The organism is Bacillus sp. BB51/4 (assembly GCF_008368845.1).
In the GTDB taxonomy this organism is placed as follows: Bacteria; Bacillota; Bacilli; order Bacillales; family Bacillaceae_G; genus Bacillus_A; species Bacillus_A wiedmannii.
Map to the genome: position 1 here is coordinate 1 of NZ_QOSC01000030.1, position 48,279 is coordinate 48,279.

General features: G+C 36.2%; 50 protein-coding genes and 2 tRNA genes. 1 reads left to right on the top strand and 51 read right to left on the bottom strand.

Features of this window, described 5'->3' with window-relative positions; translation table 11 throughout:
* Positions 1-318: 318 nt before the first annotated feature.
* The 42 genes from lysS to metG form a co-directional block, all read right to left on the bottom strand.
* Positions 319-1,818, bottom strand: coding sequence for a lysine--tRNA ligase (gene lysS, locus DN392_RS28465; RefSeq protein WP_088321378.1), 1,500 nt, complete (start codon positions 1,816-1,818; stop codon positions 319-321).
* A gap of 159 nt (positions 1,819-1,977) precedes the next feature.
* Positions 1,978-2,976: a tRNA dihydrouridine synthase DusB gene (gene dusB, locus DN392_RS28470; RefSeq protein ID WP_000912237.1), complete on the bottom strand. Its 999-nt coding sequence runs from the start codon at positions 2,974-2,976 to the stop codon at positions 1,978-1,980.
* Between the two features lie 23 nt (positions 2,977-2,999).
* Positions 3,000-3,203, bottom strand: a complete 204-nt coding sequence (locus tag DN392_RS28475; RefSeq protein WP_000387029.1) for a helix-turn-helix domain-containing protein — start codon at positions 3,201-3,203, stop codon at positions 3,000-3,002.
* Positions 3,155-3,670: a 2-amino-4-hydroxy-6-hydroxymethyldihydropteridine diphosphokinase gene (gene folK / locus DN392_RS28480; RefSeq protein WP_001059453.1), complete on the bottom strand. Its 516-nt coding sequence runs from the start codon at positions 3,668-3,670 to the stop codon at positions 3,155-3,157. Before folK ends, DN392_RS28475 begins: the two co-directional genes overlap by 49 nt.
* On the bottom strand, positions 3,667-4,029 hold the full coding sequence (folB, locus tag DN392_RS28485) for a dihydroneopterin aldolase (protein WP_048567314.1): 363 nt from the start codon (positions 4,027-4,029) through the stop codon (positions 3,667-3,669). Before folB ends, folK begins: the two co-directional genes overlap by 4 nt.
* A complete protein-coding gene (gene folP / locus DN392_RS28490; RefSeq protein ID WP_046958124.1) occupies positions 4,030-4,890 on the bottom strand; it encodes a dihydropteroate synthase in 861 nt (286 codons plus the stop codon).
* Entirely contained in the window at positions 4,865-5,737 is an 873-nt protein-coding gene (gene pabC / locus DN392_RS28495) for an aminodeoxychorismate lyase (RefSeq protein WP_048567316.1), read from the bottom strand. The genes folP and pabC overlap by 26 nt, the downstream gene beginning before the upstream one ends.
* Positions 5,731-6,318, bottom strand: a complete 588-nt coding sequence (pabA, locus tag DN392_RS28500) for an aminodeoxychorismate/anthranilate synthase component II (RefSeq protein WP_000602303.1) — start codon at positions 6,316-6,318, stop codon at positions 5,731-5,733. Before pabA ends, pabC begins: the two co-directional genes overlap by 7 nt.
* A gap of 5 nt (positions 6,319-6,323) precedes the next feature.
* Positions 6,324-7,721 (bottom strand): aminodeoxychorismate synthase component I, encoded by a 1,398-nt coding sequence (gene pabB, locus DN392_RS28505; protein ID WP_001189731.1) that lies wholly within the window; start codon positions 7,719-7,721, stop codon positions 6,324-6,326.
* Between the two features lie 219 nt (positions 7,722-7,940).
* The gene (gene cysK / locus DN392_RS28510) at positions 7,941-8,864 is read right to left on the bottom strand and encodes a cysteine synthase A (protein WP_001261726.1); all 924 of its coding nucleotides are present in this window, start codon (positions 8,862-8,864) and stop codon (positions 7,941-7,943) included.
* Between the two features lie 113 nt (positions 8,865-8,977).
* Positions 8,978-9,853, bottom strand: coding sequence for a redox-regulated molecular chaperone HslO (hslO, locus tag DN392_RS28515; protein ID WP_033658948.1), 876 nt, complete (start codon positions 9,851-9,853; stop codon positions 8,978-8,980).
* A gap of 6 nt (positions 9,854-9,859) precedes the next feature.
* Positions 9,860-10,648: a type III pantothenate kinase gene (locus tag DN392_RS28520; RefSeq protein ID WP_000578367.1), complete on the bottom strand. Its 789-nt coding sequence runs from the start codon at positions 10,646-10,648 to the stop codon at positions 9,860-9,862.
* A gap of 224 nt (positions 10,649-10,872) precedes the next feature.
* Positions 10,873-12,774 (bottom strand): ATP-dependent zinc metalloprotease FtsH, encoded by a 1,902-nt coding sequence (gene ftsH, locus DN392_RS28525; RefSeq protein ID WP_001079657.1) that lies wholly within the window; start codon positions 12,772-12,774, stop codon positions 10,873-10,875.
* Between the two features lie 85 nt (positions 12,775-12,859).
* Complete coding sequence (hpt, locus tag DN392_RS28530) at positions 12,860-13,402, bottom strand: hypoxanthine phosphoribosyltransferase (RefSeq protein ID WP_000981845.1); 543 nt, start codon at positions 13,400-13,402, stop codon at positions 12,860-12,862.
* Positions 13,399-14,829: a tRNA lysidine(34) synthetase TilS gene (tilS, locus tag DN392_RS28535; protein WP_000655443.1), complete on the bottom strand. Its 1,431-nt coding sequence runs from the start codon at positions 14,827-14,829 to the stop codon at positions 13,399-13,401. The genes hpt and tilS overlap by 4 nt, the downstream gene beginning before the upstream one ends.
* Positions 14,830-15,062: 233 nt before the next feature.
* Positions 15,063-17,534, bottom strand: a complete 2,472-nt coding sequence (gene spoIIE, locus DN392_RS28540; RefSeq protein WP_001123543.1) for a stage II sporulation protein E — start codon at positions 17,532-17,534, stop codon at positions 15,063-15,065.
* Between the two features lie 260 nt (positions 17,535-17,794).
* A tRNA-Glu gene (locus DN392_RS28545) sits at positions 17,795-17,866 on the bottom strand.
* A 13-nt stretch (positions 17,867-17,879) separates the two neighbouring features.
* Positions 17,880-17,953, bottom strand: a tRNA-Met gene (locus DN392_RS28550).
* 160 nt (positions 17,954-18,113) lie between these two features.
* Positions 18,114-18,602 (bottom strand): S1 domain-containing RNA-binding protein, encoded by a 489-nt coding sequence (locus DN392_RS28555; protein ID WP_000021454.1) that lies wholly within the window; start codon positions 18,600-18,602, stop codon positions 18,114-18,116.
* An 87-nt stretch (positions 18,603-18,689) separates the two neighbouring features.
* Complete coding sequence (divIC, locus tag DN392_RS28560; RefSeq protein WP_001208737.1) at positions 18,690-19,049, bottom strand: cell division protein DivIC; 360 nt, start codon at positions 19,047-19,049, stop codon at positions 18,690-18,692.
* Positions 19,046-19,699, bottom strand: coding sequence for a spore cortex biosynthesis protein YabQ (gene yabQ, locus DN392_RS28565; RefSeq protein ID WP_000059764.1), 654 nt, complete (start codon positions 19,697-19,699; stop codon positions 19,046-19,048). Before yabQ ends, divIC begins: the two co-directional genes overlap by 4 nt.
* Complete coding sequence (gene yabP / locus DN392_RS28570) at positions 19,696-20,004, bottom strand: sporulation protein YabP (RefSeq protein WP_000368630.1); 309 nt, start codon at positions 20,002-20,004, stop codon at positions 19,696-19,698. The genes yabQ and yabP overlap by 4 nt, the downstream gene beginning before the upstream one ends.
* A gap of 58 nt (positions 20,005-20,062) precedes the next feature.
* The gene (locus DN392_RS28575; RefSeq protein ID WP_001234876.1) at positions 20,063-20,338 is read right to left on the bottom strand and encodes an RNA-binding S4 domain-containing protein; all 276 of its coding nucleotides are present in this window, start codon (positions 20,336-20,338) and stop codon (positions 20,063-20,065) included.
* Between the two features lie 14 nt (positions 20,339-20,352).
* The gene (yabN, locus tag DN392_RS28580) at positions 20,353-21,813 is read right to left on the bottom strand and encodes a bifunctional methyltransferase/pyrophosphohydrolase YabN (RefSeq protein WP_088321377.1); all 1,461 of its coding nucleotides are present in this window, start codon (positions 21,811-21,813) and stop codon (positions 20,353-20,355) included.
* Between the two features lie 12 nt (positions 21,814-21,825).
* The gene (locus DN392_RS28585) at positions 21,826-23,427 is read right to left on the bottom strand and encodes a putative polysaccharide biosynthesis protein (RefSeq protein ID WP_000444150.1); all 1,602 of its coding nucleotides are present in this window, start codon (positions 23,425-23,427) and stop codon (positions 21,826-21,828) included.
* 232 nt (positions 23,428-23,659) lie between these two features.
* Positions 23,660-24,196, bottom strand: coding sequence for a stage V sporulation protein T (gene spoVT, locus DN392_RS28590; RefSeq protein WP_000648313.1), 537 nt, complete (start codon positions 24,194-24,196; stop codon positions 23,660-23,662).
* A gap of 136 nt (positions 24,197-24,332) precedes the next feature.
* Entirely contained in the window at positions 24,333-27,863 is a 3,531-nt protein-coding gene (gene mfd, locus DN392_RS28595; RefSeq protein ID WP_000579706.1) for a transcription-repair coupling factor, read from the bottom strand.
* Positions 27,864-27,968: 105 nt separating this feature from the next.
* Positions 27,969-28,193, bottom strand: coding sequence for an anti-sigma-F factor Fin family protein (locus DN392_RS28600; protein ID WP_000399441.1), 225 nt, complete (start codon positions 28,191-28,193; stop codon positions 27,969-27,971).
* A gap of 70 nt (positions 28,194-28,263) precedes the next feature.
* On the bottom strand, positions 28,264-28,824 hold the full coding sequence (pth, locus tag DN392_RS28605; RefSeq protein WP_078183735.1) for an aminoacyl-tRNA hydrolase: 561 nt from the start codon (positions 28,822-28,824) through the stop codon (positions 28,264-28,266).
* A gap of 72 nt (positions 28,825-28,896) precedes the next feature.
* Positions 28,897-29,850 (bottom strand): ribose-phosphate diphosphokinase, encoded by a 954-nt coding sequence (locus tag DN392_RS28610; RefSeq protein ID WP_000107420.1) that lies wholly within the window; start codon positions 29,848-29,850, stop codon positions 28,897-28,899.
* A gap of 18 nt (positions 29,851-29,868) precedes the next feature.
* Positions 29,869-31,248: a bifunctional UDP-N-acetylglucosamine diphosphorylase/glucosamine-1-phosphate N-acetyltransferase GlmU gene (gene glmU, locus DN392_RS28615; protein ID WP_000071045.1), complete on the bottom strand. Its 1,380-nt coding sequence runs from the start codon at positions 31,246-31,248 to the stop codon at positions 29,869-29,871.
* Between the two features lie 325 nt (positions 31,249-31,573).
* Positions 31,574-31,867 carry a septation regulator SpoVG gene (spoVG, locus tag DN392_RS28620; RefSeq protein WP_000454042.1) on the bottom strand — a complete coding sequence of 98 codons (294 nt, stop codon included), beginning with the start codon at positions 31,865-31,867 and terminating at the stop codon, positions 31,574-31,576.
* Positions 31,868-32,019: 152 nt separating this feature from the next.
* Positions 32,020-32,394, bottom strand: coding sequence for a RidA family protein (locus tag DN392_RS28625; RefSeq protein ID WP_000869826.1), 375 nt, complete (start codon positions 32,392-32,394; stop codon positions 32,020-32,022).
* Positions 32,395-32,518: 124 nt separating this feature from the next.
* Entirely contained in the window at positions 32,519-33,367 is an 849-nt protein-coding gene (gene purR, locus DN392_RS28630) for a pur operon repressor (protein WP_000702481.1), read from the bottom strand.
* 54 nt (positions 33,368-33,421) lie between these two features.
* Entirely contained in the window at positions 33,422-34,291 is an 870-nt protein-coding gene (ispE, locus tag DN392_RS28635) for a 4-(cytidine 5'-diphospho)-2-C-methyl-D-erythritol kinase (protein WP_000772096.1), read from the bottom strand.
* Between the two features lie 196 nt (positions 34,292-34,487).
* Entirely contained in the window at positions 34,488-34,667 is a 180-nt protein-coding gene (sspF, locus tag DN392_RS28640; protein WP_001985066.1) for an acid-soluble spore protein SspF, read from the bottom strand.
* A gap of 91 nt (positions 34,668-34,758) precedes the next feature.
* Positions 34,759-35,019, bottom strand: a complete 261-nt coding sequence (gene veg, locus DN392_RS28645) for a biofilm formation stimulator Veg (RefSeq protein ID WP_000044349.1) — start codon at positions 35,017-35,019, stop codon at positions 34,759-34,761.
* A 238-nt stretch (positions 35,020-35,257) separates the two neighbouring features.
* Positions 35,258-36,121, bottom strand: coding sequence for a sporulation peptidase YabG (yabG, locus tag DN392_RS28650; RefSeq protein WP_001173738.1), 864 nt, complete (start codon positions 36,119-36,121; stop codon positions 35,258-35,260).
* A gap of 110 nt (positions 36,122-36,231) precedes the next feature.
* On the bottom strand, positions 36,232-37,110 hold the full coding sequence (gene rsmA / locus DN392_RS28655) for a 16S rRNA (adenine(1518)-N(6)/adenine(1519)-N(6))-dimethyltransferase RsmA (RefSeq protein WP_000651555.1): 879 nt from the start codon (positions 37,108-37,110) through the stop codon (positions 36,232-36,234).
* Positions 37,107-37,664 (bottom strand): ribonuclease M5, encoded by a 558-nt coding sequence (gene rnmV / locus DN392_RS28660; protein WP_000692830.1) that lies wholly within the window; start codon positions 37,662-37,664, stop codon positions 37,107-37,109. Before rnmV ends, rsmA begins: the two co-directional genes overlap by 4 nt.
* Before the next feature lie 194 nt (positions 37,665-37,858).
* Complete coding sequence (locus tag DN392_RS28665) at positions 37,859-38,626, bottom strand: TatD family hydrolase (RefSeq protein ID WP_000895837.1); 768 nt, start codon at positions 38,624-38,626, stop codon at positions 37,859-37,861.
* Between the two features lie 165 nt (positions 38,627-38,791).
* The gene (metG, locus tag DN392_RS28670) at positions 38,792-40,774 is read right to left on the bottom strand and encodes a methionine--tRNA ligase (RefSeq protein WP_000134154.1); all 1,983 of its coding nucleotides are present in this window, start codon (positions 40,772-40,774) and stop codon (positions 38,792-38,794) included.
* Positions 40,775-41,295: 521 nt separating this feature from the next.
* Here metG and DN392_RS28675 point away from each other — a divergent pair.
* Positions 41,296-41,580 carry an AbrB/MazE/SpoVT family DNA-binding domain-containing protein gene (locus DN392_RS28675; protein ID WP_000843039.1) on the top strand — a complete coding sequence of 95 codons (285 nt, stop codon included), beginning with the start codon at positions 41,296-41,298 and terminating at the stop codon, positions 41,578-41,580.
* 20 nt (positions 41,581-41,600) lie between these two features.
* Here the strand turns inward: DN392_RS28675 and rsmI are convergent, their stop codons facing one another.
* The 9 genes from rsmI to DN392_RS28720 all read right to left on the bottom strand — a co-directional run bounded on the left by rsmI (position 41,601) and on the right by DN392_RS28720 (position 48,105).
* Entirely contained in the window at positions 41,601-42,476 is an 876-nt protein-coding gene (gene rsmI / locus DN392_RS28680; RefSeq protein WP_000267813.1) for a 16S rRNA (cytidine(1402)-2'-O)-methyltransferase, read from the bottom strand.
* A complete protein-coding gene (locus DN392_RS28685) occupies positions 42,445-42,735 on the bottom strand; it encodes a GIY-YIG nuclease family protein (RefSeq protein ID WP_000414343.1) in 291 nt (96 codons plus the stop codon). Before DN392_RS28685 ends, rsmI begins: the two co-directional genes overlap by 32 nt.
* Entirely contained in the window at positions 42,722-43,462 is a 741-nt protein-coding gene (locus DN392_RS28690) for a tRNA1(Val) (adenine(37)-N6)-methyltransferase (RefSeq protein ID WP_001055376.1), read from the bottom strand. Before DN392_RS28690 ends, DN392_RS28685 begins: the two co-directional genes overlap by 14 nt.
* Positions 43,463-43,583: 121 nt before the next feature.
* On the bottom strand, positions 43,584-43,937 hold the full coding sequence (gene yabA, locus DN392_RS28695; protein WP_000412057.1) for a DNA replication initiation control protein YabA: 354 nt from the start codon (positions 43,935-43,937) through the stop codon (positions 43,584-43,586).
* Between the two features lie 14 nt (positions 43,938-43,951).
* Positions 43,952-44,779 carry a PSP1 domain-containing protein gene (locus tag DN392_RS28700; RefSeq protein ID WP_000272429.1) on the bottom strand — a complete coding sequence of 276 codons (828 nt, stop codon included), beginning with the start codon at positions 44,777-44,779 and terminating at the stop codon, positions 43,952-43,954.
* Between the two features lie 5 nt (positions 44,780-44,784).
* Positions 44,785-45,768, bottom strand: coding sequence for a DNA polymerase III subunit delta' (holB, locus tag DN392_RS28705; RefSeq protein ID WP_061672889.1), 984 nt, complete (start codon positions 45,766-45,768; stop codon positions 44,785-44,787).
* A 35-nt stretch (positions 45,769-45,803) separates the two neighbouring features.
* Positions 45,804-46,430: a dTMP kinase gene (gene tmk, locus DN392_RS28710; RefSeq protein ID WP_000677225.1), complete on the bottom strand. Its 627-nt coding sequence runs from the start codon at positions 46,428-46,430 to the stop codon at positions 45,804-45,806.
* A gap of 1 nt (position 46,431) precedes the next feature.
* Entirely contained in the window at positions 46,432-47,853 is a 1,422-nt protein-coding gene (locus tag DN392_RS28715) for an aminotransferase class I/II-fold pyridoxal phosphate-dependent enzyme (protein WP_088321376.1), read from the bottom strand.
* Between the two features lie 72 nt (positions 47,854-47,925).
* Entirely contained in the window at positions 47,926-48,105 is a 180-nt protein-coding gene (locus DN392_RS28720) for a sigma factor G inhibitor Gin (RefSeq protein WP_000647291.1), read from the bottom strand.
* Positions 48,106-48,279: the final 174 nt, after the last annotated feature.

Consider the following 48,279-nt stretch of genomic DNA (forward strand, 5'->3'; position numbering starts at 1 on the left):
GTTCAGTTTTCAAAGAACTTATCTGCCGCTCAGAAGCGACTTTATTAATATAACATTTCGTTATATTTTCGTCAACAACTTTTTTCAATAAGTTGTTTTTCGTTTGTTTTGCTTGTTACCTTTCGTGGCAACGAATATAAATATACCAGTTTGATTATTAAAATGCAATAGTTTTTCTAATAAAATTTTTAACTTAGTAAAAAAGTATAAAAACAGCACATTTCTTCTATATAAATATAATTTCTCGCACCATCAAGAGCTACTATCCCTACGTAGCTCATACTCAAATAAAAAAAGCTTTGGAGAAATCTCCAAAGCTTAGTCTTGTTTATGACGCATAGCAGGGAATAATAATACATCACGAATAGATGGTGCATTCGTTAACAACATAACAAGACGATCAATACCAATTCCTAGACCACCTGTAGGAGGCATACCGTACTCAAGAGCTTCAATATAATCATCATCCATCATGTGAGCTTCATCATTACCTTGTTCGCGCTCTTTTAATTGCGCTTCAAAGCGTTCTTTTTGATCAATCGGATCATTTAGCTCAGTGAATGCATTTGCATGTTCGCGTGCAACGATAAATAATTCGAAACGATCTGTGAATCGTGGATCTTCGTCATTCTTTTTCGCAAGTGGCGAAATTTCTACCGGATGACCGTAAATAAATGTTGGTTGGATTAATTTATCTTCTACTTTTTGTTCGAAGAATTCGTTTATAATATGACCAACTTCCATCGTATCCTTAATACCTACATTATGTTCTTTTGCAAGTTCACGCGCATCTTCTACACTCATTGGATTCCAGAAATCTGCTCCAGAATGTTCCTTGATTGCATCTACCATATGAAGACGTGTCCATTCTGGTTCTAGATTAATTTCATAATCACCATATTGGATTGTTGTTGTACCTAGTACTTGCTTCGCAATATGCGCAACCATATTTTCTGTTAGTTTCATAATATCTTTATAATCAGCATACGCTTCATATAATTCAATCATTGTAAACTCTGGATTATGACGAGTTGATACACCCTCATTACGGAATACACGACCGATTTCATAAACTTTTTCTAATCCACCCACAATAAGGCGTTTTAAATGAAGTTCAATTGCGATACGCATGTATAATTCCATATCTAACGCATTATGGTGCGTAATGAAAGGACGCGCAGAAGCTCCACCTGCAATTGCATGCATCATAGGTGTTTCCACTTCAAGATAACCATTGTCATCTAAGTATCTTCTCATTTCACGAATGATTTTACTGCGAGTAACGAATGTTTCACGGCTTTCCATACTTGTGATTAAGTCTAAGTAACGTTGACGGTAGCGTTGTTCAACATCTTTTAATCCATGATATTTATCCGGTAATGGACGAAGAGATTTCGTTAATAGTGTAAAGCCCGTTGCTTTCACCGAAAGTTCTCCAACGTTCGTTTTGAACACTTTACCTTCAATACCTACTAAATCACCTAAATCTGCTGTTTTAAACAATTCGTACTCTTCATCTCCAACAGCATCTTTACGAACATAAATTTGAACTTGTCCATGTAAATCTTGAATATGTGCAAATCCAGCTTTTCCTTTACCGCGTTTTGTCATAATACGACCAGCGATAGAAACAGAGATTTCTTTCTCTTCTAATTCTTCTTTAGAGAACTCTCCATATAAGCTTAATAAGTCATTTGTTGCATTTGTACGTTCAAATCGTTTACCAAACGGATCGATTCCTTGCTCACGTAAGTTATGTAACTTTTCACGACGAACAAGCAATTGGTCGTTTAATTCTTCGTGGTTCATGTTATCCATGGTATTGATATCACTCCAGCTCTATTAATTTTTACAATATATACAGTATAGCATTTTCTACTCAACTAGAAAAACTGCCAGCAACTAGCTGGCAGTTCTTCTTTCTTTCACGTAATTATAGGAAGTGTATAGAAGAATGTCAATCTTCCCTATCTATTATTAACCAACGTGAATTGTTTGTTGTTTCGCTTCTACTTCTTCTACAAATGCACCTAATACATTCGCAAGGTCCTCACGCGTATTACAAGCATTAATACCATTACGTACAGTTGCATTACCACGAACACCCTTTAAATACCAAGCTGCATGCTTTCTCATCTCTCTTACAGCGACATTTTCGTTCTTTAAATCGATAAGACGATCTAGATGCAACATACATACGTCAATTTTCTCACGCACTGTCGGTTCCGGCATTAATTCACCTGTTTCCAAATACTTTACCGTACGATAAATCATCCACGGGTCCCCAAGGGCAGCGCGACCAATCATAACACCGTCTACACCAATTTCATCAAGCATACGCTTTGCATCTTGTGGCGTTTCGACATCACCATTTCCGATAACCGGGATATTTACAGCTTGCTTTACTTGTTTAATAATATCCCAATCCGCTTTCCCTTCATACATTTGTACTCGTGTACGTCCATGAACTGCTACTGCTTGTCCGCCAGCACGCTCAACAGCTTTTGCATTCTCAATTGCAAAAATATGATCTGCATCCCAACCAATACGCATCTTAACTGTAACCGGCTTTTCAACAGCATCTACAACCGCCGCTACCATTTCATATATTTTATTTGGGTCTAAAAGCCACTTTGCTCCCGCGTCACACTTAATGATTTTCGGTACTGGGCAACCCATATTAATATCAATAATGTCTGCTGTCGTATATTTATCTACGTATTTCGCAGCATCTACAAGAGTTTCTTTCTCTCCACCAAAAATTTGTAAACTTAATGGCTTTTCTCTTTCATCAATATATAACATATCTAATGTTCTTTTGTTATTAAGTAATATCGCTTTATCACTTACCATTTCAGCACAAACTAAACCTGCACCAAATTCTTTTACTGTCAAACGGAATGCAGAGTTACACACTCCCGCCATCGGTGCTAATACAACCGGGTTTTTCATCTCAATATTTGCAATCTTTAACACTCGACTTACTCCTTCCTTCATAGTCACTTCGGCATTAATTCCTCCACTGAAACCTTTAATGCCTTAGCAACTTCCACTACAAAATCTTGGGAAGGCGATCGATTCCCTCTCTCAACTTCACCTAAAACAGATACAGATACCCCTAACTCTTTCGCAAAACCTTCTTGTGTATAACCTTTTAGCTTTCGAAAAGCACGAATGCGTCTTCCCCATTTTTCTGCTTCCATACCGTTACTCCCTCTCGCCTTTTCATTTCTTCTACTTGTGAACGTGAAATGTTTTGTTTTATATCTTGATTAATCTCTAACAACGGAACGATAACAAAAGCTCTTTCGAACATCCGCGGATGCGGAACAATAAGATTCTCTGCTTCAATATTTTCTTGATTATATAGTAAAATGTCAAGGTCGATGGTCCTCGGACCCCATCTAATTTCCCTTTTTCTTCCTAAATCATTCTCTACTCTTTGTGTAATTTTCAATAATTCTTGCGGTGATAAATTGGTAGAAATTTTTATAACTAAATTTAAAAAGCAACTTTGGTCAGTATAGCCAACTGGCTCTGTTTCATATACAGATGAAATATCGTTAACTTGGATATACGGGTTTTTGTTTAAAAACTGAATCGCTTCAGTTAAATACGTATAACGTTCTCCGATATTTGAACCTAATGCAATGTAAGCTATATTATTCATGGACGTTCTCTCGTAATTTCCACCGCTACAGCACGATAATGCCCAGGTATCGGCGGATCTGGTTTAATTACTTTAATTGTACAACGGAAAATGCTCTCATATTGTTTTAATATATCTGTAGCAATATTTTCAGCGATACTCTCTACAAGCTTATACGTTCTATCTTCAACAACTTTTCTACATAACTCGAAAAGCTCTCCATAATTGACAGAATGCTCTAAGTCATCACTTTCTCCTGCCTGTTTCAAATCCAACTCCACCGTTAAGTCCACTTTAAATCTCTGACCCAATTTATTTTCCTCTGGGAATACACCATGATAACCGTAAAACTCCATATCATGAACATAAATTTTATCCAATTACTTTACCCCCTTACCAATCATCGCATCCATCATCTTAGCCATACGTGCCATTTCCTTCACATCATGAACACGAACAAACTCACAACCCTTTTCAATGCCGAGACAAACGGTAGCTCCTGTTCCCTCAAGACGTTCCTCTACCGGTAAATCTAACACATGTCCAATAAAGGACTTTCTTGAAGTACCTAAGAGAACTGGATAACCCAGTACGTTTAACTGTTCTAAATTACGCATCGCTTCTAAATTTTGTTCAGGTGTTTTAGCAAAACCGATGCCTGGGTCTAAAATGATATTCTCATCTCTTACGCCAGCATCTTTAGCAATTTTGATGCTTTCATATAAATCAGCAATCATATCAGCCATTAAATTGCGGTAATTCATGTTATCGCGATTATGCATCAAGATAATAGGTACATCGTAATGAGCTGCAACTTCAGCGATTTTCGGTTCCGCCTTCGCTCCCCAAACATCATTAATAATATGAGCGCCCGCTTCGATTGCTTGTTTTGCAACTTCAGCTTTATACGTGTCGATAGAAATAGGCAATTCCACTTCTTTTGCAACCGCCTGAATCATCGGAACAACTCGCTTTATTTCTTCTTCCACCGATACTTTAGCAAAACCCGGGCGAGTAGATTCACCGCCGATATCAATAATATGAGCACCTTCATCTCGCATTTCTTTCGCATGGCGCACCGCAGCCTCTAACTCGTTGTAACTCCCACCATCAGAAAACGAATCTGGTGTTACATTTAAAATCCCCATAATTAAAGTTTTTTCATTTAAGTTCAATGTATATTCGCCGCAGCGTAAATCATAATCCCACTTCAAACTACACATCTCCTCTTCGCAATTCATTTCTGCTCCACAATTTCTCTCTCTGCATTTCATAAAGACTCATAAACCTTTTTGTAACCATACCTACTTTACCCGGGAAATCTCGTCCCTCTATATGATAAAGCGGGACAATTTCTTGAATCGAGTTTGTTACAAAGACTTCATCAGCTGAAAGTAATTCATCTTTTGTAAAGAAACCTTCCTTTACTTCGATGCCCAGCTCTTCAGCAACCTTTATAATAAACGCACGAGTGATACCATTTAAAATCCCTGTTTTTAGCGAAGGTGTATACAAAATATCACCTTTCACGAAAAAGAGATTCGAAACAATACCCTCTGCAACATAACCTGTTTCAGTAAGGAAAATACCTTCCTTATTCACAACATTTCCAATTTCACGTTTTCCTAAAATGTTATTTAAATAATGATGAGACTTTAAGCGAGACGCACCCTCTGGTGTATTTCGCACTTGTTTTAAAACAACCCCTTCTTTTTCCACTACACCTTCAGGGGCTGCTAAAGGTTTTATAAAAACAATAACAGACGGCTCTTCATACATTTCCGTTTGCAATCCAATTTCATCTATACCCGCTGATACATTAAAACGTACATATGCATGCTCTAATTCATTCTTAACGAGTAAATTCTTCAAAATAAGCAGTACTTCATCTTTCGTCATTGTCCATTTAATTTGCAATGTATCCAGCGCATCTATTAAACGGTCATAATGATCATCCAATAAGAAAGGATGACCATTATAAATACGAAATGTCTCAAAAACTCCAAGACCATATAAATAACCATGATCATAAGGAGAAATTCTCGCTTCACTTGCTTCTACATACTCACCATTTACGTAAATTAACACGATGTCACACTTGGGCTGTATTTACGAATGAAATTCTGCAACAACTCTTTCCCGTGGGAAGTCATAATTGATTCTGGATGGAACTGTACACCTTCAATCGGTAATGTTGTATGACGGAGCGCCATAATTTCCCCTTCTTCTGTCCAAGATGTTACCTCTAAGCAATCAGGTAACGTCTCTTTCTTAACGATAAGGGAATGATAACGTGTCGCAGTAAACGGATTAGGGATATCCGAAAAAATCGTCTTTCCGTCATGATGCATAAGCGACGTTTTCCCATGCATTAAGCGCTCCGCACGTATAACCTCTCCGCCAAACACTTGTGCAATGGATTGATGTCCAAGACAAACCCCAAAAATCGGAATCTTTCCAGCAAAGTATTGAATAACCTCCATACTAACACCTGCTTCATTAGGACTACACGGACCTGGCGAAATCATTAAAAAGTCTGGTTTCATATTCTCAATATCTGAAATAGTCACTTCATCGTTACGTTTAACAACAAGCTCTTGTCCAAGTTCTCCAAGAAACTGCACTAAATTAAATGTAAAAGAATCATAATTATCAATCATTAATATCATTTCTCTCACCTAACCGTTTCTTCGCTACGTTCTTTTGCACGCCATAAAGCAATCGCCTTTTTTAACGACTCTTTATATTCATTTTCCGGATTCGAATCAATTACAATTCCCGCTCCTGCTTGTACATGTGCTTTTCCATCTTTAGCAAGCAGTGTTCTAATTACAATATTCAATTCTGTATCTCCAGAATAACCGATCCACCCGATTGAACCTGTATAAATCCCTCGGCGAACAGGTTCTAATTCTTCAATAATTTCCATCGTACGTATTTTCGGAGCACCAGTAATTGTTCCCCCAGGGAATACAGCCTTCACTAAATCAAAAGCATCTTTATCTTCTTCCACCTCACCACGCACATTAGAAACAATATGCATAACATGTGAGTATTTCTCAATTACCATAAATTCATCTACTTCTACAGTGCCATATTTACAAACACGCCCTAAATCATTTCGTTCTAAATCCACAAGCATGACGTGCTCTGCTCTTTCTTTTTCGTTCTCAATTAATTCTTTTGCTAATTCTTCATCCTCTTGCTCATTCTCCCCTCTAGATCTCGTTCCAGCAATCGGTCTTGTACTTACTTCGGTTCCCTCTTTCTTAATTAGCAACTCTGGCGATCCACTAACAATTTGAAAATCCCCGAGCTCCAAGTAACCCATATATGGAGATGGATTAATCTCACGAAGACTTGTATAGATTTCTAGTGGGTGTGTTTGTAACGTTCTTTCTTGCCTTGTCGACAAGTTTACTTGGAACACATCACCAGCCCCAATATATTCTTGAATACATTCAACCGCCTTCATAAAGCTTTCTTCTGTAAAAGCAACTGTTTCACTTTTCTCTTCAGGGCATGCAAAAGGTATATTCACTTCTGGCGCTTCTGTCGCCCAAAGAATCTTCCATTCATTTAATCGCTCTTTTGCCTCTTCATGCTTATCTACATAATGTGTAATAATCCATAATACTTTTTCTTTTTGATCATAAACAAACACATCATCAAATAATAAAAAGAATATATCAGGTATATTAATGTCATCCTCCGCATGGGAAGGGAGTTTTTCAATATAACGGATGCAATCATAACTAAAGTAACCAATTGCACCACCTTGAAATGGAGGGTATTCCGGATTATAATCCGTTTTCCATCGCTCCATATATTCCTGCATTAAATCTAATGGGTTTCCTTGTTTTATTGTTTCCTTACCACTTTCGCTTATATGTAACGTTTCACCCTTCCCTCGGATTACCGCTACTGGGTTCAACCCCACAATGTTATAACGACCGCCACGTCCACTCTCTAACAAAATATGTTGCGGTTTATCCTTAGAAAGAAATTTATACTGCTTAAAGAAATCTAACTGATATGGAATAGAAAGCGCTACAGATTTTCTTCGTTGCATATCAACACCCCGTCTTCTTTTATCCCACCCTCTTAGATTAACCACCTCAAACTACATTCGTTATGTATATAAAGTGGTTATACTCGAAGGCTAGTGAAAATAAATTAATTATACTACCTCTTATTTTACATGAAGTTTTCTAGTCATTCACTCTTTTCCTATTTCCAATCCAAAAAGAAAAAGCATCCTTTTCAAGGATGCTTTTTCAATCACATATAATTAAGACTCAAATTGATAAAGCGGTGTACTTAAATAACGTTCACCGTTACTTGGGATAATAACAAGTACCTTTTTCCCTTTACCTAACTTTTTCGCAATTTCTGTTGCTGCATAAATAACTGCTCCAGAAGAGATACCCACTAAAATACCTTCCTCTTTAGCCACTCTTCTTGCATATTCAAATGCTTGCTCTGCTTTTACTTGAACAATTTCATCATATACCTCTACATCCAATGTCTCTGGGATGAATCCCGCCCCAATTCCTTGGATTTTATGTGGACCCGGTTTCCCACCAGATAGTACTGGTGAATCCGCAGGTTCTACTGCATAAATTTTAATATCTTTATACGCTTCTTTCAGCACTTCACCAGCACCAGTAATCGTTCCACCTGTACCAATACCTGCAATAAACGCATCTAATTGGTCACCCATTTGTTCAACAATTTCTGGCCCTGTTGTTAAACGATGAATTTCTGGATTCGATTGGTTTTTGAACTGTTGTGGTATAAAGTAGCCATGCTCTTTTGCTAATTCAGTCGCTTGACGAATTGCTCCACCCATTCCTTCAGGCCCTGGAGTCAATACTAATTCCGCACCGTAAGCACGTAATAAATTACGACGCTCAATACTCATTGTTTCTGGCATTACTAAAATTGCCTTATATCCTTTAGCGGCCGCTACCATCGCTAAACCAATTCCCGTGTTACCACTTGTTGGCTCAATGATTGTATCGCCTTCTTTTAATAATCCTTTTTTTTCAGCATCTTCAATCATAGCTAATGCAATACGATCTTTAACACTGCTCCCTGGATTCATAAATTCTAATTTTAAGTATATATCTGCGCTGTTTGATTCTACGATGCGGTTCAACTTAACGATCGGCGTTTTCCCGATTAATTCTGAAACTGATTGTGCCACTCGCATTCCTGTCACTCCTAACACCGAGTATTTTTATTGGTTTTATCTATATTTAGATTTTGTCAGAAAATTCCCTGTTTGTCAATCTATTTAGAGGATGGATTCCCTCACTTCCCTTATTACAAACTCTCAATTAAATTTGTAATATCTTCTTTAGAGAACTTGTATCGCTCATTACAGAAATGACAATGAACTTCTGTCTCTTCTTCTTCTTCGCGAATTTGCTCTAACTCTGTTTTACCTAAACTAATTAACACACTCTCAATACGTTCGCGTGAGCATGTACAATTAAATTGAACATCCATCACTTCTAATACTTTTACTTTATCTTCTCCAAGAACTGCATACAGTAACTCTTCTGGAGAAAGCCCTTGTTCAATTAACGTTGATACAGGAGGAATCTTCTGCAAACGATCTTCAATGAATGAAATTGTTTCTTCCTGTGCACCTGGCATAATTTGAAGGATAAATCCACCTGCCGCTAATACGCTGTCATCTCCATTTACAAGAACGCCAACTCCTACAGAAGAAGGTGTTTGCTCAGAAACTGCAAAATAATACGTGAAGTCTTCCCCTAATTCTCCTGAAACAATTGGAGATTGACCAATAAACGGCTCACGCATACCAATATCTTTAATTACTGTTACAAATCCCTCAGTACCTACCGCTTGATATACACGTAATTTCCCTTGTTCCGTTCCTTCAAAATCAACATGTGGATTCGTTACATAACCACGTACATCCCCATTTGCATGAGCATCTACTAAGATAGGACCAATCGGACCATTACCTTCTACCTTAATCGTTAACTTTTGGTCACCTTTTAACATCGCGCCCATCATTGTACCTGCAGTTAAAGAACGACCAAGTGCCGCCGAAGCTGTTCTCCATGTATCATGACGTCTTTGCGCCTCACTTACTGTGTTTGTAGTACGTACACTATATGCACGCACTTCTCCATCAAATGCTAACGCTTTTACTAAATAATCTTTCATACTCATTTATTCACCTTTCTCATGCTGTAAATTTGCATTACGCTCGTATAACATATACAAACCTTTTAATGTTAAAAATGGATCTACAACATCAATTACATTCGATTCTTCTGAAATTAATTTCGCCAATCCACCTGTTGCAATAACTTTCGGTTCTTGTTTAGCTTCCTCTTTCATACGCTTAACAATACCTTCCACTTGTCCAACATAACCATAAAGAATACCAGATTGCATTGCACTTACCGTATTCTTTCCAACAACACTGCTTGGTTTTGTAATTTCAATACGAGGAAGTTTTGCCGCTCTACTATATAAAGCCTCTGCTGAAATCATAATTCCCGGCGTAATAACCCCACCCATATAATGCTTTTCTTCGTTAATATAACAATATGTAGTAGCCGTACCGAAATCGACAATAATAAGCGGACTTCCATACAAGTGGATTCCTGCTACCGCATTTACAATTCGGTCCGCGCCTACTTCACGTGGATTTTCATATTTAATATTTAGCCCCGTTTTTATTCCAGGACCTACTACAAGCGGTTTAATTTTAAAATACTTTTCACACATGCGCTCTAATGCAAACATAATTGGTGGTACGACTGAAGACACGATAATACCTTTCACATCTTCAAACGAAAGACCTTCATGCTCAAGCAACTGCTTTACAAGCATTCCATATTCATCTTCTGTCTTATGACGATCTGTTTCCATGCGCCAATGTTGACGAAGTTCCCCCTCTTCAAACACGCCTAGCACAGCATTTGTGTTCCCTACATCCAATACAAAAATCATATTCTCACCACTTATCTTATTTAATCTATATTTGTGCAGTATGTATAAAACTTATAAAAACATCATATCACACATACTTATATAATCAGCTTTTCTATCCTCATCATTTTACAAAAAGATTACGCTCTATTTCAATTTTTAATACCAGATTTACTTAAATTTTTTTCTACTTCATTTCGTTCCACAAATAAAAAAAGGAGTGACCATCGTCACTCCTTCACCTCTTACTTATCTTCTGATTCTTCATCGTCCTTCTTCATATTGATGTTTACTTTCACATCATCTGAAGATGTTGGACGCTCTGGCAATCTGCCGTAATCATATAAATGATTGATTTGCTCTGCATCTAACGTTTCTACTTCAAGTAACGTTTTCGCAATAATATCTAGCTTATCACGTTTTTCAGTAAGAATTTGTTTCGCGCGAGCATAACATTCTTTTATAATAGTTTGCATTTCCACATCGATTTCATGTGCAATTGCATCACTGTAGTTTTGTTCTGAATGGAAGTCTCTTCCTAAGAACACTTGACCACCTTGTGAGCTACCGAATTGCATCGGTCCAAGCTTATCACTCATACCGAATTCCGTAACCATACGTCTTGCAATACCAGTCGCACGTTGGAAGTCGTTGTGAGCACCTGTACTTGCTTCACCAAACACAATCTCTTCAGCTACTCGACCACCAAGTAAACCAGTGATTTTATCAAGTAACTCTGGTTTTGTCATGAAGTAACGATCTTCTTTCGGAAGCATTACTGCATATCCACCAGCTTGACCACGAGGGACAATTGTTACTTTATGAACGATATCTGCTTCATCAAGGACAACACCAATTACAGTATGGCCAGCTTCATGGAATGCAACGATATTACGTTCTTTTTCAGAGATAACACGACTTTTCTTAGCTGGACCTGCAATAACACGATCCGTTGCTTCATCAATGTCACTCATATCAATTTTCTTCTTATCTTGACGCGCAGCCACTAAAGCAGCTTCGTTTAATAAGTTTTCAAGATCCGCACCAGAGAACCCTGGTGTACGAGTTGCAATTGCTCTTAAGTTGATATGATCATCAAGCGGTTTATTACGAGCATGTACTTTCAGCACAGCTTCACGGCCATTTACATCTGGACGATCTACTGTAATTTGACGGTCAAAACGACCTGGACGTAATAACGCTGGATCAAGAATATCAGGACGGTTTGTTGCAGCGATGATAATAATACCTTCGTTTGCACCGAATCCATCCATTTCAACAAGTAATTGGTTCAACGTTTGCTCACGCTCATCATGGCCACCACCAAGACCTGCGCCACGTTGACGTCCTACTGCATCAATTTCATCAATGAAAATGATACAAGGAGCATTTTTCTTTGCATTTTCGAATAAATCACGTACACGTGATGCACCGACACCGACGAACATCTCTACGAAATCAGAACCACTGATAGAGAAGAATGGAACGCCTGCCTCACCTGCAACGGCACGTGCTAGTAAAGTTTTACCTGTACCTGGAGGTCCTACTAATAGAACACCCTTCGGAATACGGGCACCAACTTCAGCGAACTTACGAGGATCTTTCAAGAATTCAACTACCTCAACAAGCTCTTGTTTCTCTTCATCCGCTCCAGCAACATCTCTGAAACGAACTTTTTTCTTTTCGTCATTATATAACTTCGCCTTACTTTTCCCGAAGTTCATAACACGGCTACCGCCGCCCTGAGCCTGGTTTAATAAGAAGAAGAATAAAATGAAGATAATGACAAACGGAATGATTGAAGTAAAGAACGTTACCCAAGCACTTGTTTCTTCTGCTGGTTGATACTTAACTTCAGCACCTTGCGCTTTGTCATTAATTTTCTTTTGTAATTCCTCAGTATTTGGTGCATAAGTAACAAATTGTTCTCCTTGGCTAGAGTTGTTAAATTGTCCTTTTACCTCAAATACACCATTTTTCGGTTGAAGTTGCACATTACGCACTTCACCTTTTTCTAGTTTAGTAATGAATTTATCGTAGCTAACTGATGTCGTTTTTTGTGTCGAACCATTAAAATAGCTCACGATTCCAATTACTACTAGGAATATCAGTAAATAAAAGATGGTATTACGGAAGATACGATTCATTCCTAACCTCCTCTCACGGCATAAACACTATAGTAAATCGTAACATAGAAAAACTTTCCTATACAATTGTGACGCCTGTATTTAATTAATTTGAGTAAACACTTGGTTTTAATACTCCTACATAAGGAAGATTACGGTACTGCTCTTTATAATCTAATCCATACCCTACAACAAATTCATGTGGAACAGTAAACCCAACATAATCCGCTTTCAAATCTACCTTACGGCCTGTCGGCTTATCTAATAACGTAACAATTTTTACAGACTTCGCTTTACGATATTTGAATAGGTCTACTAAGTAACTTAGCGTAAGACCGCTATCAATAATATCTTCAACGATTAAAATATCGCGACCCTCTACAGAAGTATCAAGGTCTTTTAAAATTTTCACTTCGCCTGTTGAAACAGTAGAGTGACCGTAACTAGATACAGCCATAAAATCCATTTCAAGATATGTATCTGTTCTCTTTAATAAATCTGCCATGAATGGCATTGCGCCCTTTAATACACCAATCGCAAGAGGTATTGTGTTTTTATAATCCTCTGCAATAACCGCACCTAATTCGCGCACCTTTTCTTGTATTTGTTCTTCAGAAATTAATACTTTTTCGATATCTTGATTCATCATTTCATTATCCTCCCGGAAGACTCCTTGCTTTTGTAGTGAATAATCATATATTTATCCTTCTTTGCCGCCTCTTTCGAGATAGCAAATGCAGATCGCTTCAACAAGGGTACCCAAATAATATTCCCACTTGCATCACAAACGACCGGCCATTCTTCTCTTTTTTCTCTTGGTACTTTTGCTTCGATAAAAATAGTTTTTATCTTTTTTGTGCCATTCATACCTTGTATTGACATGCGATCTCCATTTTCTCTAGAACGAATACGAAGTGGATATGATATATCATTATACTTAGCAACAAATACTGTTTCATTCATGTTACTTGGTATGTCTTCGCTCACCTCTGTTACAAGCTTATCCCCGTTCGATAGCGTAATTGTCCCGGGCACTGATAAATCTTGTAAAAAAGGAGAAACAATTTCTTGTTTAAATCCAAAGCTGCACTCCTCGTATGCGCGAACAATTTTTAAATCACCTGGGAAATCAAGTGAACCCGAAGGTTGTGTCCGCTTAAAAAACTCGATCACTTTGTCAATATGTATAGAGGAAAGAGAAGATGGAATCTTATATTCATAAAGATAGTTTAATATTAGTTGAATCCCTCTTCTTTGTAAAGGCATAGACATGGATTCAAAGGCAGGAATTGATAAGCTAATTTGTTTATCACTTTTTTTTGTAATTACTTTATTCATTTTCTCAAAAGCTAATTCCTGCAAATACGCCTCATCCTCTTGCATCTGCATGCTAAATTTTTGGAATTTCTCATGCACTTGTGAATTTTCTTCTTTCAAATGAGGAAGAACATATTTGCGTAATCGATTCCTTGTATATACTTCCTTTTTATTACTTGGATCTATACGGGGAATTATTTTTAGCTTATTACAGTAATCAACAATCTCTTCCTTCGTTACTCCAAGTAACGGCCTAATTAAATATCCATTATGAAAAGGACGCTTCACTGCAATTCCTGCATATCCTTTCGGAGTACTCCCTCGTACAAGGCGCATTAAAATCGTCTCTACTTGATCATCACCATGATGTCCAAGAGCTACATATCTCGCATCATATTTCTTCATTATTCTTTCCAAAAATGCATATCTGCATTCTCTAGCAGCAACCTGTGCATTCATTCCGTGTTGCTGTTGATATTGCGACACATTAATCCTTATCGTTTCGCAAATAACTCCCAGCCCTTTACAAAGGTCCTGCACAAACTGTAGGTCCTCATGAGATTCATCACCTCTAAACATATGGTCCACATGTGCCACTACAATTTCGAACTGTTTTGCTGCTCTTTTTTCTAACAAATAATATAGAAGAGCCAAAGAGTCAGGACCACCAGAAACCCCTACAACAATTGTTGAACGTTCCTTTAATACATCATGCTGCTTTACAAAGTCATCTACCTTTTCAACAAATGTATCTTTCAACTTCGTAATCACCTTTCATTAAACAAGAACAGCAACGTTAGTTACCTTGTTTATAATGGTACAACTTTTACAAACATTGTGCAAAAAAAAGATATACAAAAATTACATTTTTATCTTACATCATCCGTACATATTCACAAAAGTAATAACATTATCTTTTAAAGTAAAAAAACCTAGGCATCCACCTAGGTTTTTAGAAAGAAACAGTGATAAAGAAACATCACACTTAAAATTTATTGTGCCTGCATTCCTACAATTGGAATCGTAGCCCACTTCGGCATATTTTTCTTCACTTTCGCCACAACGATAGTCATATCATCATTTATATAACCATCACAAGAGCGAATCACCTCTTCCATAATGATATCAGCAATTTCTTGCGGATCTTCGGTTTGTAATTCTTTAATTTTTCGTTTCATCCATAGTTCATGATTTTCTACATGTTGCGCTCCCTCGAAAATCCCATCGCTCATCATAATAAGGATATCGCCCGTTTTTAATTGTTCACCTACTACATCAACTTCAACATCCTCAATAATGCCCATCGGCAAATTACTTGCCTCAATTTTCAAAATATTATTCGCGCGTTTAACAAAACTCGGCGTCGATCCAATCTTTAAAAATTTCGCACTCGCATCCCGCAAATCCACCATAGCTAAATCTAACGTCGTAAACATCTCTTCTGTTGTTCTTAAAGAAAGAATAGAATTGATAGATTTAATCGCTATTTCCTCATCAATGCCTGATTGAAGTATTTTTTGTAATAATTTTACCGTTTCTTTACTCTCCATATGAGCTCTTTGCCCATTTCCCATACCATCACTAATTGCAAGCGCATATTTACCAACACTTAAATCCATCATCGCATAAGAGTCACCAGAAACAAACCCACCGCCTTTTGCAGCTGTGGCCAACCCAGTATCAAGAGAATACGTTTTTGCCGAACCAAATGATATTAAGCTGTGGCCGTTCGGATAAGAAGATTTTTCTTCATGTTTAACAACAATATTTTCCTTTAGAATGTCAGAAAGCATCGGCGCAACTAACTTTTCACATTCTCCATGTTCATTAGATGCAACTGGAATCAACATTTCAATATCAATACTTCCTCTATCTAAACAATATATATCAACATGCTCTACTTCTACGCCAAAATCACGAAACGCTTGCATAATCTGTTCTTCCTGCACTTGATGATTTTCTCGTTCTCTTTGGATCTCCTTAGCAAAATCCTCCATAACTTTTGATACACCTAATAGTTGCTCCGCTACTATTCTACGGTTTTCTTTCATTTGTTTTCGTAATTTTTGTCCTTCATAGAAGTGATCTAATTCACCCGCTACTAAATCCGTCACTTTCTTCCCTCTCACACAATGCTTGTCCCATTCACGAACTAACTTCCGATTATGCTGCAACGTCCCCTCTTCCGTTTCACTCATTATTTGTTTCATATAATCGTACGTTTTGTCGAAATTAACTACCCAGCATTGGTCCTTTTTAAAGCATGTTTGACATGTTTTTGCAGTAATTGTACTTAAGAACAAATCCGCTTCTGTCTCTTTATCTTCCTCCTCCACATATCCATATACAGAAAAGCTATTAGATAAAGCAGCAAATACATTGGCAAATTGATTAATTTTATTCGCTGTAACATCACGCATCCTTCTTAAATACTGTTGTTGATCTTGCGAATGTTCCTGTGTGCCTGGCATGAATTTAGCAATACGATCCATAACAAGTTTCGGTGTTAATAAGAAGAACATAATCGCCACACCAGATTCAATTAAAGTTGTCACAATGTTTGTTTGCTTGTCTACATATAGCGTAATCAAGCTCGTCCCAATTAATAAACCTAAACTAACACCTAAACGCTTCCCTTCTTTTAACAAACCACCAAGCAACCCAGAAAAAGCAAGTAGACTAAGTTGAGACAAACTGGAGACATTGGCTAAACTTAATATTAATCCAGTGACGACCCCCACTGTAGATCCTGTAGCAGCCCCCGCAATAAATGCAAACACGAGCACTAAATACCTAGTAAAAATATGTTGAATAGAAGCGTCATATACAAACCAATCTGTTGTCCCTGTTAAAACAGATGCTAGTAATATAATTAAACAAACAATTTCTTCTGTCTCTAGCGCTTGTTGTTTACCTTTTCGTTCTACTAAAAGCGGAACACTTTGTAAAAATATCATAGTTAATACGAAGCTAAGCCCTGCCTCAATCGTACTAACGAGTAAATCGTACATGGTGACAGTTTGTTGCGCGAAATATACGACAACTAAATGTGCGGTTAATGCGGAGATAAATACTTGGAATGGAACAAGTCCAACAGTTTTACGTGTAAACCGACTAAAGAAGATATTATAAATGAAGAAAGTAAAAATAGATGCAAAGGTAAAGAATAAATTATCTATCGAAACTGAAAGTGCGCCCCCCATAAGAGCCAAGAACGCGAGCGGCATTTTATCCCGCTTCATAACATAAACAGCAGCAAAAAACGGCAGTGCAAACGGTAAAATGTTTGTTAATATATATGCTCGTCCCAAAAGAAAACCAATAACAACAATAATAAATCCCCATCTAAAGAAAACCTGTTCAAACTTCATTCGCAATTTACTCGTCCACTTTACTGCTCCAAGCTGACTCTCATTCATTGCCAATGCACTTGTATTCATAGTATTCCTTCCTGCTTTAGGCATATTTTTAACACCACCTGCATAGTTTAATTACTGTCATTATAAAAGATGATTATTGGGATTTTTGTCAAAACAACAGTTTTCACTTTTATAATCGTTCGACTTTTTATTCGAAATAACTCTACATATATACACGGTATGTAATTTATTCTCACTATTTTAATTGAACATTCAGAAAATATAGGGTGATTTTGTAGAAGTGTTGTATGTCTTAATTTATTTAACAAAAAAAGATCATGCAAATTTGCATGATCTTTTTAGGATGACCCGTACGGGATTCGAACCCGTGTTACCGCCGTGAAAGGGCGGTGTCTTAACCACTTGACCAACGGGCCGTTAAATTAAATATAGCGGCGGAGGGGATCGAACCCCCGACCTCACGGGTATGAACCGTACGCTCTAGCCAGCTGAGCTACACCGCCATGTCGTCTTATTTAACGGACAATTAGTATCTTACCTCAGATATATTTTAAAGTCAACACATCTTGAAAACTTTTTTAAAAATATATTTTCACATATAAAAAAGCACCCCGAGCAATCGCCCTGGGTACCTCTCTATATGCTAAGAATTAAACGTTCTTATTATCCGCGACGTGCGCCACGGCCACCACGTTTAGATTCTGTGTTACGCTTTAAAGAAGTTAAACGATCTTCACTGTCCTTTAAGAAACGTGCCATCTTTTGCTCGAATGTTTCTTTTGGAGCTCGTTCGTTACCGCCGCCACGGTTATCTCTGTTGAAAGAACGATTACGTTGTGGACGTCCAGAACGTTGTTGATCGCCACCGCCACCGCGTTGGTATTCACCACGTGGACGATCTCCTTCTGTTTTTTCACGCTCTTTCGCTTTTTTAATAGATAGACCGATCTTACCATCTTTTTCAACGTTAATAACTTTTACTTCTACTTGGTCGCCCACTTTTAAGTGATCGTTAATATCTTTCACATAATTATCAGCAACTTCACTAATATGAACAAGACCCGTTAAGCCTTCTGGCAGCTCCACAAAAGCCCCAAAATTTGTAATACCTGTTACTTTACCCTGTAACTTGCTGCCTACCTCGATTGACATAAAAAAAATGCTCCTCCTTAGTGGTTAAAAAGTCAAATTTTACTTTATTATATATAATCCTAAAATATAGTGTCAATAAGACATACTCTACTTAGAAACAGGAAAAATTATCTCCCCTTTTCCAGAGAAGAAATAATCCCTTCTAGCAATCTTTAATACGTACTCTTCATCATTCAACTTTTGAACTTCGTCTTTTAGACTCTTTTCTTTATTCGTTAATGAATCCAGTTCTTTTTTCATGTCCTTAACTTTTGCTTCTTTTGCTCTAATGGAACTGTTTTGTTGATAAAACGTTACACTAATACTCGCAATAATTGTAAAAGCAAAGACAAGAAAAACCGCTAAACGGCGATAAAGTCGCTTCCTGTTCTCATCCGTTTGTATTATATGCTCTTTAACAGGATTTGGACTCTGTTTTTCGATTGTTCTTTGTCTCAGTTCCCTCATTTCCGAGGTCCCCCTAACTTCTTTTTTATACGCCCCCATAATTGGAAGATGTGTCCCTTCAATTTTGCTATATATTGCAGGAACCCTACATGTTTCATTATAAAAAGTTTAACACGATTAGGGAGAAGTTTCCATATGAGCGAAGCAATAAATCGAACAGGCCAGAAAAAAACTTTCCATATGAAAAGTAATATCCAAATCACCATTTTCCATAACACATGTCCAATTGAAAGCAGTATACGAAATAAGAATAATATAAATGCAATAAATAGCTGCGCTATAATAATAACAGGTTTTATCATGAGTAGCTTTATAATTTGAACAAAAAAGTGTGTTGTTTGCATAAAAATATAGATGAGAAAATTTAACAGTCTCATGTATATTGCTTTCAATAAGCTTTGATATGCCGCAAAACCACATAATAATGCCAAAAATACATATATACGTAGTTCAGCTTCATTTACAAGAAGCAGTACATAAAAAACGAATAATGCTTGGACAATCCAAAATAGTATATCATGTATAAATACAAGCCAACGTTTACGTTCTTGCCGCTTTAAAAATCGTTGGTATGTATCTAAAGACGCTCCAATCCAAGCACCCATTCCGATCATTGAGAGCATCGTATACAACTGAATTGTTAGGCTCATTTAAACAACTTACTAAAGAATCCTTTAGTTTTCTCCCCTTGATTCTCATCAATATACAGCATCTCATGAACTTTCCCTTTAATCGATACAACACCTTTTTCTACATCTAAATTTTTCATTTGCAAATTTTGACCACGAATTGTTAAAAAACCCATTACGGTCTCAAGTAAAAACTCCTCGCTATCAAAACTCTCTACCTGCTTTACACCGGTAATATCAATTACACGCCTGCCACGCATAATAATATCATGCTCTACCGAAACATTTTGTTGATTAGAAGACATAGGTGAGTAACCATTATCCACGTAAATCCCCCCATAGATTTATACTAGCTAATAGTAATGTATGAAGGGATAATTGATTTTAGAACAAGCCTTCTTCAGCCTTTACTTTTTCTTCGCGAACTAAACTATACATATTTGCTGCATCTTCTTTTTTAGTCGTTTCTTTCAATTCGTTTATTTTTACAGTTACTATTTTTTGACCAAAACGAATTGTTAATTCATCAGCTACTTTTACATCTGAACTCGCTTTTGCCACTTGACCATTAATTGATATTCTTCCTTGATCAGCTACTTCTTTCGCTAATGTTCTTCTTTTAATTAAACGTGATACTTTCAAAAACTTATCTAGACGCATATCAAATCCCCCTATTAACGCTCTGTTTGTTTTGCCTCTTCCCATAAAACGTCTAACTGCTCTAATGATAAATCTTGCATCTCTTTATTCATTTCAGCTACCTTTGCTTCCATGTATAAGAAACGACCGACGAATTTCTCATTCGTTGAACGTAACGCCTCTTCGGGATCTATTTTATAATGACGAGCTATATTCACAAACGCAAATAGTAAATCGCCAAATTCACCTAACATTTTCGCCTCATCCATATTTGTAACTTCTTGTTGGAACTCTTGCCATTCTTCTAAGGCTTTCTCTATCATCGGTTGTACATCAACCCAATCGAAACCAACTTTGCCAGCTTTTTTCTGGATTTCATAGGCGCGTAGTAACTGTGGCAAACTTTTTGGAACCCCATTTAAAACAGATTCTTTCACGAATCCTTTTTCTTGTTTTTTAATTTCTTCCCAATTGGCAATTACTTCATCGGCATTATTTACATCCGTATTCCCAAATACATGCGGGTGGCGGCGAACCATTTTCTCAGATAAAGTTCGAATAATATCATCTATAGAGAACCAACCTTCATCCTCCCCGATTTGAGCATGCAACATAACTTGTAATAATATATCACCCAGTTCTTCTACTAAGTGATCATCATCCTCTTCATCAATTGCTTCCAACACTTCATAAGCTTCCTCAATTAAATACTTCTTTAAAGATTGATGTGTTTGCTTTTTATCCCACGGACAACCATTCGGTCCACGAAGGTCTGCAATAATTTCTCTAAGCACATCAAACTGTTGATACAAGGACGCACGTTCTTTAACTGGTGGTACATATACACTCGTTAAATTATTCAACTCTGTTTCATGATCTAACATGTACAACGGCACCTTTTTAACTTGTTCAAATGAAGTCCCTGCAGCTGTTACGATATACACTTCATAATCATCTGATAGCATCTCCATTAATGTTAATTTCACATCAGATGCAACGAATGCGTCATATACTTGGCAAAAGATTAAATGTTGACTTAATTCTAATTGTCCTCTTTCAAATGATGTGGCGTCAATTAATTGGAATCCTTCAATCGGATCAATCTTTAGACTCGCAAACATAGGATCAAGGAAACTTTGTCCACCTTCAATGCGCACTTCAACATTCGCTACTTCACCTTTTTCCAACAGTAGCTGAACCGTTCTTTCCGCTACAAGCGGATGCCCTGGCACGGCATAGATGATTTCTGTGCCTTCAGCTTGTTCTAACAATGTATTCGCGATTGTTTCATATACAATTTCAAATGTATCATGCGCTTCATATACACTGTCAAAGGCTGTATATTGTATACCTTCTTTCTCCAACTCTTCTATAACGGGATGTTCCTTCGTTCTAACAAACATGTGATCTGCCTCTTTTATTTTTCGATATACACCCATCGTTAACTGATCTAACTCACCAGCACCTAATCCTAAAATAGTAATGATTCCACTCACAACCTGCCACCTCTATCCACTCTTCTTCAATGAACCTTCTTTTTTCTCTTTTTTCATAACGGTTCCTATTTCCGCTTTTGTAAATACACGTAATTTTAAAATTAAAAACACATATGTTAATCCACCGATAGCTACACCTAACAATGCCTCAAGTGTTGCAATTCCTCTATGCCTTGTATCAATTACTAATCCAGACATTTGCATCAAACGTATAAATATTATTAATACAAACCCCATACCGATACCACTAATAACTACACCTAACATATTACGCTTATCGATAAGCGATTCGGATACAGCTTGCATAAGTAATGCACTATTTAGCACAGAAATTACAATTAACGCAACTAGTGTTGCAATTGCAGCTCCCTTCACACCAAAATACGGCATTAATGTATAATTTAAAACTAACTTTAAACAACCCCCAAATATAACGAATATTGCTGGTTTTAATGTTTGTCCTAACCCTTGCAAAATAGAAGCAGTTGTAATCGACAATGAACTAAATAAAATAGATAAAGATAAAATGGATAAAACATCTGACCCATCACTATTTTCAAACAACATAATATTCGTAGGCTGAATAATACAAGTTAATCCAATGGCAGCTGCAAATCCAATAACAAATGTTATTTTCATTGCTAACTTTACCTTTTCTCGAATAAAGGAAAGATCTCCTCTTTCCTTCGCCGCTGTAATAATTGGAATAAGTGACAATGAGAAAGAAGTTGTCACGACAGTACCTAATTGCATAAGCGGGATACTTCTGTCGTAAACACCTTTTAATACCTTTGCACTTTCAGCTTGCTCTCCTGCCCCAATAAGTAAGGAATAGAAGGAAATGGAATCAGCCATTTGTATAAAAATAAGTACTAAGTTACTAACACAAATCGCCAATCCCTGCCAAAACAGAATTTTAATGATCCTCTTTTTTCCCTTAATTCTCTTTACACTCTTAAAAAATATAGAACGAAAGTCATGACGCATATAAAGTACAAGTACGATAATCCCAATTAGTCCGCCTGCGATTGAACCTAACATAGCACCTGCACCGACTGTATATAAATCAAATCCGCGAGCAATTAGGAATAGAGATAAAAATACAATAATAGAAACACGAATTGTTTGTTCTATCACTTGCGAAACAGCTGTTGGCATCATATTATTGAACCCCTGAAAATATCCTCTTGCTACAGATAAAAACGGCATCAATATGAATGAAAATGAAATAACACGTAATAACTTATCTAAGTGTATATCACCCATGGCTGCTGCAATTGTTTCGGCACCAAAAAACAATGTAAAAAAGCCTACGAAACCAATTCCTAATAAAAACCAAAAAGATACACAGATAATTTCTTCTGCTTCTTGTTGTTTCCCTCGCTCTAATCGTTCCGCAACCATTTTTGAAATTATAATGGGGAACCCATAAGTAGCTAAAATTAAACAAAATCCATAAAACGGATAAATTTGTTGGTAAATATAAAAACCAATATCACCCGCTATATTTTGATATGGAATACGGTAAAAAGCGCTTAATACCTTTGTAACAAAACTTGCGATTGTTAATATAATAGCCCCACGCCAAAAGGCTTGATACTTCTTCGATTCCATACAAAAAAACTCCTTTTTCTATTCTCACCCCTCGTATTATATCATAAAGAAAAGAACAAGCTTTCTTGCCTACACGAGTAATAATACGTTCGTGCAACGCTAGAAATGTTCAACGAAAAAAGGTAGCAAAGCGCTACCTTCATTCAATATACATATATCTCCAAATATTTGATTTCTCAAGAAGAAATATCATAATTAGGAAAGATTGCTACTTCTAAAATTCGATATAGCCTTACTGCTCCATTTGTTTCGCTAAAAAGCTTGCAGCTGTATTTACTGACTTATGCTCTACTTCACTTATAATATCCTCTTTAGAGAAGATAACAACAGCTCCAATTGGATCCCCATTCGCAACAATCGGGCCAATTGTATAGGAACTCACTTTTTCTGTTACTCCATCAATAATTGAAATTTCGCTTTCATCTGTCATAATTACAGACTTACGCTCTTCCATTGTCTTCTCAATTAAATCGCCAACACTTTTATTTAAGTATTCTTTTTTAGATACGCCTGCTACTGCGATAATAGAATCACGATCGCATACAAGCACATTATGTCCTAAGCTATCGTATAAAGCTTCCGTATATTCCTTTGCAAAATTACCTAGTTCACTAATTGGAGAATATTTTTTCAAAATCACTTCTCCATCGCGATCAACAAATATTTCTAGTGGGTCTCCTTCTCGAATACGTAAAGTTCTACGAATTTCCTTCGGGATTACTACCCTACCTAAATCATCAATTCGACGTACGATTCCAGTTGCTTTCATTCTAATGCTGCCTCACTTTCTACTGATGATCAAAGTGGTGAATTTACCTGTTCATGTAAAAATCACCAACTGTTAGACATAGTATTTTACACATTAGTTCTTCTATGCACGCCGAATTGTATTTTTTTATCTTATATTAGGCATTTATGACTTCTTTTTTTACATCTGGTAGGCCTTTTAATAAATTTTCAGCAATTGTTAACCACTTCGATGTCTCTAAACCATTTGTTTTCATAACGATTTTCAATTGCGATCCTTCCATTCCTAGACCAATCATACGTCCAAAACTATTTCCGAGCATGAATAATTTTCCGCCATCAATATTTTGACTTGCTTGTTCTGAGAACAGAATTGTCACTTCAAATTTATTTTGCTTAATTAACTCAATTTGTTCTTTCATTGCCAATACTTTAATATTTGCAATTTGCAATAAGTAACCAACTTCTTGCGGGTAATCACCAAATCTATCTATCATCTCTTCCTGCAACTCTTCAATATCCTCAATTGCAGAAACACCTCTAAACTGTTTATACATCATAATCTTTTGTTTACTATCTGAAATATAAGCATCTGGTAAATATGCATCTACTTCTAAATCAATTTCAACATTAACTGTATTTTCAACCCCATCTGTTCCTCTACGCTGTTCAATTGCATCTTTTAACATTTGAGAATATAGATCAAATCCGACAGAATCAATAAATCCATGCTGTTCGGCTCCTAACAAGTTACCTGCACCACGAATGGATAAGTCTCTCATCGCAATTTTGAAACCTGATCCAAGCTCTGTGAACTCTTTAATGGCTTGCAGACGCTTCTCTGCAACTTCTGATAACACTTTATCTCGTTTGTATGCAAAGTATGCATATGCAACACGATTAGAACGTCCAACACGACCACGAAGCTGATACAACTGCGATAATCCCATACGATCTGCATCAAATACAATTAACGTATTTACATTCGGAATATCTACACCCGTCTCAATAATTGTTGTACTTACAAGAACATCATGCTGCCCTTCTAAAAACGATAGCATAACAGACTCTAATTCACCTTCGTTCATTTTCCCATGTGCATACGTTACACGCGCGTCTGGAACTAACATCGAAATTTCATCTGCTTTTCTTTCGATATCCTCCACACGATTATATAGGAAGTAAATTTGCCCACCTCTTGCAAGCTCTCGTTCTATCGCTTCTCGCATTAACGCTGGATTATACTCTACTACATACGTTTGGACTGGGAAACGATTTTCTGGCGGTGTCTCAATAACAGATAAGTCACGCACACCAAGCATAGACATATGGAGTGTACGCGGAATCGGAGTTGCCGTTAATGTTAACACGTCAACATTTGCTTTTAATTGTTTAATTTTTTCTTTATGTGTTACACCAAACCTTTGTTCTTCATCAATAATAAGAAGACCTAAATCTTTATAAGTAACATCTTTAGATAAAATACGATGCGTTCCGATTACGATATCTACCGTACCATCTTTTAAGCCTTTAATTGTTTCATTTTGCTGTTTTCTCGTACGGAATCTACTTAATAATCCTATATTGATTGGATAATCTTGAAAACGCTCTCGAATTGTTTCATAGTGTTGTTGTGCAAGGATCGTTGTCGGCACTAAAATTGCAACTTGTTTTTCATCCATAATTGCCTTAAATGCCGCACGGATAGCTACTTCCGTCTTTCCATATCCTACATCACCACAGAGAAGCCTATCCATCGGACGTCCACGTTCCATATCTTTCTTAATCTCGTCAATAGAACGTAATTGATCCTCTGTCTCTTGATATGGGAAAGAAGATTCAAATTCTTGTTGTTCTGCCGTATCTGGTGTATATGCATAACCCTTTGAAGCTTCGCGCTCAGCATATAGTTTAATTAGGTCATCCGCAATATCTTGTACAGATTTTTCAACTTTTGTTTTGACCTTTTTCCAATCATTTCCGCCCAATTTATAAACTTTAGGATCCTTACCTTCAGATCCTACATATTTCTGCACTTGGTCAATTTGTTCAATTGGAACGTATAACTTATCATTACCTTGATATTTAATATTCAAGTAATCTTTATGAACACCATTAATCTCTAGTGTCTCGATACCTAAGAATTTACCTATACCATGATTTACATGAACTACATAATCTCCAACTTTTAATTCCGAATAACTTTTAATACGTTCAGCATTAGATAACTTCTGCTTACGTTGTGATTTTTTAACTTTTTTATGAAAAAGCTCTTTTTCAGTAATAACAACAAGCTTTTGCATCGGCATTTCAAATCCTGCATGTAAATCACCTACAGCAATTTGTAACCTTCCAGGCAATAATATATCTGTGCCCTCTACGATATCTGCCTCAATATCATAATCACTTAAAATATGTTGTAGTTTTTTTACACGTTCATCATCTGTGCCGAGCACAACAGTCGTAAAATGCCCTTCGTTCCATCTATCAATTTCAGTTTTCAACAACTGCATCTGCCCATGGAAATCTTGCATTGTTTTACATGTCACATTCACAATGTTTTGCGGATGTGTATGTGCTATATGACGTAAGAATAACGTTAAATATACAAAACTTCTTTTTTTATGATGAAGAAATTCCTCAAACGAGTGTGAGAAAGATAAATCTTGAATAATTGTTCCCTCACCAAGAAGTGATATATACCATTCCGCCTCTTCCGTTTCAAGATGTGATGCCGTTTCTTGAATACGGGAAATCTCATCTAAAACCACAATACCATCTTCTGGTAAATAATCTATCAGACTAGCAGGTTCTTTATAGAAAATAGATAAATATTTAAACATCTGTTCTATACTTTGCCCGTTTTTTAACATCTCAATTTCATGACTTACCGTTTCAAGCACTGTAGTCTTCAATTTATCATCGGAAAGTTTTTGCATCGTCTTAGTCAAGCCTTCCTCAAGATGCTCAATTCCCGACTTCAATTCTTCCTGTGAAAATAAAAACTCTGTTGCTGGACCAAATCTAACACTTTCTTTTTTATCTTGAGAGCGCTGTTCATCCACATCAAATAATCGAATAGAATCAACTTCTGTATCGAAAAATTCAATACGAAATGGTAACTCTTCAGTTAATGGGTAAATATCTAATATTCCCCCGCGCAAACTGAATTCCCCAGGAGCTTCTACCATCGACTTACGCTCATAACCAATATGATGTAAAGTATGCAAGAATGTATCTAAATCAATCTCTTGCCCTAGATTGATTTCGATTTGCCTTTGCTTCCACAACTCTTTCATTGGTAAAAATCTGCGTAGTCCTGCAACTGGCGCTACAATAATCCCGTTCTCTCCTGCCGCTAAACGATTCAATACTTCAATACGTTGCGCCTTCAATTCTGGGCTTGCAACACCAATTTCTGATGCTATCAATTCATTTACTGGGTATAACCACACATCTTTTTCACCAAGTAACGCCACTAAATCTTCATGCACTTTTTGTGCTTGATATAAATTATGCGTCACAATAAGTTGTGATTTTTTTGTTTTTTTATATAAGGCCGCCATTAATAACGAACGAGAAGAGGTTGCCATACCTGATACAAGTTGTTCTTTTAAACCATCTTCTAGTCCATTAATAACCGATTGGATCTCTTCATTTTTATAAAATTGCTCTAATAAACCTATCATTTTCAAAACCCCTCTCAACATAAAGAGCAAGCCACTATATTTTATGCAAATATTTTGGAAAAAGAAAACAGAAAAATGCTTTGGACATGCCAAAGCGACAACATTTTATTGCAGAAATTTTTCATATTCATAATACTCAGGATAAGATGCGAGCGTTTCTTGACACGATTCACAAATCGTTTTTATATATATATTTCCATTCTCATGAAAATGAATCATCTCTACTACTTCTTGCTCTGTTAGTTGAAATAAAACGTCGCTATACACTTTTTCTGCGGTAACGGAGCCTACATTACTCCCGCAATGTCTGCAATAATAATACCCTTCCATACTAGCCTCCTAAAAATCCAATTACTACTAGTATGGGTAAAAGCAAGACAAAATATTCCCAATCATACCCTTAACTATTGAAGGTATTCATGATTTGAAGAAAAGGTTTATTTAACCATTCTTCACATGCATCCGCTGCTTTTTCAATAGAATGACTCACATCAGGAATTTCTTCCGATGTAAAACGTCCTAATACGTAATCTACTACCTTCATGCCATTTTTCGGACGATCAATTCCCATACGGATACGTTGAAACTCTTGTGTTCCTAAATGTGAAATTGTTGATTTCACACCATTATGTCCACCAGCACTACCTTTCATACGAAGGCGTAATTTACCTACAGGGATGTCTAAATCATCGTACAGAACAACGAAGTCCTCAACATCAATTTTATAGTAATCCATGAGTGGTCGAATACTTTCCCCAGATAAATTCATATATGTAAGTGGCTTTAATAAGATTACTTTTTCTCCATTAACAAATCCTGCACCAAATATTCCTTTAAATTTTTGTTCATTCAAAGAAATATTCCAACGCTTCGCAAGTTCATCAATCGCCATAAATCCAATATTATGCCTTGTTAATTCATATTCTCTACCCGGGTTCCCAAGTCCTACTATCAATTTCATTCTTGTACCACTACTTTCTTTTTTCGATACGAAAAGACGTAACCAATCTTGGTTACGTCTCATTCTATCCAATTAATTGAATAATACACTTACAGATTCTTCTTCGTATACACGAATGATTGCTTCTCCGATTAATGGAGCAACTGAAAGTTCATGTACTTTGTCGATTTTCTTCTCTTCTGGTAATACGATAGAGTTCGTTACAACTAACTCTTTAATATTTGAGTTTTGGATACGCTCAATTGCTGGACCAGATAATACTGGGTGTGTACAGCAAGCATATACTTCAGAAGCACCGTTCTCAACAAGAGCGTTTGCTGCTAATGTAATTGTACCAGCTGTATCAATGATGTCATCAATTAAAATTGCTGTTTTACCTTCAATATTACCGATAATGTTCATTACCTCTGATACGTTCGGACGAGGGCGACGCTTATCAATAATAGCGATTGGTGCTTTTAGACGATCTGCCATTTTTCTAGCACGAGTTACCCCACCGTGGTCAGGTGACACGATTACGATATCTTTAAGACCTTTTGTTTCAAAGTAATCTGAAAGAATCGGTACACCCATTAGGTGGTCGATTGGGATATCAAAGAACCCTTGAATTTGTGGAGCATGTAAATCTAGAGTGATTACACGAGTTGCACCTGCCGTTTCAAGCAAGTTTGCTACAAGTTTCGATGTAATTGGTTCACGAGAACGCGCTTTACGGTCTTGACGCGCATAACCATAGTAAGGAATAACAATATTAATTGTTTTTGCAGATGCACGCTTTAATGCATCGATCATAATAAGTAATTCCATGATATGTTCGTTTACTGGGAAGCTTGTAGATTGAATAATGAATACATCGCAACCACGGATACTTTCTTCAATGTTAATTTGAACTTCTCCATCACTAAAACGATCAACAGAACATTTTCCTAGTCCTACTCCAATGTGCTTTGCAATTTGCTCAGCAAGTTCCTTATTAGAGTTTAAAGAGAATACTTTCAAATTAGAATTTAGATATTGAGTCGACATCTAGATTAACCCTCCACATTATGATTTTTTCTTATTCAGCAATTGATCAACATAGTCTTCTTTGTTAACTTGACGTGCACGTGCTACAGATAATGCTTTTGATGGAACATTCTCTGTAATTGTAGAGCCTGCTGCCACATAAGCACCATCTTCAACTGTTACAGGAGCAACAAGGTTTGAATTACATCCAATAAATACCCCGTTACCAATCACAGTTTTGAATTTATTCTTACCGTCATAGTTCACCGTAATTGAACCACAACCAAGATTCACGTCTTCTCCAACTTGTGCATCCCCGATATAACTTAAGTGTGAAGCTTTACTTCTATTACCAAAAACAGTTTTTTTGATTTCCACGAAGTTTCCAACGCGTACTTCATCTCCAATAACTGAATCTGGGCGAATATGTGCAAATGGACCAACCGATACTTCTGTACCAAGTTTACTATCATGTACAGTAGATTGTCGAATTGTCGTACGATCTCCAATTTCACTATCGCGAATTACTGTGTGCGGTCCAATTTCACAATCAGAACCAATTACAGTATTCCCCTCAATAATTGTTCCTGGATGAAGAACTGTATCACTACCGATAATTGCATCAGCAGAAATATACGTGTTACTTGGATCAATAATTGTAACACCATTTACCATGTTTTTACGGTTGATACGGTTTTTCATAATAATTTCCGCTTGCGATAGAGCGACTCTGTCGTTAACACCTAACGTTTCATCGAAGTGCTCTGTTTGATAAGCCGATACGATATGACCTTCATTTTTTAAAATCTCAATAACATCTGGCAGGTAATATTCACCTTGTACGTTATCATTTGAAACTTTAGAAAGTGAGGCGAATAAAGCTTTATTATCAAAACAATACGTACCTGTATTGATTTCTTTAATAGCTAATTCTTTCTCATTTGCATCCTTATGCTCAACAATCTTTTCAACATGACCATTCTCATTACGAACGATACGACCATATCCAGCAGGTTCTTCTATGTAAGCTGTTAGCACCGTTGCCATTGCCCCTGCTTCTTTATGTTGCTGAAGCAATGCTTCCATCGTTTCAGCAGTTATTAGCGGCGTATCACCACAAATAACTAAAGTTGTTCCTTCTTCATTTGCAAGTACACTTGCAGCTTGATCGACAGCATGTGCTGTACCAAGTTGTTCTGCTTGTAATGCAAACTCACTTACGTTTCCTAGCTGTTCTTGTACCATTTCAGCACCATGTCCTACGACTGTTACAAGTTTCTGCAATCCTAATTGCGTTACTTGATCGACAACATGCTGTACCATAGGTTTTCCACATACAGGATGAAGCACTTTGTATAGCTTAGACTTCATACGTGTGCCTTTGCCTGCAGCTAGAATCACTGCAAATCTGTTTGACATATAGACCCTCCATCGCAACCTATTTATCCATTAACGATATTATCCTAAATCATCATATATTTCAAGAAACACATTTTAACTATTAAATTTTACCATAATTCTTATACGATGTTTTACTCTTTAGTATCTTTTTTAAGAAATAAGCTATACTATTTAAAATGATTTTGAAAAAATTAGAAGTTTTTCTCTTCACTTTAATAAATTCAGAATTTTCCGTACGAAAATAGATAAAGCCACACAAAAAAAAACAAACTCCTGTAAATGCTTACAGGAGTTTGTTGCAAAATTATAGGGATTTCTTTAAAAAGCCCTTTTCATTCGAATTTTACGAAGCACCCGCTTCTTCAAACTCAACCTCTTCTAACTCGCCTAAACGATGATACTCTGTTAAAACCGCATCTTGAATTTTAGAGCGTGTATTAGAATTAATTGGATGTGCAATGTCACGGAATTCTCCATCTGGAGTACGTTTACTTGGCATTGCTACAAATAATCCATTATTACCATCAATTACACGAATATCATGAACAACAAATTCATGGTCTAGAGTAATAGAGGCAATTGCTCTCATGCGGCCTTCTGTGTTTACGCGGCGTAATCTTACGTCAGTCACTTCCATCTTGTGTTCACCACCCTTTTCTAAATAAGCGATATATTTGTATAAATTCCACAAAATTTCTATTTTCCCTTTAATTTTTTAAAAATTTTTAAGATAAAAATTTTTAATGTAATTGAATATAGAGATTAGTGGAGGTTATCGCTTACAAAAGATTACTTAACTAGGGCAATTACTTCGATTTCAATTGAAACATCTTTCGGTAATTTTGCTACTTGTACACAAGAACGAGCTGGCTTATGAGTAGAGAAATAAGAGCCGTATACTTCATTAACAGCATTAAAATCATCCATATCTTTTAAGAATACTGTTGTTTTTACTACTGTATCAAATGAAGCACCTGCTTCTTCTAATACCGCTTGTAAATTTTGAAATACTTGCTCTGTTTGTACTGTCACGTCTCCTGCTACAAGCTCTCCACTTGCAGTTAACGGAATTTGTCCTGAACTGTAAAACATATTATTTACAATAATCCCTTGTGAATATGGTCCAATTGCTTGTGGTGCATTGCTTGTTTGAACAACTTTCATATTTTTTCACCCTTTTATTATTTATTTTTACTCTTTAAAAATAGTGCACGAAAAGCAGTTTGTCCATCTATTTTATAATTTATAAATAGAATAAAAAAAAGATAAAGCGATCTGCTTTACCTTTTTACTCAGCCTCTACAAGCCCTTCATCAAATGGTGCCAGTGAATAATTTCCCTTTTCCACTTGAATCGCTTTTTCTTTCACATCAACTTCTGATAGACGAATTAATGATACAAAATTATTAATTAGTCGTTCTTCAATATCCGTGGATTCTACTAATACACCAATACCAACAACATTAGCCTTAAACTCTTCTAACATACTCATCATACCTTGAATTGTCCCGCCGGCTTTCATGAAGTCATCAATAATTAAAACATTTGATCCCTCTGGAAGGCTACGCTTTGCTAACGTCATTGTTTGAATTCGCTTAGAAGAACCTGATACATAGTTAATACTAACAGTTGGGCCTTCTGTTACCTTATTATCTTTCCTTGCAATTACTACCGGTACATCTAAGTAATTTGCCACCGCATAAGCAAGTGGAATCCCCTTCGTTGCCACCGTCATAACCGCATCAATTGGTTGCCTAGCAAAAACAGAAGCAAACAAACGACCTGCGCCATTAATATGGCGAGGATTACTTAAAAGATCTGTCATATATAAGTAACCACCAGGCAAAATACGATCTGGATTTTCAAATAAGCTACAAAGCTCACCAATAATTAAATCTGCCTCTTCCTCACTTATATATGGTATATATTTCACTCCTCCTGCTGCTCCTGGTACCGTTTGCAATGTGCCGACCCCTTGTTGTTCAAACGTTTGCTTAATAATAACTAAATCTTCACTAATGGAAGACTTAGCTGATTGATACCTTTCAGCAAAAAAAGTGAGAGAAACTAGCTGACGAGGGTTTTGTAACAAGTAATACGTCATATCGACTAATCTTGTACTTCGTCTAATTTTCATACTCTCACCTCAAATCACGAATATTCTAAACAAATCATAACGTATTATACGTCTTTATTCAAGCGTTTCTCGCTCTCCTAATAAACGTACTGCGTATACTTGTTCACAAAATCCTTTTAATCCGTTATATATACGATGCATTCGCGAATCATGGTGCACAAGACCAAATACGGTTGGGCCACTTCCACTCATTAATACGGCATCCGCCCCAAATCGCTTCATCTGTGCCTTAATACGTGCAACTTCAGGATGCATCGCAAACGTTACATCTTCTAAAACATTACCAACAGTATCACAAATCCCTTTGTAGTCCCCAGCATTTATGACGTTAACCATTTTATCTACATTTGGATGTGTAACTCGATTTAACTTTAAATTTCCATACACATCAGCAGTAGATACACCAATATGGGGTTTTGCTAAAATAACCCAACAAGAAGGTGGAGTTTTTATGTGCTCAATTTGCTCTCCTCTTCCAGTGGCAATTGCTGTCCCACCATATACACAAAACGATACATCTGATCCAATTTTTGCGCCAAGCTCTGCTAACTGATCAATTGTAAGCCCTAAATTCCATAATTTATTAAGGCCACGTAATGTCGCTGCTGCATCACTACTTCCACCTGCTAATCCAGCTGCTACTGGAATCGTTTTTTCAATAGTAATAGATACACCTTTTTTCACATTAAACTTCTCTTTTAATAATTTCGCTGCTTGATAAGCTAAATTTCTTTGGTCGTCTGGGACATACCGATTATGGGATAAAATTTCAATACGGTCTTCTGCTAATTCCATTAGTTCTAAACGATCCGCTAAATCAATTGTTGTCATAATCATTTTCACTTCATGATATCCGTCTTGTCTTTTTCCCAGTACATCTAACGACAGATTAATCTTTGCTGGTGCTTTCACTAGTAGCTTCAATCTATTCACCCACTCTATGTACTCAATCTTTTATCGTTTATTTTACCATAAATTTATAGTAAGACGATGACACTTCCCTAATTATAACGAAAAGCATTCAGAATGAAACTACTTATGTAAAATGATGGCACCTTTTCGAGTACAAAAAGCCGAGGAATCACTCCTCGGCTACCGTAGCATAGAAAGTATCTTACAACTACTGGTTTTGTTTCATTAATTGCTGTTCTGCAATTTCTATAGCACGTTTCACCATGTTACCAGCATCTTTCGCACGAATTCCGCCCCAGCCTTCTTTCTGAACAACATCATAAAAGCCTAGCTCTTTTGCAAGCTCTTCTTTAAATTGATTTGACATGACACCTCTTCGTCTACTCAATGCAGAGTCCCTCCTTATTTTGCTACGGTATAATTAGTATGCAAAATAATATAGCTTTTCATTTGTGGGAATATATGTAACGATACATGAATTATAAAATCACTTCATTATGAGGTTCACCATAAAACGTTAACTCTACTGTCTCTGTTAAAACATCCGCATAGCTATATGATACACGTTGCAACGCATCTTCTTGCTGATCCAATTGTACGACAAAAACAGAACGGTACGTTTCTGCAAGTACACCTGATTGTTCTACTGTTTTTCTTCTCCCACTATTTGCCTTTAACATCAGTCTCTGTCCAAGATGGTGATCTAATTCGCTTTTAATTTCATCTAAACGTTTTGACATATACTTCGTTACACCTCGCTGTAATTTAGATTGAACACTTAAAACACGATATATCTATCCCAATTATTAACCGCAACTCACAGACAATATCATTATAAAAGCATCATGCGTTCAAATAGATAGAAGAAATACTATATTGTAAAAGTATCATTATGTAGTCTGCGCGTTCTTGTCTCTTTTTATCCAAGCTGATTTAAATCCTTCCCATACAAAAAAGCAAGATACATATGTACCTTGCTTATTCTTCATAATGTTGAAAGGGTAATCCAGTTCGTAAAATTCCCCTCGTCTCAATACCGCCAAGTCCCTTTTCGCCGGTAATCGTATTACGTACAACATCCCATACATTTACTCTTTCCATAAATGACGTAAAACTAATTTTTCCAACCACATATACAGGATCTAGTGCGTGAATATTAATTCTAGATGGTGAACTAGCAAAATTAGCACCTGCTCGAATTAATGCTTCAAAGTGTGATTGGCATGCCCCAGCAAAAATAACGAGTTGATCCAATGATGGATATTTTTTTCTCACTTCTCGAACAGCCTGTACAAAATGCCTTGAATGCCTATATGCTGCTAAATCTCCCTTTACCCCTTTTGATTTTGTATATGCATCGTGCCCTGTAATAACTAGAATGTCCGGACGAAAATGATCTATTAAATCTACTACCTTTTCATGCATCTCTGTTTCTTTACAATGAATACCTTGTACAGGAACACCAATTTTATTATATAAGTCTAAGCACTTGCGCAAATATAACGGGTCTCCATCTATATGCAATACACGTCCTGGCATTTGAAAATAATTTACCTCACTTGTATATCCACCCGTTGAAGTGTGTTCATGCCTTTGTTTCATTAATACATAATCTTGTTGAAACAAACGATACGTACGCTCCATCGTTTCTTTCTCACGCTTCGCTCTTTTTTTATGTTCTCGTTGGTCTATACTAATTAAATCTTCAAGTGGCGCATCTGCCACCAGTCTAATTTCCTCCCCAAATAATATAGCTATCTCGCCTTTTATTTCTATAATACGAAAAAGGATATCCCTATTATGAGAATATCGTTCCACTAATTCTCCAACATGTAAAGCCATTCTCCTACCTCCAAACTCGTTAGGCCATCTTACCTGTTTTTAAAGTATGAATGTAGGAGAGGAAAGGTGACAAAAGGGACAGTTCAAGTTGAACTGTCCCTTTTCTATTCTTATGACAATTTATGAAGAACTAATGCATTACTTAATGTTGCAAACTCCTCTATAGATAGCGTTTCGCCTCTTCGTTTTGGATCAATTCCTACTTCTGTTAAAATTCGATCCAAAAGCTCTTTATCTTTCGGGAAACCATTTAAATTATTTGATAAATTATTCATTAAAGTTTTACGACGCTGTGCAAAACTTGCTCGTACTACTTCAAAGAAAAATGTCTCATCTGTTACTTCTACAACTGGTTTCGGGCGCTTTAGGAGACGAATAATCGCAGAATCAACATTTGGTTGTGGCACAAACACTGTACGTGGTACAGTCATAACTGTTTCTACCTCTGTATAATACTGAATAGCAATGGATAAAGAACCATACTCTTTCGTTCCAGGTTTAGCAGCTAAACGATCTCCAACTTCTTTTTGCATCATAACAACAAATCCACGAACCGGTAATTTCTCTTCCAACAATTTAAATAAAATTGGCGTTGTAATATAGTACGGTAAGTTCGCTACTACCATTACATCTTGCCCTTCCTCAAATTGCTCACTAAACACCTCATGTACATCTGCCTTTAGTACGTCTTTATTTATAACTGTAACGTTGCTATATGGCGCTAACGTCTCATCTAAAATCGGTAATAATCTCTGATCAATTTCAAAAGCCACTACTTTTTTAGCACGCTTCGCTAATTGTTCTGTTAACGCACCGATACCTGGTCCAATTTCAATTGCACCACTTTCTGAACCAATTTCAGCGTGATCGACAATACGATTTAATACATTCGTATCAATTAAAAAATTTTGTCCTAAACTTTTTTTGAATGAAAATCCATACTTTTCAACAATGTCTTTCGTACGATTTGGCGTTGCGATATCCTTCATTTTCTTTCCTCCTGTATGACTTGCTTATAAGCTTCTGCAAACGATTCTTTTGAAACTTGAAACATTTGTAAACGTTTATGTAACTGTTTTGCGTTTGTATAACCAATCTTTAATAGCTTACCCATTCTTTCTCTGCGACTCTTTGCCATTTCTCCGCCCACTAAGCCTGCATCGACTAAATCGCTCCAACTAATTTCACTTGTGTAAGCTTCCATTTCTTCATGTATATTCTCTAAAGCACGGCGAATTGATTCATTAGAAGCATGTTCAATCCCGACACCCTTTTTCCTTTTGGCAAGTGCTTCTTCCTTCGGTAAAAAAGCATGTTTACATCCAGGCACCTTATCAGAAATAATTTTTCGAATACGCTCTCCAGGATAATCCGGATCTGTGAAAATAATAACGCCCCGTTTTTGTAGCGCTAATTTAACTTGCTCAATAACATGATCACCGATTGCTGAACCGTTTGTTTCAATTGTATCCGCATCAACAGCACGCTTAATCGCAACTGTATCATCTTTACCTTCTACAACGATAATCTCTTTAATTTTCATGCTTGCCTCCACACTCGTTTCGTCTCTACTTAGTAAAACAAAAAAATGACGACTTTTCCATTATTATTTTCCCCATTCTTACATTTTAAAAAATAGAATGTCCAAAACTTTGTTCTCTCTTCTTATTGTAACACTTCCTCATTCGCCCTTATTTTTTCACAAAAATAAAAAAGAATGGGTTCTCCCACTCCTTTTTATTCAACACCAAATAAAGTTTTTGCATTTTTTGTTGTTATTTCTGCTACTTCCTCATAAGAAATTCCTTTTAAATTCGCAATTTCTTCTGCTACGAGTTTTACATAACTCGGTTCATTTCGTTTTCCTCGAAATGGATGTGGTGTTAAATATGGACAATCTGTCTCTATTAACAATTTCTCTAATGGAATCTCCACAGCAACTTCTTTCGGCTTCTTAGCATTTTTAAATGTAACTGGTCCGCCTAACGAAATTAAAAAGTTCATATCAACACATCGCTCTGCTACTTCTACGCTGCCGCTAAAGCAATGCATAATGCCTCCCACTTCAGCTGCATTCTCTTCTTCTAGAATATCAACAATATCTTGAGTTGCATCGCGGTTATGTATAATAATCGGCAATTTCACCTTTTTGGCTAATGCAATTTGTTTACGGAATACTTCCTTCTGTATTTCTTTTGGAGACTTATCCCAATGATAATCTAATCCCATCTCTCCAAGTGCAACGACTTTAGGATGAGAAGCAAGTTCTTCTAACCAAGCTAGATGTTCTTCTGTCATGTCAATTGCATCAACTGGATGCCATCCAACTGCAGCGTAAATAAAATCATAAGTTTCAGCTAATTCAATCGCCTTTTTTATCGTTACTTCATCAAAACCAACAACAACTGTATAGGTAACTCCCGCTTCTTTCATTCGTGCAATAACCTCTTGCAAATCTTCTTCAAATTGCTCTGCATTCAAATGTGAATGTGTATCAAACAACATAATACATAACTCCTTTTATATTGAAATCAAGTTTATTCTAAAAAATAAGCTCTTTAATAACTTAACGATAACAATACTATAATTTTAATGCAAAAATAGAGAGTGTAAAAAGAAAAAAGACGCTTCACACATGTTACACGTGAAACATCTCTTTTCTTGTCTTAATTACTTGATTTTTGTACCGTTTGGTAGATTTTGGTCAATTGATGCTAATGATAATACGCCATTTTCTTCACCCGCTAAAATCATACCTTGTGATAATTCACCGCGTAATTTTACAGGTTTTAAGTTTGTTACACAAATAACCTTTTTACCTTTTAGGTCTTCCGGCGAATAGAATTTTGCAATTCCTGAAACAACTTGACGCTTTTCTGTACCTAAATCCAACTGAATTTTTAACAACTTATCTGCTTTTTTCACAGGTTCAGCTGATAGTACTTCAGCTACGCGTAATTCTACTTTAAAGAAATCATCAATTGTAATTTCTTCTGCTTTCGGTTCTTCTTCTTTTTTCTCTTCTACTTTAGGAGCAGAGCTTTTCATTTGTTCTTTAATGTAACCTACTTCTACTTCCATTTCTAAACGCGGGAAAATCGGGTTTCCTTTTTCTACTTTTGTTCCAACTGGAATACAGCCAATTGTAGATAGGCTTTCCCAAGATTTATGTGCCTCTTCAGTAAGTCCAAGCTGAGCAAACATCTTACTTGGTGCTACTGTTAGGAACGGCATAAGCATAATACCTGTTTGACGAAGCACCTCTGCTAAGTGAGCCATTACAGAAGCTAATTTTTCACGATCATTCTCATCTTTCGCTAATACCCATGGTTGTGTTTCATCAATATATTTATTTGCACGGCTAACCAATTGCCAAATTGAGCTTAGCGCTACAGAGAATTCCATATTCTCCATTGCCTCTTCTACTTTTTTCAATGTATCTTTTGCAAACGTTACTAACGTTTCATCGAATTCCGTTACATTTTCTTTAAATGCAGGGATTTCTCCGTTAAAGTACTTATCAATCATAGCTACTGTACGATTTAATAAGTTACCTAAGTCATTTGCTAAATCGAAATTAATGCGCTCCACAAATCCTTCTGGTGTGAATACGCCATCAGATCCGAATGGAACTTCACGAAGTAAGTAATAACGTAATGCATCTAATCCGTAACGATCGATTAAAGTAACTGGATCTACTACGTTTCCTTTTGACTTACTCATCTTTCCATCCTTCATTAAAATCCAACCATGAGCAAAGATTTTTTTCGGAAGAGGTAAATCTAATGCCATTAAAATGATTGGCCAATAAATTGTATGGAAACGAACGATTTCTTTTCCAACTAAATGTACATCAGCTGGCCAGAACTTCTTATACATCTCTTCATTTTCTGTTCCATAACCTAATGCTGTAATGTAGTTAGATAATGCGTCAACCCATACGTAAATAACGTGTTTCGGGTTACCTGGAACACGAACTCCCCAGTCAAATGAAGTACGGGAAACAGCTAAATCTTCTAGGCCTGGTTTAATGAAGTTATTAATCATCTCATTCTTACGAGACTCTGGCTGAATGAAATGTGGATTATCTTCATAGAATTTTAATAGTCTGTCGACATATTTACCCATTCTAAAGAAATACGATTCTTCACGAACAAGTTCTACATCATGACCACTATCTGGGCTTTTTCCTCCAACTACTTTTTCACCTTCCATAATTGGATCTACTAATTGATGCTCTGTATAGAATGTCTCATCTTGTACAGAATACCAACCTTCATATTCATCAAGATAAATATCACCTTGATCTACTAGTTGCTTGAAGATTTTTTCAACAACATCTTTATGACGATCTTCAGTTGTACGAATAAAATCATCATAAGAGATATCCATTTTCTCCCAAAGCTCTTTAATTCCTGCAACAATGTTATCCACATATGCTTGTGGTGTAACATTTAATTCTTCTGCTTTCTTTTGGATCTTCTGTCCATGCTCATCAGTTCCTGTTAAATAATGAACATTGTATCCTTGCATACGCTTATATCGTGCCATCGCATCTCCTGCTACTGTTGTATAAGCATGTCCAATGTGTAATTTTCCACTTGGATAATAAATTGGGGTAGTAATATAAAAGGACTTATTTTCCTCTGTCATTGTTTTGGACCTCCCGGATAACCTCATATGTATTTATAAATAGTATATCAAAAACTTATATATAAAGTGAAACTTTAATCTGTGGGGGTTTTGTTCACTCCCGCGGATTATTAGCCCGCACCAATCAGGCTTTTACGAGCAATCCGAATCCAACTTAACTTCTTTGCTCCAGCCAAATTTTAAATTTAGAATCTTACTGCTTGGCAAATAGCGAGTTAAAAACGAGTTAATACTTAATATCTTTATCATCTATTGCTCATATTTCAAGAAAATATACAGTCCTTACTTACAATCTATAAATTTTTCTGAAAATAAAGTGAAATAATAGTAGAAATTACTCTCATTCTATTATATATAAGAAGTAAGAAATCTATAAATCTTTTTAAAAAATATAGAATTAAAGAATTGACGGAAATGTAAATGATTGGTATCATATGTCCATAGGGTATTTTGTCGAAAAATGACGAATCTAGAAAATAGACTCGAAACTTATAAACTATTTCTTTAGGAGGAAAAGAATTATGAAATCTACTGGTATCGTTCGTAAAGTTGATGAATTAGGTCGTGTAGTAATTCCAATCGAATTACGCCGTACTTTAGGTATTGCAGAAAAGGATGCTCTTGAAATCTACGTTGATGACGAGAAAATCATCTTAAAAAAATATAAGCCAAACATGACTTGCCAAGTAACTGGTGAAGTATCTGATGGTAACCTATCTTTAGCTGAAGGTAAAATTATCTTAAGCAAAGAAGGCGCTGAGCGAATCTTAAACGAGCTTCAAGATTATATCGAAACAGCAAAATAAGCTTCTCAATTATGAGAAGCTTATTTTTTATCGACATGATAGATTTGATATACATCGCGTTTCGACAAATCTCGATCTTTAGCGACTGTTTTTATTGCCTCTTTTGAATTCATACCTTTTTCGTTTATATAGTGTTCAATATGATCATATACCGAAATAGATTCCCACCATTTTTCTTCTGGGGTAGGTTCTTCCGTTGAACCAGCTACTAAAATACAAAACTCGCCACGAACTTCATTTTGTTTCGTCCACTCAATTGCTTCCTCAACTGTTCCACGAATAAATTCCTCAAATTTTTTCGTTAACTCTCGACATAATACAATTTCTCTATTTCCCAACACTTCTTGCATCGAGATTAAAGTATCATCTAAACGATGGGGCGCTTCATAAAACATCATTGTAGTTTGTACATAACGAAGCTTCTCTAACTCCATTTTTCTTTCTTTTTTATTTCTTTGTAAAAATCCATAGAAATAAAATTGTTTTGTTTCAAGACCTGATGCAATTAATGCTGTAAGGGCTGCATTTGCCCCAGGAAGCGGGATTACATGATACTGTTCTGCTACAGCCTCTACAACAATATCGTAACCTGGATCGGAAATACAAGGCATACCAGCATCACTAACAAGTGCTACAGTCTTTCCTTCGTCTAACTTCCCTAATATTTTCCTACCACTTACTTCCTTATTATGCTCATGGTAACTCATAACGGGGGTTTCAATTTCGAAATAATTACAAAGTTTTTTCGTTTGTCTCGTATCTTCAGCAGCAATTAAATCAGCTTCTTTTAAAATTCGGATTGCACGAAATGTCATATCTTCTAAATTTCCAATTGGAGTTGGTACTAAATATAAAACTCCCTTTTCATTTTGTTGAAAGCTTTTTTGTTGCCACATAGCGTTCTCCTTTTTGCATATATTCTTCTTTTTGTTTTCTATTTAACTGCTTAAAATAATACTCTGCTTGCATAGCTGTACGCTTATCTTCATGAAATTCTATGTATTTTAAAACAACAGGAAGTCTAGCACGCGTATACCTAGCACCTTTTCCACTATTATGGGTCTGAATCCGCTTCTCTATATGATTTGTATATCCAGCATAATAACTTCCGTCAGAGCACTCTACTACATAAAAACAATGCTTATTCTTCTCCATATAAAATTGAACGAATCTCCTTTGTATATTCATTATTTGCTTCATATACAAAAAGAGGGGGCAATATTTTCAAATCTGCGTTTCCATCCTTAATTCCTTCAATTAACAATGTATTCGCTTCTTTCCCTGCCTTAGGATAAACAAATCGCACACGCTTTGGTTCAATTTTGTATTTACGCATTAATGTAACAATATCTAGCAAACGACCTGGACGATGTACAAATGCTACTTTCCCACCTTGCTTTACTAACTGACTACTTGCAGATACAACATCCTCTAATGTACACATAATTTCATGACGAGCTATCGCTAAATGTTCATTCATATTTTTCTCAGAAGTTGCAGGTGTTTGAAAATAAGGGGGATTACATGTAACTACATCATATTGATGACGTCCAAGTTTCTCTGGCATATCTTTCAAATCCCCATGTATTAAGTGAATTCTTTCTTCTAACTTATTGTATTGAACGCTTCTGATTCCCATATCATATAAACGTTCTTGAATTTCTACACCTGTAATGTTTCCCTTTGTTCTTGTACTTAATAAAAGGGGGACAACTGCGTTACCTGTACACAGATCAAGTACATTACCTTTTTGAATCGGCACCCAAGCAAAGTTTGCAAGTAAAACAGCATCTAACGAGAAATTGAATACTGATGGGCTTTGTACAATCTTCATATCTTGCGCTAATAAGTAATCTAAACGTTCATCTTCATATAAATTCATATGTTACTCCTTTTCTTACACTTAACCTACCCTATTTCATCTTCTACTAATAAAAAAACATATTTCATTCTACTCTCATGTATAAAAAATTACCTTTCCAATTATCATTGGAAAGGTAATTTCACTTTTTATTTAAAAATGACAGGCAGAATAAACAATCTCCCTCTTTACGTACACTTCCATAATGCAGATTACAAATATGAAAACCTTCTTGATATAGCCTTGCTAAATTATCATAGCCTTCGCCAATATCAGTTGTCTTCGGCTTCACTTCTTTACGTTTTTGAGTTTTTTGTTTTTCCTTAATCTGCACTTCTTCAAAGCGGTGTCGCAAATTTTCATTTTCCATTTTTATATGTTGGTTCTCTTCCAACAACTCTGCAAGATGTTGTTTTAATTCTCCCAACTGTTTGTATAAATGTCCAATTTGCTCTTCCATACTAGAAACCGATGCAAAAATATCTTTTTTCTCCACAAGCACCCACCTCATTAATCTGTGGTTTGACTCGAAACGACCCCTTTATTCACTAACTCATCTAACGTATATTCTACTATCCGTTCCTTGTCTACTAGTTCCACTTGAATTAATCTTTCTAAAATATTTAATCCGATAACACGGCCAGTACCATGCGGGGTTTGTATACGTTGATCTAAATCAGGAAGTTGTTCCTTTGCTGCCTCATATTCATCATTCTCATATTTTAAGCAACACATTAAGCGACCACATAAACCAGAGATTTTTGCAGGATTTAATGATAAATTTTGATCCTTTGCCATCTTAATGGATACAGGTTCAAAATCTCCTAAAAAAGTAGAACAACAAAGCATACGACCACACGGACCAATACCACCAAGCATCTTCGCTTCATCACGAACACCAATTTGTCTTAGTTCAATTCTTGTCCTAAAAATTGCCGCTAAGTCCTTCACTAGTTCGCGGAAATCAATCCGACCATCCGCAGTAAAGTAGAAAATAATCTTATTGCGATCGAACGTATACTCTACATCTACAAGTTTCATATCAAGATTATGCTCTACTACCTTTTGCTGACAAACTTGATATGCTTCTTTTGCAGCATGTTTGTTCTCTTCAACAATGGTACGATCATTTTCATTTGCAATACGAATAACCTTTTTTAGCGGTAATACAACGTCGTTTTCATCAACTTGCTTTTTGGTAATAACTACTTTTCCGTACTCAATACCTCTTACTGTTTCTACAATTACAAACTCATTTTCAGAGATATCGAACTGATTCGGATCGAAGTAATACACCTTTCCGGCCTTCTTAAAGCGAACACCTACTACATCATACAAAACGGTCATCCCTCCTGCAACCGCAACACTAACTGTTCGAACACAAGCTGCGCATTTACATTAGCGTTGATTCTATTTTTTGCCTCTAATATATTAAAGAGAGCTGATACAATGCGCTTCTGAGCATAGGAGAAAGATTCAAACATCTCTTTCTGCTCATGAAAAACAAGACGATCTTCTTCTCCAAGTTGAACATATAATAAATCCTTATAAATAAGGAGCAACATATCTAAACCTTGCTGTAATTGTTCTTTCTCTCTAAAGTGTTTCCCCCATTTTTCTTGTACAAAAAAAATAGAGGCTTTATCCTTTTCGAGCGCTTCACATAATTTTATCACTAAAGCTCGTGCTTGTGCAAACCATTCATCACTACATAAAGCTAAAGCTTCATCAAAACTATTCGTGAGTTGCGTAGCAAGTGTCGATAAAGATGCCGTAATACCTTCATCCTGTAATTTTCTAATTAAAGATTCCGTAGGTAACGGTCTAAATGTAACAACTTGACAGCGAGATAAAATCGTATTTAAAATTTGATGACTTTGTTCAGTAAGTAAAATAGCTGTTGTATCACTACTTGGTTCTTCTAAAAATTTTAAAAGTGTATTCGCTGCATTTGCTGTCATACGATCTGCGTGCTCAATAATATATACTTTTTTATTTGCTTCTAATCCTGTTTTTGAAAACTCTTCTTGTAAATCATGAATTTGCTGTTTCTTAATAGATAATCCGTCTGGTTTTACAATATGTAAGTTAGGGTGGTTACCTGAATCAATTCGCTTACAATTTGTACATACGTGACAAGGCTCTACCCCATTCCGACCAGAACAGAGGAAACTCTTTGCCATTTGAATTGCCGTTGCAAACTTTCCAGTCCCTTTCCCTCCCTCTAACAAGTAAGCGTGGGATATACGCTCTTTTGCAATGCTATTCATCAACATTTTTACACCGATGGGTTGTATAGCAGAAAGCTGCTCCCACGTCTTCGTCATAACGCATACCTCACTTATTTCATTCTTTCCTTCTATTATAACAATTTATCTTCTATAATCTGAACAACTTCTTCTATAAGTTTTTCCATTGGTTGATCAGCATTTACCAATACAATACGATCTGAGAAACGTTCTACAACTTGTAAATATCCTTCACGGACACGTTTATGGAAAGAGATATCTTCCATATCTAATCGATTTACTTCACGTCCTGCATCTTTTTCAATGCGAGCTAAACCAATCTCTGGTTCAATGTCTAGGTAAATCGTTAAACTAGGCATACAGTCCTCTGTTGCGAAACGATTTATTTCAAATACTTTATCCATACCTAACCCTCTTGCATATCCTTGATACGCTAAAGAGCTATCTATAAAACGATCACATAATACAAGGTAGTCCTCGTTAAGTGCCGGCATAACCTTTTCCACCAAATGTTGTCTACGTGCAGCAGCATACAGAAGCGCCTCTGTACGTGCTTCCATCATCGTATATTCTTGTTTATGTAAAATTGTTCTAATATCCTCTGAAATTGCAATGCCACCTGGTTCTCTCGTCGCCATTACCTTTTGTTCTTTTTGTTCAAAGTACGGCAATAAACTTTTAATTAACGTTGTTTTACCCGAACCTTCTGGACCTTCAATTGTTACAAATAATCCCTTCATCCTAAAACCTACTTTCTATATCATACACTTTCATATATTTCGTGCTACCTTGAAAACGAGCGCCTGATTGCTCTAAATACATAATTTGCTCTTTATGTTCTGAAGTAATTCTTTCTCCATACATAATCAATGGAATTCCAGGTGGGTACGGAATTACCATTTCTGCCGCTATCATCCCAACTGCTTCTTCTACAGATACTACTTTTGTTTCATATCCTTCCAGTTGTTTATATGTATACGGTAAAGGAGAAAATTCTCCTTTATAAGTATAACGAATAGATTCCTTCTTGTCTTTCACCTCATAATATTGCAATGCCCCTCGGATCATCTCTATAACCTTCATATACTCCTTATTTACTTGCAAGGGCAAAATAAATAGGACATTATACGGATCCGCCATTTCTGTATATATACCGACCTTTTCAAATACAGACTGTAATTCGTACCCTGATAACTGACAACGTGTCTGTACAGTAACCTTTAAATGGTCTTGTAATGGATACTGTAAAATAGCTATTTGTGGAATAGAACACAATTCGTCTTTAAATCCCCGTAAAAACTCGACTATTTCATCATGTCCCTTTTCTTTTATACGTGCTATTGTAAAGCGGGCAATATCAAGAGAAGTCATAATTGGATACGATGGACTACTAGATTGTAGCATACTTAAATAGGTAGAAACTTTTTCTTCTTTCACTAAGCGACTATTTATATGTAAATAGGACCCCATTGTCATCGCGGGTAATGTTTTATGTGCAGAATGAACTACAATATCTGCACCATATGCTAATGCTGACTTTGGAAATGCCCCTCCTAAACAAAAATGGGCTCCATGTGCTTCATCTACTAAAACGGGGATTTTATGTGCATGTGCATAAGCGATGCTTGCCTCCAGATCTATTCCCATACCATAATAATTAGGATGCGTTAAAATGAGTGCTTTAGCATTTGGATATTTTTCAATTGCTTCCTTAATAATTTCATCATGAATTCCCACTGGTACATTATAAGCTTCATCAATCCATGGATCTAAAAAAATTGGATTTGCGCCCGCTAATTTTAAACCATTAATAATTGATTTATGACAATTTCTTTGTACAAGAACAATATCATGTTCCCCACAACAAGACAAAATCATTGCTAGATTCCCTACTGTTGAACCATTAATTAAAAAATAACTTTTTTTCACTCCATATACATCAGCTAATAACTGTTGTGCCTCATCTATACATTCAAACGGACTATGTAAATCATCTAACCCTGACAACTCAGTTACATCGATAGATAGTATATCTTTAAACTCCCCTACAGCTTCCTGAGGGAAGTTTAAACCATTTTTATGACCTGGAACATGAAAGGATAACGGCCCTCTTTCTTTAAACTCTGTTAATGCCTCATATAAAGGTATGCGATTTTGATTCATCTATATCTCTTCCTTATTATTTCATTCTTCCTCTATTATACAGAACAAAAAAAATAATAGGCATATGCCTATTTAAAAATATGATACTTCTAATTTCCGAAGCTGTTTTAAATAATATATATACTTCGGATCATTTGTCTCCGTATTCACCATATCCTTTTCACATTCATAACATATTAAATTATTATAAACATATATCCCTTCTTTTCTTTCTGTCTCACAAACAATACAAACTTCATTTTGTGCTTTCATAACCTTCCCTCCCTATTTAAATGGACATATTTTATACTTCTATTCCTTAACAATTTACAGAAAAATATACATCCATCTCTTATATAATATGATTAACCCTTGGGCAACGTGTTTGTATTACCATTACTTCTTTTTTCGTACTGTTTGAAAACAGAAAAAAACACAAGTCAAAAG

Bases quoted from the DNA above. Each gene is read 5' to 3' on its own strand.
- lysS (WP_088321378.1), bottom strand. From the start codon at position 1,818: ATGGATAACATGAACCACGAAGAATTAAACGACCAATTGCTTGTTCGT.
- DN392_RS28475 (WP_000387029.1), bottom strand. From the start codon at position 3,203: ATGGAAGCAGAAAAATGGGGAAGACGCATTCGTGCTTTTCGAAAGCTA.
- folK (WP_001059453.1), bottom strand. From the start codon at position 3,670: ATGAATAATATAGCTTACATTGCATTAGGTTCAAATATCGGAGAACGT.
- folP (WP_046958124.1), bottom strand. From the start codon at position 4,890: ATGAATTGCGAAGAGGAGATGTGTAGTTTGAAGTGGGATTATGATTTA.
- pabA (WP_000602303.1), bottom strand. From the start codon at position 6,318: ATGATATTAATGATTGATAATTATGATTCTTTTACATTTAATTTAGTG.
- pabB (WP_001189731.1), bottom strand. From the start codon at position 7,721: ATGCAACGAAGAAAATCTGTAGCGCTTTCTATTCCATATCAGTTAGAT.
- cysK (WP_001261726.1), bottom strand. From the start codon at position 8,864: ATGCGAGTGGCACAATCAGTTTCAGAATTAATCGGGAAAACGCCGATC.
- hslO (WP_033658948.1), bottom strand. From the start codon at position 9,853: ATGAAAGATTATTTAGTAAAAGCGTTAGCATTTGATGGAGAAGTGCGT.
- DN392_RS28520 (WP_000578367.1), bottom strand. From the start codon at position 10,648: ATGATTTTTGTATTGGATGTAGGGAACACAAATGCTGTGCTAGGCGTG.
- ftsH (WP_001079657.1), bottom strand. From the start codon at position 12,774: ATGAATCGTATCTTCCGTAATACCATCTTTTATTTACTGATATTCCTA.
- hpt (WP_000981845.1), bottom strand. From the start codon at position 13,402: ATGATGAATCAAGATATCGAAAAAGTATTAATTTCTGAAGAACAAATA.
- spoIIE (WP_001123543.1), bottom strand. From the start codon at position 17,534: ATGCCTAAAGCAGGAAGGAATACTATGAATACAAGTGCATTGGCAATG.
- DN392_RS28555 (WP_000021454.1), bottom strand. From the start codon at position 18,602: ATGTCAATCGAGGTAGGCAGCAAGTTACAGGGTAAAGTAACAGGTATT.
- divIC (WP_001208737.1), bottom strand. From the start codon at position 19,049: ATGAGGGAACTGAGACAAAGAACAATCGAAAAACAGAGTCCAAATCCT.
- yabQ (WP_000059764.1), bottom strand. From the start codon at position 19,699: ATGAGCCTAACAATTCAGTTGTATACGATGCTCTCAATGATCGGAATG.
- DN392_RS28575 (WP_001234876.1), bottom strand. From the start codon at position 20,338: ATGCGTCTAGATAAGTTTTTGAAAGTATCACGTTTAATTAAAAGAAGA.
- DN392_RS28585 (WP_000444150.1), bottom strand. From the start codon at position 23,427: ATGGAATCGAAGAAGTATCAAGCCTTTTGGCGTGGGGCTATTATATTA.
- spoVT (WP_000648313.1), bottom strand. From the start codon at position 24,196: ATGAAAGCAACTGGAATCGTACGTCGAATTGATGATTTAGGTAGGGTA.
- mfd (WP_000579706.1), bottom strand. From the start codon at position 27,863: ATGATAGGTTTATTAGAGCAATTTTATAAAAATGAAGAGATCCAATCG.
- DN392_RS28600 (WP_000399441.1), bottom strand. From the start codon at position 28,193: ATGGAAGGGTATTATTATTGCAGACATTGCGGGAGTAATGTAGGCTCC.
- pth (WP_078183735.1), bottom strand. From the start codon at position 28,824: ATGAAATTGATAGTAGGACTTGGGAACCCGGGTAGAGAATATGAATTA.
- DN392_RS28610 (WP_000107420.1), bottom strand. From the start codon at position 29,850: ATGTCGACTCAATATCTAAATTCTAATTTGAAAGTATTCTCTTTAAAC.
- glmU (WP_000071045.1), bottom strand. From the start codon at position 31,248: ATGTCAAACAGATTTGCAGTGATTCTAGCTGCAGGCAAAGGCACACGT.
- spoVG (WP_000454042.1), bottom strand. From the start codon at position 31,867: ATGGAAGTGACTGACGTAAGATTACGCCGCGTAAACACAGAAGGCCGC.
- DN392_RS28625 (WP_000869826.1), bottom strand. From the start codon at position 32,394: ATGAAAGTTGTTCAAACAAGCAATGCACCACAAGCAATTGGACCATAT.
- purR (WP_000702481.1), bottom strand. From the start codon at position 33,367: ATGAAAATTAGACGAAGTACAAGATTAGTCGATATGACGTATTACTTG.
- veg (WP_000044349.1), bottom strand. From the start codon at position 35,019: ATGTCAAAACGTTTAGATGAAATTAAAAGCGAATTAGATCACCATCTT.
- yabG (WP_001173738.1), bottom strand. From the start codon at position 36,121: ATGGCTTTACATGTTGGAGAATTAGTGGAACGATATTCTCATAATAGG.
- rsmA (WP_000651555.1), bottom strand. From the start codon at position 37,110: ATGAAGGATATCGCAACGCCAAATCGTACGAAAGACATTGTTGAAAAG.
- rnmV (WP_000692830.1), bottom strand. From the start codon at position 37,664: ATGAAAATTAAAGAGATTATCGTTGTAGAAGGTAAAGATGATACAGTT.
- DN392_RS28665 (WP_000895837.1), bottom strand. From the start codon at position 38,626: ATGTTGTTTGATACACATTCACATTTGAATGCAGAGCAATTTGAAGAA.
- metG (WP_000134154.1), bottom strand. From the start codon at position 40,774: ATGACAGAGGAAAATAAGTCCTTTTATATTACTACCCCAATTTATTAT.
- DN392_RS28675 (WP_000843039.1), top strand. From the start codon at position 41,296: ATGAAATCTACTGGTATCGTTCGTAAAGTTGATGAATTAGGTCGTGTA.
- rsmI (WP_000267813.1), bottom strand. From the start codon at position 42,476: ATGTGGCAACAAAAAAGCTTTCAACAAAATGAAAAGGGAGTTTTATAT.
- DN392_RS28685 (WP_000414343.1), bottom strand. From the start codon at position 42,735: ATGGAGAAGAATAAGCATTGTTTTTATGTAGTAGAGTGCTCTGACGGA.
- DN392_RS28690 (WP_001055376.1), bottom strand. From the start codon at position 43,462: ATGAATTTATATGAAGATGAACGTTTAGATTACTTATTAGCGCAAGAT.
- holB (WP_061672889.1), bottom strand. From the start codon at position 45,768: ATGACGAAGACGTGGGAGCAGCTTTCTGCTATACAACCCATCGGTGTA.
- tmk (WP_000677225.1), bottom strand. From the start codon at position 46,430: ATGAAGGGATTATTTGTAACAATTGAAGGTCCAGAAGGTTCGGGTAAA.
- DN392_RS28715 (WP_088321376.1), bottom strand. From the start codon at position 47,853: ATGAATCAAAATCGCATACCTTTATATGAGGCATTAACAGAGTTTAAA.
- DN392_RS28720 (WP_000647291.1), bottom strand. From the start codon at position 48,105: ATGAAAGCACAAAATGAAGTTTGTATTGTTTGTGAGACAGAAAGAAAA.